Origin of the sequence: Nocardiopsis mwathae, assembly GCF_014201195.1 — a bacterium.
Classification (GTDB): Bacteria; Actinomycetota; Actinomycetes; order Streptosporangiales; family Streptosporangiaceae; genus Nocardiopsis_C; species Nocardiopsis_C mwathae.
Map to the genome: position 1 here is coordinate 3,563,467 of NZ_JACHDS010000001.1, position 56,078 is coordinate 3,619,544.

Below are 56,078 nucleotides of genomic sequence, written 5' to 3' on the forward strand. Positions count from 1 at the left end.
CGCCGCCACGTTCGCGTGCGCCTTCGCGCACGACGCGACGGCACTGCTCGGTCTGCGGGTGCTCCAGGGGATCGCCGGGGCCTCGGGCATCGTGATCGCGCGGGCCATCGTCCGGGACCTGTTCGACGGGGTGGCCGCCGGCCGGTTCTTCTCGACGCTGATGCTGGTCTCCGGGGCGGCGCCGGTGGCGGCCCCGCTCGTCGGCGGGCAGCTGCTGCGCGTCACCGACTGGCGCGGGATCTTCCTCGTGCTCGGCGCCGTCAGCGCGGTGATCCTGGTACTCACCGTCGCGGCCGTCCGCGAGAGCCTCCCGCCCGAGCGGCGGTCCGGAGGCGCCCTCGGCGCGACCCTGCGCACCATGGGCGGGCTCCTGCGAGACCGCGTGTTCACCGGCTACGTGCTCACCGGCGCCCTCGCCTTCGCCGCGCTGTTCGGCTACATCTCCGGCTCGTCCTTCGTCATCCAGGACATCTACGGGGCCTCGGCGCAGACCTTCAGCCTGCTGTTCGGCCTCAACGGCGTGGGCATCGTGATCGCCGGGCAGCTCAACGGGCACGTACTGCTCGGCCGGTTCCGCATGGAGCGGCTGCTGGCCGCCGGACTCGCCGTCATCACCGCGGCCGGGGCCGCCCTGGTCGCCCTGGCCCTGGTACACGCGCCGCTGTGGGCGGTCGTGGCGGCGCTGTTCGTCCTGGCCTCCGGCATGGGGCTGATCCTGCCCAACTCCACCGCGCTGTCCCTCCAGCGCGCCGGGCACGCGGCGGGCGCGGCGTCGGCGCTGCTGGGAACGGCGCAGTTCCTGATCGGCGCGGCGGCCGGTCCGCTCGTCGGCCTGGGCGACGGCGGCAGCGCGCTGCCGATGGCCGCCACCATCCTCACCATGTCCCTGGCGGCCTGCGCCGCGTGCGTGCTCCTGACGCGGCCGCAGGCACTGGCACCGTCGCGAACGGCCGACTGACCCGCGGCCCGAACAGGCCCGGACGGACACTCACGCGACGGCGTTGAGGCGGCGCCCGGCCGCGTAGGCCTCGATGTTGTCGCGCGTGGTGTCGAGGATGCGCCGCACCGCCTCCTCGGTGTAGAAGGCGCTGTGCGGGGTGATGATGACATTGCGCATCCGCAGCAGGATGTGGTCGGTGAGCAGCGTCTCCAGGTCGTGGCCGCGGGTGAAGACCGACCGCAGCAGCTCGGCCTCCTCGCGCAGGGCGGGTTCGGCCTCGATGACGTCCAGCCCGGCCGCCGCCACGGTGCCGTCGGCCAGGGCGCGCAACAGCGCCTGGGAATCGACCACCTCACCGCGCGACGTGTTGATGAGCACCGCCCCGCGGCGCATCCGGGCGAACTGCGGCTGACCGAGCATGTGGCGGGTCGCCTCACCGCCGGGCACGTGCAGACTGACCACGTCCGCCGACGCGAGCAGCGTCGGCAGGTCCACGTAGCCCACCCGCGGATCGGCCGCCAGCACCGCGTCGGGCAGGGGGTCGGTGGCCAGGACGTCCATCCCGAACCCGCGCGCGATCTCCACCGTGTGCCGTCCGATGCCGCCGGTTCCGACCACCCCCATGATCTTTCCGTGCAGGTCGAAGCCGCGCAGCCCGGACAGGGAGAAGTCGCCGCGCCGCGTCCGGTCGACGCCCTCCACGATGCGGTGGCTGATGGCCAGCAGCAGCGCGAACACGTGCTCGGCGATGGTCCGCTCCCCGTACGCCGGAACGTTGTCGACATCCACACCGTGTTCGTGGCACCAGCCCATGTCGATGTGGTCGTAGCCGGTCGAGCGGGTGGCGATGAGGCCGAGGGAGTGGAAGCGGTCCAGGACGCCGGAGGACACATCCGAGTAGATAAAGGTCGAGATGACGTCGGCGTCGGCGTGTTCCACCGCGAGCCGTTCGTTCAGCGGCTCCGCCTCGAACCGCACCTCGTGGTCGCCCGCCAGAACCTTGAGGACCTGACGCTCCCACTCCTCGACTTCGAAGAACGAGATCTTCATCCGTCCTGCCCCTTTCCCGTCGTCCGTGGGCGCGGCCGCCGACCGGCCGGACGCCGCGCCGCGGGCCCACACTTCGACGATGGGACGGGGAGGGCCGCCACGGCAGTCCCCGAAGGTCACGCCGCCCCCGGTCGGAGGTCCCGCGCCGGAGGGGGAGAGGTCGGGGGCGGCCCCGGGTGGCGGGCCTCAGAGTTTGCGGAAGTCGCGGGCCTCCTCCGCGGCTGCGGCGACCGCGGACAGGTCGGCACCGGCGCCGGCGGCCACCTTGGCCGCGACGGCCCCCTCCACGAACGGCGCGTCCACCAGACGCGCCCGCACCTCGGGGCGGTCTTCCAGCACCATCCGGGTGGTGAGCACCGAGCTGCCCAGGTCCATGAGCACGATCACCCCGGCGCCGGACTCCGCCGTGTCCACGGCGGAGCTCACCTTGTCATACGAGGTGCCGAGTCCGCCGTCGTCCGTCCCCCCGGCCGTCGCGACGTCGACGTGCTCCGTGCCGAGCTCGCCGACCATCGCGGCCACTCCCGCGGCGAGCTCCGCGCTGTGCGAGACGAGGACGATACCCACCCTGTCTGTCATGGAAGCCGACCCTACCCCCGCGTTTCACGACGTGAAAAGGGGTGTTCCAGGTGCGGGCCAACGGGTAGGTCGTTTTCGCCACCGTTTCGCCACCGTTTCGCCACCCGACACTCCGCTTCACCCCTGTCCCATCGCCACCACTTCCGTCACACTTCCCCTACCGGGCCATGGTCGGGCCGCCCACCGATCCCGCCGTCCCGCCCGCCGGGGCGGGTGGGACCGCGGCCGCCCCGTTCGAGCAGGAGGCAACCACCGTGAAGAAGTTCGTCAACACCGCCGACACGGTCCTGCGGGACGCCCTCACCGGGCTCGCCGCCGCCCACCCCGAGCTCTCGGTCGACATCGAGCGCCGGTTCGTCGCCCGCGCCGAGCCGCCCCGCTCCGGCAAGGTCGCCCTGGTCTCCGGCGGCGGATCCGGCCACGAGCCGCTGCACGCCGGGTTCGTCGGCCCCGGCATGCTCGACGCGGCCTGCCCGGGCGAGATCTTCACCTCGCCCGTACCCGACCAGATGCTCGCCGCCGCCTCCGCCGTCGACTCCGGTGCGGGCGTGCTGTTCGTCGTGAAGAACTACACCGGCGACGTGATGAACTTCGAGATGGCCGCGGACCTGGCCGGCGACGACGGTATCGAGACCGCCAGCGTCCTGGTCGACGACGACGTGGCCGTGGAGGACTCCACGTTCACCGCGGGGCGCCGCGGCACCGGCGCGACCCTCTTCGTCGAGAAGATCGCCGGCGCACTGGCCGAGGAGGGCGCCGACCTCGCCGCGGTGGCCGACATGGCGCGCCGGGTCGACGAGGCCTCGCGCTCCTTCGCGATCGCCCTGACCGCCTGCACCACCCCCGCATCCGGTAAGCCCGGCTTCGACCTCCCCGAGGACGAGATCGAGGTCGGCGTCGGCATCCACGGCGAGCCCGGCCGCAGGCGGGAGAAAGTGCGCCCGGCGGCGGAGCTGGCCGCCCTGCTCGTGGACACGGTGGTGGACGACCTCGCCTCCGCCCCGGACCAGCCCGCGATCGTTCTGCTCAACGGCATGGGCGGCACCCCCCTGATCGAGCTCTACGTGCTCTTCGGCGAGGTGAGCGCCCGGCTGGAGCAGCGGGGCGTGCGCGTCGCCCGAAGCCTGGTCGGCAACTACGTGACCAGCCTGGACATGGCGGGGGCGTCCCTCACCGCCTGCCGCGCCGATGACCGCATGATCGACCTGTGGGACGCACCGGTCCGCACCCCGGCCCTGCGCTGGGGCGTGTGACCGCTCCCCTCTCCTCCGCTCCCTCCCCCACCCACGACCAACACACTTCAGACGAGGAACACCACCATGGGCACCCTGGACGTCGATGTCGCCACCGCCCGCGCCTGGCTCCAGGCCGCGGCCACCAGCATGGACGACCACGCGGACCACCTGTCCGCCCTAGACGCGGCCATCGGCGACGGCGACCACGGCACCAACATGCGGCGCGGGTTCTCCGCGGTGGCCGACAAGCTCGCGGCGGCCGAGCCCGCGACCGCGGGCGAACTGCTCACCCTGACGGGCCGAACGCTCATCTCCACCGTGGGCGGCGCCTCCGGCCCCCTCTACGGTTCGATCTTCCGCGCCGCGGGCAAACGCCTCGCCGAGCCCACCGCCGATCTCGCCGAGGCGCTGCGCGACGGGCTGGAGGCGGTGCAGAAGCTCGGCGGGGCGCAGCCCGGCGACAAGACCATCGTCGACGCCTACACCCCGGCCGTGGACGCGCTCGCAGCGGCCGTCGCCGACGGCGCCGACCCGGCGGGCGCCGCCCGCGCGGCCGCGACCGCAGCCGACGAGGGGGCGCAGGCCACCATCCCCCTGCTCGCCCGCAAGGGACGCGCCTCCTACCTGGGCGAGCGCAGCATCGGCCACCAGGACCCGGGCGCCACCTCGACCGCGCTGATCTTCGCCGCGCTCGCCGACACCCTGGAGGCGGCGCGGCAGGGGGAGGGCTGAGACGGCCGGACACGGTGCCCCCTCCCCCGCGCCGCATACGCCGGACCCCCCTTCCCATAGGGTGATCCCGCCTCTGCTCGGACGTGAGCGAACGGAAGGACAGCGCGCCATGATCGACCTGCGTTCGGACACGGTCACCAGACCGACCCCGGAGATGCGACGGGCCATGGCCGAGGCCGAGGTCGGCGACGACGTCTTCGGGGAGGACCCCACCCTCCGCACGCTGGAGGAGGAGACCGCGCGGCTGCTGGGCAAGGAGCGGGCGCTGTTCGTCCCCTCCGGCCACATGGCCAACCAACTCGCCGTCTACTGCTCGGCGCGCAGCGGCGAGGAGGTCTGGGCGCACGCCACCAGCCATGTGCTCGGCAATGAGCAGGGCGCCAGCTCCGTTCTGGCCCGCGTCCTGCCGCGGACGTTCGACTCCCCCGACGCGGTGCCCGACGACGCCCTCCTCGAACGCTGGGCCACGGGCACCGATGACGTGCACCGCGCCCGCCCGGCCCTGCTCTGCCTGGAGAACACGTTCACCGGCAGGGCCGTTCCCCTGGCCGGACAGCGGCGCGCGGCCGCCCTCGCCCGCGCCCACGGCCTGCGCACCCACCTGGACGGCGCGCGGCTGTGGAACGCGGCGGCGGCGCTGGGGGCCGCACCCGCCGAGGTGGCCGAGGGCTTCGACACCGTTTCCGTCTGCTTCTCCAAGGGGCTCGGTGCACCGGTCGGCTCGGCGCTGGCGGGCGACGCCGACACGATCGACCGCGCGCGCCGCGCCCGCAAGCTCCTCGGCGGCGGCATGCGCCAGGCCGGGATCATCGCGGCGGGTGCGCTGTACGCCCTGCGCCACCATCTCGACCGGCTGACCGACGACCACGCCCGCGCCGCCCGCCTGGCCAAAGGCATCACCTCGACCACCGGGCTGAGTGCCGAGTCCCGGACCAACATGGTGCTGCTGTCCACCGCCCCCGGCAAAGCGCCCGGTCACGCGAGTGCCTTCGCCGACCAGGGAGTCCGGGCCTTCGCCATCGCCCCGGACCTCATCCGCTTCGTCGTCCACCTGGAGATCGGTGACGCCGACATCGACACCGCCATCGCCGGGATCGGCGCCGCCGTCATGACACGAAGCCAGGGACCGGCGGCGAGGTGAGTCCGCTCCGCAGCGAGATGTTCCTGTTCAGGGCTAATGCCGAGAGCCTGCTGGGTGACCTTGTTGGTGATTGTCCGCGGGGTGTCCTGCGGAGACGAGAAGCAGCGACGAGGACGGCAGGAGCTTGGGGCAGCCGGTCATCGTGCGGGTGGACGGGTGGCCGGGTGGCCGGGCTGGTGGTGGGGGCCGAGGCCTGCGGTCACCCCCGGCCCCGTACCGAGGGGCAGCGACGAGGATGGCGGGGGCGGGGCGCCCCTCCCGTCCCCCGGCCCGGACGGCCCCTTGTTTCCTTTGGTCTCGGAGATATCGGGGGAAAATCGCCTGCGAGCCCCCAATGTCTCCGAGATCAACGGAAGCAGGGCGCGGGAAAGCGCTCTCCCAAGGGGAGGGTCCAGGCGCGCGGGGGTCCGGACGCCCGAATCGAGGGCTGCCGTCCGGCCGGAACGGCGCTGTTCCGCTTCGCGTGAAGCGACTTCCGCCATGCGGGAGGATTCCCCGCCCCGGCGTCCCCTCCTGCGATGAGCATGGGATTTAATCGGACGAAACGGACGCGATCGGATGCGGCCCCATGGTCATCTCGGGGGAGGCTCCGGGCCTCCCGGATCGTGGAAACTGCTGCACGCGAAGCGGAAACCCGGGCTTCCGGGCGGTCCCCAACCGCCCATCCGCTCGCCCGCAGCCGCCCACCGGGCCCGAAAAGGAACCGGACCGCCCGTTCCCGCCCTCTCCTGCGTTGATCAGCGCGGGGCGCCCCGCCCCCGCCATCCTCGTCGCCGCCCCCTCGGTACGGGGCCGGGGGCGACCGCAGGCCTCGGCCCCCACCACCGGCCCGGCCACCCGTCCACCCGTACGACGACCGGCCGCCCCAAGCCCCTGCCGCCCTCGTCGCTGCCGCTTTTTCCCACCGGACACCCCGCAGACAACCGTCGACAAGGCCGCCCATCCGACCCCGCCCACCCCAGCCCGCTCCCACCCGCACGACGATCGCCGAGCCCGCGGCGCCGCCACCGTTAACGAGCGCCTGTGCCTTCATCCGGATCGGGTCGTGTGACAGGCCAGGTGAGCGGTCGGCACATACCCCTATTTGTGCACTTTAGGTGACATCATGTCACCATGAAGAGTGCGAGGCGGTCCGACGCGAAGGCGCAGCCCCTGGTGACGAGCGGCCCTGACCGCCACTCGGCCTCGGACGGAAAACTTCCCGTCACTGTGGGAGTGGAGGAGGAGTATCTGCTCGTGGACCCCTCCTCCCGGCAGCTGAGTACGCAGGCCGACCAGGTGGTGGCGCGGGCGGCCGGGGAACTCGGCGACCAGGTCACCACCGAGCTCACCCGCTACCAGATCGAGATCCGCACCGATCCGCACACGAGTTTGGCCGCCCTGGACGGCCAGCTCCGCACGGCCCGGACCGCCGTCGCGCGCGCCGCGACCGAGCTGGGATTGCGCATCATCTCCAGTGGGACGCCCATCCTGGGCCAGCACACACCCCTGCCGGTGTCCCCCGGTCCCCGTTACTCCCGAAGCATCGCCACGTTCCGCGCCCTGGACCATGAGCAGAGTGCCTGCGCGTGCCACATCCACGTCGGCATCCCCGACCTGGCCACCGCGCTCCAGCTGAGCAACCACCTGCGGCCTTGGCTCCCGTCGCTCATCGCACTGACCGCCAACTCGCCCTACTGGACGGCCCAGGACACCGGCTACGCCAGCTGGCGCACCATGACGTGGGGGCGCTGGCCGGTGGCGGGACCACCCCCCTACTTCGAGTCCCGCACCCACTATGAGGATCTGCTCGACAGCCTCCTGCGCACCGAAACCCTCATGGACCGCGGCGGCCTCTACTGGGACATCCGCCCGTCGCACCACGTGCCCACGCTCGAAGTCCGCGTCGCGGACGCCACCCCCACCGTGGACGACACCGTCCTGCTCGCCGGGGCCGTCAAGGGTCTGGCCACCGGTGCACTGGCCGCGATACGCGAGGGCCGGCCCGCCCCGCGGCCGCAGCCGGAGATGCTGCGGGCCGCATGCTGGCGCGCCGCCCGCGACGGCTTGAACGGCAAGAGCGTCGATGTGCACACCGAACGGCTCGAACCCGTCGCCGCGCACTTCAAACGCTTTTGGGCCGCCTCGCTCCCCGCCCTCGGCGCCGATGACCTCGCACCCCTCCGCGCCGCGCGGGAACGCCTCCGCGCGAAGGGAAACGGTGCCGACCGCCAGCGGCGCGCCTACCGCCGCCGCCACCGCCTCACCGACGTCGTCGACCACCTGGTCCGCAGCACCGCCACCGCCGAACACAACGCACAGAGAAAGAGAAGAGGACTGCCGTGAGCGAGCCGAAGGAAACGGCCACGGGCGAGGTCGAGCAGGACCGGGGAGCGTCCGTGATCGGGTGGTTGGACCGGGTGAACCGGCGGCTGGGCGGAACTCCGTCGGTGTCCGTCGCCTTCGGGGAGCCGATCGAGCGCGACGGGGTGACGGTCGTCCCGGTCGCCCGGAGCCGCTTCATGATCGGCGGGGGCGCCTCGGGCGGCAGCGGCGCGCGTGACGCCGATGGCGGCACGGGCGGTATGGGGATGACCGACCCCGTCGGGTACCTGGAGATCAAGGACGGCGGGGCGGTGTTCAGGCCGACCCGGCACCCGGCGCTGTCGCTCGTCGTACCGCTCGCCGCCATCGCCGGGGCGACCGCGGTGCTGGTGCTGCGGGAGATCCTGCGGCGGTCCTGACCTCTCAGGGGCGGGCGGCGAGGCGGGTGGTGTCGGGCTGGATCGCGCCCGATGCGATCTCCTCGGCGTAGTGGCAGGCCACCCGGTGGCCCTCGGCGACCGTTCGCAGTGCGGGGCGCTCGGTGGCGCATCTCGCCTCCTGGCGCCAGGGGCAGCGGGTGTTGAAGCGGCAGCCCGGCGGCGGTGCGGCCGGGGAGGGGAGGTCGCCCGGGAGGAGGACGCGCTCGCGGGCGTCCTCCAGGTCGGGGTCGGGGACCGGGACCGCCGACATCAGGGCGCGGGTGTAGGGGTGCAGCGGCTCGGCGTACAGCGTGTCGCTTTCGGCCTCCTCCACCAGGCCGCCGAGGTACATGACGCCGACGGTGTCGCTGACGTGCCGGACCACCGCCAGGTCGTGCGCGATCACCAGGTAGGTCAGGCCCCGCGCCCGCTGCAGGTCCTCCAGCAGGTTGAGCACCTGGGCCTGGATGGACACATCCAGTGCGGAGACGGGTTCGTCGCAGATGATCAGGTCGGGCTCCAGCACCAGGGCGCGGGCGATGCCGATGCGCTGCCGCTGCCCGCCGGAGAACTCGTGCGGGTAGCGCGCCAGGGCCGCACCGGACAGGCCGACCGCCTCCAGCGCCTCGATCACCCGGGACCGCCGCTCGTCCCTGCTTCGTCCGATGCGGTGTGCGGCCAGGCCCTCCAGCAGGATCGACTCGACGTTCTGCCGGGGGTTGAGGCTCCCCAGCGGGTCCTGGAAGACCATCTGCGCCCTGCGGCGCGTGCGCCGCATCTCCTCGGCGGGCAGGTGCGCCAGGTCGACGCCGTCCAGCCAGACCCGGCCGTCGGTGATGTCGACGAGCCGCAGCACCGCCCGGCCCAGCGTGGTCTTGCCGCAACCCGACTCCCCCACCAGGCCGTAGGTGCTGCCGCGCCGGATGGCCAGCGACACCCCGTCGACCGCATACACGTGGCCGACCGTCCGGTCGACGAGGATGCCGCGCCGGATCGGGAAGTGCACCTTCAGATCGGCGATCTCCAGCAGGTCCGGCCCGCCGCCGGCCCCGCCCGCCGGCTCCGTGGGCGTCATCGGGGGTCTCCTTCCCGTGCGGGTTCCGCGCCGGGTGTCCACTCTCCGCCGCCCGCTGCGTCAAGCCCGCCGGGGGTGGCGGGGTTGACGCAGCGGTGGCGGTGGTCCGCCGCCGCGTCTCGCAGGCCCGGGGGGCCGCCCAGGCACCGCTCGGTGTAGCGGTCGCAGCGGGGCGCGAACGCGCAGCCGTCGGCCCAGGCGATGTCGTCGTTCACCGACCCCCGGATCGGTGTCAGCGGCTCATGGCGCGGCGCGTTGAGCCGCGGGATCGAGGCCAGCAGCCCGACGGTGTAGGGATGCGTCGGCGCGGCGAAGAGCCGCCGCCGTTCGGCGGCCTCCACCACCTTCCCGGCGTAGAGCACGTTGATCCGGTCGCACAGGCCCGCCACCACGCCCAGGTCATGGGTGATCATCAGCAGTGCGGTCCCCTCCTCGGCGACCAGGTCCTTGAGCAGTTCCAGGATCTGGGCCTGGATGGTGACGTCGAGCGCGGTGGTGGGTTCGTCGGCGATGAGCAGCCGGGGGCGGCAGGCGACCGCCATCGCGATCAGGGCCCGCTGCCGCATGCCGCCGGACAGCTCGTGCGGGTACTCCCGCAGCCGCCGGTCGGGGTCGGGGATGCCCACGCGCCGCAGCAGCTCGGCGGCCTCGGTCCGGGCGGCGTCGCGGCGCAGCCCCCGGTGCCGGGTGAGGATCTCGGTCACCTGCACGCCGATGGGCACGACGGGGTTGAGCGAGGACAGCGGGTCCTGGAAGACCATGGCCAGCCGGGACCCGCGCAGGTCGCGCATGCGCTCGGGCGGCAGGGCGAGCAGGTCGAGCGTGCCCGGGGCGGCGCCGGGGTCGGCCGGGCCGCCCCCGGCGTGCGCCGCCCCGCCCGCCCGGAACAGGGCGCGGCCGCCGACCCTGACACCGTGGCGCGGCAGCAGCCCCATCAGCGCCAGGGAGGTCACGCTCTTGCCGCACCCGGACTCTCCCACCAGGCCGACGACCTCCCCTTCGTCCAGGGTGAACGACACCCGGTCGACCGCCCGGACGTCGCGCCGTCCGCGTGCGGTGAACGTGACCGACAGCTCGTCCACGGTGAGCAGGGGCATCGGCGTCACTTCCTGAGTCGGGGGTCGAGGGATTCCCGCATCGCCTCACCGAGCAGGGTGAAGCCCAGCGCCGTGACGATGATGGCCAGCGCCGGGTACACGGCGAGCTGCGGTGCGCCGCTCAGGAAGCGCTGCGCGTCGGCGAGCATGGTGCCCCACTCGGGGGTCGACGGGTCGGGGTTGCCCAGCCCCAGGTAGGACAGGGCCGCGGCGTCGATGATGGCGGTGGCCAGCGTCAGCGTGCCCTGCACCAGGACCGGTCCCAGCGAGTTGGGCAGGATGTGGCCGAGTGCGATGCGCCGCTTGCGCACGCCCAGCGCGCGGGCGGCCAGCACGTAGTCGCGCCCGGCCTGGGCGATCATGGCGCCGCGCAGCAGCCGGGCGAAGATGGGGATCTGGGCGACGCCGACGGCGATCATGACCGTGGCGAGGCTCTGGCCGAGCAGCGCGGCCACGCTGACGGCCAGCAGCAGTGCGGGGACGGCCAGCATCATGTCGGTGACGCGCATGAGCGCCGCGTCCAGCCGCCGCCCCCACACCCCGCCCAGGGCGTGGGCGGCCCCGGCGGTGCCGCCGAGGAGGGCGCCGACGGTGAAACCGAGCAGGGTGGCGACCACCCCGACCAGCAGGGTCTGGCGGGCGCCGATGATCATGCGCGAGAACTGGTCGCGGCCGAGGTTGTCCAGGCCCAGCCAGTTCTCGGCGCGCGGCCCGACGAACACGTTCTGGTTGGGGAAGACCTCGTTTCCCCAGGTCTGGGCGGTGGGGCTGTAGGGGGCGAGCCAGGGCCCGAAGATCGCGAAGAAGAGGAAGACGCAGACGGTTCCGGCCCCGGCGATGGCCATGGGGTTGCGGCGCGTCCGGTCGAAGGCCTCGCGCCAGACACCGTGTCCGCGTCCGTCCTCGGCGCGTGCGGCGGTGAGTTCGGCGAGCCGGTCGATCCTGTCGGCCTTTCTCGACATCAGCTCACCCGCACTCTCGGGTCGAGGAGGCTGTAGGAGATGTCCACCAGCAGGTTGATGAGCACGTACATGGCGGCGATGATCAGGATGAAGCCGAGCAGGGCGGGGTAGTCGCGCGTCTGGGTGGAGGCGTAGACGAACGATCCGATGCCGCCGAAGGCGAACACGCTCTCGGTGAGCACGGCGCCGGCGAACAGCGCCCCGGTCTGCAGGCCGATCGCGGTCATCACCGGCAGCATGGCGTTGCGCAGCACGTGCCGGGTGCGCACCACGTGGCGGTGGAGTCCCTTGGCTTCGGCGGTGCGCACGTAGTCCTCGCCGAGGACTTCCAGCACGCTGGCCCGGGTCATCCGCACGACGACGGCGAGGGGGATGCTGGACAGCGCGAGTCCAGGCAGGGCCAGGTGCAGGATCGCGTCCCAGGCGGCGTCCCACTCGCGGGTCATCAGGCCGTCGAGGACGAAGAAGCCGGTGACGCGGGTGGCGCTGAGGCCGGGGGTCTGCCGGAAGGCGGAGGGGAACCAGCCGAGGTGTTCGGCGAAGACGACTTTGAGGACGAAGGCGAGGAAGAACACCGGGGTGCAGATCCCGATGAGGGAGCCGCCGACGACGGCCGAGTCGAGCAGGCCGCCGCGGCGCCGCGCGGCCAGGTAGCCGAGTGGGATGCCGATGCCGACGGCGATGACCATGGCGGCGACGGCGAGTTCGGCGGTGGCGGGGAAGCGCAGCGCGAACTCGTCGAGGACCGGGCGGCCGGTCTGCAGCGAGGTGCCGAGGTCGCCCTCGGCGAGTCGGGTGAGGAACCGCCAGTACTGGACGGCCAGGGGGTCGTCGAGGCCCAGGGCCCGACGCAGCGCCGCCCGCTGCTCGGGGGAGGCGTCCTCGCCGAGGAGAGCGTACTCGGGTCCGCCGGGCAGTCGGCGCAGCCAGAAGAACAGCAGCACCGAGAGGCCGAACAGGGTCGGGATCAGCTGCAGTGTCCGCCGGACGATGAAGCGCAGCACCTGCGTGCCGCCTCCCCTCCGTTATCCGTGCTCTGCTCCCCGCCCCGGTGGTGGTCTCGGGGATGCCGAGCGGATATCGGCGCGGATCGGCACCGACATCCCCGAGATCGGCGGGGCGGGGGGTGGGGTCAGGAGAAGGAGGCTTCGGCGAAGTTCTCCTGGGTGAGCGGGCTGACGGCGGGCGGGGTGACGTCGGGGGCGAACGCGATCGACGGCGGCGAGTGGGAGATCGGCAGACCCGGCAGGTAGTCCATGATCTCCTGGTTGACCTCCTGGTAGAGGGCGGTGCGCTCGTCGGCGTCGGGGGTGGTGGACACCTCCCTCATCCGCTCGAAGAGCTCTTCGTCGCGGAAGCCCCAGGCGCTGTCGTAGCCGTCGAACCAGGTGCCGAGGAAGTTGTAGGCCTCGTTGAAGTCGCCGGTCCAGCCGAGGAGGTAGAGGCTGCAGCCGCCGCTGTCGGTGTGCGGGATGTAGTCTCCCCACGGCATCGAGTCGGCGGTGACGGTGATGCCGACGGATTCGAGGTCGGCCTTGATGATGTCGAAGATGTCCTGCGGGGCGGGCATGTAGGGCCGGGTGACCTCGGTGGGGAAGCACATGTCGATCTCCAGGTCGGACTGCCCGGCCTCCTGGAGCAGCGCCTCCGCCTTGTCGGGGTCGTGGTCATAGGTGGTGACGTCCGGCGACCAGCCCTCGACGGTCTCGGGGATGAACTGGGTGGCGACCCGGCCGCCCTCGGGGAGGATGGTGTCGACGATGCGCTGGCGGTCGACGGCGTGCGCGATGGCCCGCCGCACCTTCTCGTCGCCCAGTTCCTCACCGGCCTCCTGGTTGTAGGCGAGGTAGAGGATGTTGAAGACGTCGCGCACCGGCACCTGGAACCCGGCGTCCTTCAGCGGCTCGACGTCGGCCGGCCCGACGAGGTCGTAGCCGTGGATGTCGCCCGCCTCCAGGGCCTGCTTGCGGGCGGCCTCCTCCGAGATCGTCTTGATGATCAGGGTCTTGACCTTGGCGTTCTCTCCCCAGTGGTCGTCGAACCGCTCCAGGACGACCTCCTGGGCGTCGCGGTCCCAGTCGACGAGCCGGTAGGGGCCGGTGCCCGCGACCGTTCCGGCCTCCTGGGTGTAGGAGGGCAGAACCGGGGAGCCGGGGTCGCCGGTGACCTCCTCCTGGGCGACCTGGTCGATGACCTTCGGGCTCATGATCCCGAAGGAGGCGAGGCTGAAGGCGCCCGGATAATTCGCGGAGGGCTCCTTGACTTCGATCACCGCGGTCAGGTCGTCGGGTGTGCTGCAGGACTCGAAGTTGGGATCGGGTGTGTCTTCGTCCTCGTTCTCGGCGAATCCCCCGAAAATGTTCTGCCAGTAGTAGGTCTGGTTGCTGTTCTGGTAGTTGCCGGTGAAGTTGTACCAGCGGTCGAAATTCGCGCACACCGCCGCGGCGTCGAAGTCCTCGCCGTCGTGGAATTTCACGCCGTCGCGCAGGTGGAAGGTCCATTCCGTGCCGTCGTCGGACTGCTCCCAGGACTCGGCCAGCCCGCCGATGATCTCGGTGCCGCCGGGCTCGTGGGCGAGCAGGGTGTCGTAGATCTGCCGGGTGACGCGGAAGGTCTCGCCGTCACTGGTCAGGACCGGGTCCACCGTGCGGGGGTCTCCGGCTCCCGCGAACACCAGCGGCTGCGTCTCATTTCGCTCACCACCGTCGCCGCCGTCTCGTGTACTTTCTGCGCAACCTGTGACGATCAATACCAAGATCAACGCCGACGCGGTGATCGACAGCGATCTCGCCGACTCCGGAATGAACACGGTCCACCTCACTTGGGGGGCTGGTGGCGCTGCGGTCGTTGAGAGGAACCCTAATCGCCCCGACCCGAGATCGGGAAAATGTAACGCATCATCAATGGAACCGTGTCCTTTCCGCGCTTTGCCCCACACGTCCGTTTATCGGTAGGCGGAATTCCGATATCGCCATTGTGGCGCGTGCGACCCCTGGAGAATGGGAGCATGGTGGGGGCGGCAGAGCGCCCGCCCCGGCAGGGGGAACACCCCGTCTTCGAGAACCCAGGGAGCGACAGGCAGTGGACGTCCAGGAGCTGGCGGCGCGCGTCAGGGCGGCGAGTTACGGTCCGGCGAGCGCGGAGGCCGTCGACCGGCAGACCGGTGTGATCGCGAAACGCCTCGATGTCCTGGCCGCGGACTTCGGCTACGACCCCGGCGCCCTCTCCGTCGAGCAGGCCGCGGTGCTGGAGGAGGTCTACCTCACCGAGCGCGACGTCCCCGTCGTGGAGGCCGACGACATCCGTGATCTGTACGACGCCCACGAGCCCGACGCGGTGCCGCACAACGAGGACATGCACGTGATCGCGGTGGACCCGACCCTGTGGCAGGAGTACGCGCTGATGAGCGCAGGGGAGGCCGGAGCACTCGGGTTCCACGTGGTGTTCGACGCCGCCCGACTGGCCACGCGCCTCGGCGGCACGGAGCTGACCGACGAGCTCGCCGACGCCATCGCCTGGGAGCTCACCAGCGAGGTCTCCCCGGGGTGACGGCTCGGTCGCACCGAGGTGCACCGCCGTTGCCGAACGGCAACCGAACCGTCACCGCCCCTTCTCCTTCCGGCCCTTCCGTGTGACGCACATCTCCTCTATTACTCAATGGTTGCGTCTTCACCGAACGACGGAAGGGAATCCCCCACATGCGTCCCTTTGCACGACGCGCGTCCCGATCCGCGATCGCCGCCGTCTCCGCCGCCGTGCTCGCTCTCGGCACGGCCGCGGCGGCGCACGCCGACCTGACACCCGACGAGCTGCGCCGCGTCACCGACGAGTACCTCTTCGGCGTCGGCCTCGGCCGCTTCATCGAGATCCGCGACCAGGCCCCGCACGCCGGCCAGCTCGACTGGAGCTCCGACTCCTGCACGATGGCGCCGAACCGCCCCCTGGGCTACGACTTCGACCCGGGGTGCAAGCGCCACGACTTCGGCTACCGGAACTACAAGCTGCAGGTGCGGTTCACCGAGCCCAACCGGCTGAAGATCGACGACAAGTTCCGCGACGACCTCTACGGCCAGTGCGGCGGCGACTGGCTGTGCCGGGGTATCGCCGACATCTACTACCACGCGGTTCGGCAGTTCGGCGGCTTCGAAACCACCACTGACGAGGCCCTGGAGAACGGCGACGTCGAGGAGAAGGTGGAGGTCCTCGTCGAACTGGTCGACGACCTGGAGGACGCCGACACCCAGGCCGAGGCCGACCGCATCGTCGAGGAGTTCGAGGACGAGCACGACGTCGACATCGCCGAGGACTACCCGGTGAGCTGACCCCCGCGCCTCTTTCCCGCCGAGGCGTCGAGGATGTGCGGCGCCCGGTTCCGCGCCGGGCGCCGTTCCCGTGTCCGGTCGGACACGTTCGAGCATCGTCGCGGGTGGGTAGGTCCCCGGCTGTGCGGCGCTCGGGGCGACCCGGGCGCCGACCTGGATGTGCAGACCGCTACCCGGGGAGATCGCAATGCACGCAACCGTCGGCGACCGAGTGCGGATCAAGGGCCGCGTCGTCGGGATGAAGGAGCACGTCGGGGAGATCGTCGAGGTGCGCGGCTCACAGGGCAGTCCGCCCTACCGCGTGCGCTTCGACGACGGCCACGAGACCCTGATGTTCCCCGGCCCCGACTGCATCATCGAGCAGCGCCGGCCCGCCGACTGAGGCCACCCGCGCGGGTGGCCCGGCGGCACCGGCCCGGCCGTCACCGGGCCTGGCAGGTCGGGCACCAGAAGAGGTTGCGCCCGGCCAGCTCCGCCGCGCTGATCGGCGTCGAGCACACCCGGCACGGCTCGCCCGTGCGGTAGCAGACGTACAGGGTGTCGGGCCGGGGCACGGGGCGCGCCTCGGGGTCGGGGCGGTGCCCGGGCCGGGTGGTGATGATGTAGCCGTCGCGCACCCCGTCGTGGAGCAGGTCGGCCAGGTCCGCCCACAGGGCGTCCCACTCCTCGCGGGCCAGGTCGCGCCCGGCGCGGTAGGGGTCGATCCCGGCGCGGAACAGCGACTCGGCCCGGTAGATGTTGCCCACCCCCGCGATGACGTCCTGGCGCATCAGCAGCGCCGCGATCGTGGTGCGCGACCGGCTGACCACCCGCCACGCCCGCTCGGGGTCGGCATCGTCACGCAGCGGGTCCGGCCCCAGCTTGGCCTGGACGGCCAGCTTCTCCTCTTCGGTGATGACCTCGCAGGCGGTCGGGCCGCGCAGGTCGGCCCAGCTCGAGGCGGTGACGATCCGCACCCGGACGGCGCCCACCGGGGGCGGCGCCACCACGAAGCCGTCGCCGTCGCGGTCCAGCTCGCGCCGCTCGCCGTTCTCGGCGCGCGGTGCGCCCAGGTAGCGTTCGCCGTCGGCGTCACCGAACGTCCAGGCCCCGTAGAGGCCGAGGTGGACGCGGAGCCAGTCACCGGAGTCGAACCCGCAGAACAGCTGCTTGCCGTGGGCTTCGGCGCCCATCAGGGTGCGCCCGTCGATCCGCCGCGCGCCGTCGGCGAACCGCCCCTGCGGGCTGCTGACCCGCACCCGGGAACCGCCGTAGTGCTTGGTGAAGTGGCTCGCCAGCCGGTGCAGGGTGTGTCCCTCGGGCACGTCGCTCCTCCCACGACGGCCTCACCTGCCGTCCGCTCGTCCTCGCCGCGCTCGCGCCCGGCCGTCTGGCACTCTATCCGCCGGACGCGCCGAACCGGGGCAAACGGTCTGGTTCCACTTCACCCATCCGGACACCCCGAACCCCGCCCGATCTCGGGCGTTTCCTCCGCATTTGAACCGCCATCAGGCTGTCAGCGCAGCTCGCCGGAGAGTGTCCCATTGACACCCCGCCTGTCCGGCACCCAACCTGATGACACAGCGTGTTCACACAGGTGTGTAATCGGGACCATGCCGCCGGGAACCCCTCGCCCGAGCCGGCTGTGCCCTCCTCCCCCGTGCGTACCCCCCGATCGAGAAAGGCGCGCGATGTTCGTCTCGGAGACGCCGTTGGTCACCGAGGACCTCGTCGACACCGGGCTCGTGGCCGCCGACTGGGACGAGGCCACACGGCGGCTCGCGGAGCTGCTCTACGTCGCGGGCCGGGTCACCGACCTGGAGGGCTTCCTCGCCGACGTGCGCGACCGCGAGGAGCGGATGCCCACCGGCATGCACGGGCGAGTGGCGCTTCCGCACGCACGCTCCACACACGTCCCCGTGCCGAGCCTGGCCGTGGGGGTGTGCGCCGACGGTGTCGACTTCTCCGGCCCGGACGGGCCCGCCCGGTTCGTCTTCCTGATCGCCGCCCCCGCCAGCGGCGGCGAGGACCACATGCGCATCCTGTCCGGGCTGGCCCGCATGCTCGTCCGCGCCGACTTCCGCACCGCGCTGCGCCGCGCACCCGACGCGCGCGCCGTCGCCGACGAGCTGCTGGCCTTCCAGCGGCGGTCCCTCCGGATCCTGCGGTGATCCCGGAGGTATCGGCGGCTCACGGGCCGCTCCCACCCCCGGTCGCTCCGCGCCCCGCGGAAAGGAAGGGGGACGGGATCGGCGCTACCGTTCCCGGGGGTCGGCGTGCAGGATCTCCTCGGCCACCGATCCCGGGTCGTGCAGGCAGCGCCAGGCCGGAACACACACACTGGGGTGGCCGCTCAACCTGGTCAGCAGGTCGCCATGGGCCATGAGGCGGCGTAGCTCGGGGCCGTTCTCCGCCTGGTCCAGCAGGACCAGAACCTGGCCCGCCTCGGCGGTGACGCACAGGTCGGCCGCGTGCCCGTGGAACGACGGGCCGGGAGTGAAGGGCGCGCCCCGCTCCCCCAGTGCCCCGCGCAGCGCGCGCAGCGCCGCGTTCTCCCCGTCACCGGTGTGGCCGCTGGCGCACAGGTCGCGCAGCGGACCGTCGGTCCCCGCCCAGAACACCCGGTCGCCGACGACGATCAGTCGCGACACCGCGCGGGTGAGCGCGGTGGCCCACACCTGGTCGGCGCCCACGGCCCGGTCGGCGAGCCGGGCGGACGCGCCGACGGCCACCGTCGGCGAGACCACCATGACGTCCACCGCGCCGTCCTCGGCACCGCGGAAGTCCTCGGGACCGCCGACCCTGACCTCCCGGCGGAAGCGCTGCCGCCGCACCAGCCGCCGCAGCAGCGCCCACTGGGGTTGGAAGGGGGCGATGACGCCGACGACGGCGCCCTCCGGCAGCGACCCGTCGAGTTCCTGCAGGACGACGGCGACCCGGTAGGCCTCCTCCCGGTTGACCGCGGACGCGCCGGGCACCGGTTCGCACTCACCGGAGAAGTGCCGCCACTCCACGGCGCGCCCGCCCATGGCGCTTTCGAGCGGCGGGGCACCGCTCTCCCGCGCCGTGTCCCGGTCCCGGGTGGGGTCGGTGGCCACCGCGATCCGGCCGCCGTAGCAGCGCCGGGAGGCCACCGCGGCGATGGCCGGGTGGGAGCGGTCGTGCTCGTCGAGCCACAGCTCGGGGCGCCCGGCGGCCGCGGTGGCCGCGGCACACGCCCGGTAGGCCGAGGAGCCGCCGTGGGCGAGCTCCGGGCGCCGCTCCAGCCAGGTGGGGCCGGCTGCACCGCGCAGCCGGCGCTCCTCCGCCGGCTCCAACAGGGTAGGGGGAGCCGACTGGGCGGGGTCGCCGATGACCAGCGCCCGCTTCGCACGGTAGAGCAGCGGCAGCACCTCGGCCATCCGGCACTGGTCCGCGCCGGCCACGACGACCAGGTCGAACAGGCCGGCCTGCGGCGGCAGCGCGCGGGCCGAGCCGACCCCGACCGCCCAGGCCGGGACGACGGCCAGCAGGTGGGCGAAGCCCGGCCAGCCGGTCGTGTGGTGCCAGTTGAGCGTCTCCAGACGGTTGAGCAGCGCCTGGCGCCCCTGACCGGCCCGCCGGGTGACGGCGCTGTGCAGGCGCGAGGCGCCGGACAGGCGGTGGCAGGCCTGAGCCGCCTCAAGGTCGGCCACCAGGTCGGTGAGCCGGGGGACGCGGCCGCGGCGGTCCAGTGCGGTACGCCAGTCGAGTTCCACCTTGGCCGCGCGGCACAGCTGGCGGAGGTTGTCCGGGGTGGGTTCCACGCCGAGTTCGCGGCGGATGGCGGAGCGGTGGGCGAGCGCGACGAAGCCGCCACCGCGCGCCCGCTCGGCGCGCCGCAGCCAGTAGCCCGGATCGCCGCGCTCGGAGGTGAACAGCACGTCGGGGTCCCAGCCCAGGCAGATCATCCGGTCGCGCTCCTCGGCGAGCAGCGCGAGGACGTGGCCGTTGCGGGCGATCGCGTCGATGGATCTCCACGCGCTGTCCACCCGCGCCCAGTCGTCGCGCAGGCCGCCGTCGTGGGGAGCGGGCTCCGGCGCGGCCGGGGGCTGCTCGGCGAGCCGCTCCAGGCTGCGGATCTCCCGGGTGCGGTGCTCGGGCGAACCGGTGCGCAGGATCAGGTGGCCGGGGGCCTCTCCGGCCCGGGACACGACCCGGTCCAGCAGGCTCTCCTCGGCCGCCGCGACCAGCACGGTGTGCCCGGCCACCACGGCGGTCCGCACGACGGCGTCGACGAGGTCGTCGACACCCGTCCCCGGTGGAGCCGCCGCCGCGGTCAGGCGCTCCCGCATGGCCGACCGCAGGATCGCGTACTGCGCCTCGGTGAGGCGGGCCGCGGCCACGGGCGGCACCGCGTCGCCTCCCGCGCCCCCGCCGTCGGCGGCCGACCGCTCCGCCGCGAGCTCGCCCTCCAGCAGCGCCTCCAGCGCGGTGCCGACGGCCTGGCCGGGGCGCGGGCCGTCGCGGTGGCCGGAGTCGAGGTCGGCGAGGAGGCCGGCCACCGTCCCCGGGTGCTCCTCCTCGACGGCGGTGTTCGCGGCGGGGCCGGCCCGGAACAGCATCGCGACGTTGTGCGCGCCCGCGCGCGGGTAGACCTGCGGGAGGGTGCCGCGCATCGCGCGCGGGAGGATGTCGTCGACCCGGTCGGTGTCGAGCCGGGTGAGCAGGGTGCGGACCTTGGCCTCCAGGTCGCCGACGACGGCGTCGTGGGGGCGCGCCCCCTCGGGGTTGCCCTGGCGCAGAACGCCGCGCAGTGCGGCGAGCTCGTCGGGGTGCGTGATGCCGGCCCGCCGCAGCAGCGCGGGGTTGATGTCGGGCTCGGAGACGGCGCGCACCCGCGACTCGCCGGTGCCGGGGACGACCTCGACATCGGCGACCAGCAGCGGGGCGGCCCGCCAGCGGGAGTCGATGACGTCGCCGGGGCCGGTGCCGTCGTCGGCCTCGGGGGCGAGCAGGACGACCGGGTAGCCGTAGCGCAGCGGGCGGCCGTCGCGTTCGGCCCGCCGCAGCAGCGCCCCGGCCTCCGGCGGGACCTGCAGGGCCTCCCCCGCGCCGCTGAACAGGGCCTCGGCGCCGGCGGGCAGGCAGATGTGGGTGGGCGAGGCGGTGGCGGAGTCGGTGACGCCGAGCTCGATGAGGTGGTCGAGGACGGCCTCGCGGTGCACGCAGGCCCTGTAGTAGTCGAGCAGGGCGCGGATACGGCCGTCGCCGGTGCGGTGGTGCCCGGGATGGGGTTCCGGCTGCGGTGGGGCGGCGGCCGGGCGGGACGGTGCCGCGGGCGGCACGATGAGCACGGTGACGTCGCCGTCGTGCCCGGTGGGTCTGCCGGATCCGTTGGAACCGCGGGAGCCGTTCGACGGCACCGAGCGCGGGTCGCGTTCCGCACGCGCCGGGCCGCCTCGGCGGCGGTCCCGGACGAAGGAGTCGGGAGAAGGGACCGACACGTCGCACCCCATGTCGAATCGCGGATGAGAACCGGCTCGACCGGGACGTGATCAGCCGACCACCCCCGGTCAGTGGCCCCTATTGTGCTCCCGCGGCGGTCGACGTGCAGGAAGAACGGAGAAAAAACTCCTGGTAGCACGGGGAAAGGGGCGGTCCGGGGCCCCGGTCGGGAGCGTCGGCTCCCGCGGGTTCGGGCCCGCGGGCCGGGCGGCGCGGCGGGTCAGAGCGCCTTGAGCGCCGCCAGGACGCGGTGCAGGGTCGCGGTGTCGGGGCGGTCGGCGAGCAGTGTGCCGCCGCGGTCCGCGGGGGCGGTGGAGCAGGGGGCGGGACGGGGTCGGGGGGGAAGCGGTCGTGGGGCCTGTTCGGGGACCGGGGCCGGACGACCGCGGCGGGAACCGCGCAGCACGCCGCGCACCCTCCTGCGGACGACGGCGAGGGCGCCGTCGTTCCGGCCCATCCGGATCTGCACGCCCAGCCGGGTGCCCGGCCCCGCGCGCACGGCCGCGACCAACAGGTGGGTGTCGCTCCGGGTGACGAGGAGGTCCTCCGGCACACCGCGGCCGCTCCCGCACGGCGCCCGGAACAGGCGCTCGCCCACGACCCGGCCGATGGAGCGGGCCGACCGGCGGGCCTGCTCCCGCTCGGCGACGGGGTCCGGCCCGAGTGCGGCGAGGACGTGGCCGCTTCGGTAATCCACCAGGGCCACCCCGCAGACGCCGGGTATTGCCAGGATTTCGCGCAACTGGTCACCGATCGCGAGCAAGGCACGCCTCCAGATGTCCGATCCGCGTCCGGGTTCCTCGGGGCGCCCCGGCGCGAATCGTTCGCGTCATGGGATTGTGAGCGTATTGCTACCCGACCGCCTTTCGCACCGTTTCTCGAAGATTTCTTTCCGGTGGAGCGGACGATTCCGAGGTTCCATGCCCTCTATCCGGTAATCGCCCTCGACGCACGAGTGTCGGAATCCCGCGGGGCCGACGACGCACGCGCGATCCCCTGCACTACAGGCTCTTCCGCCCGTCCCCGCGCGTTCCTCCGCCGTACGCCCTCCGTTCATCGGTCCGACTCCGGCCGCGACCGCGAGCCGCACCGCCCGTATCCCGACCCGTTTCCGATCCGCTTCCGATCCGATTCCGCAGTTCACGGAGTCCCCATTGAACCGGGCGAACGGGGAGCGGTGGAAACGATCAGCGAGTCGGGGCGATAAACCGCCCGGACATTGCCCACCGATGCTTTCCCATGCTTTCCGATTCGTCGGGGATACCAATCACGCCACTGTGGCCAGCGGATTCTTCCCCCGGCGCACGACCGATTCCCGCCTCCCCGGCCGAGGGCGCCGCCTCAGCCCGATTCCAGGGTGCGCAGCGCCAGCCACAGCTCGGCGCGGTAGTCGGGGTCGTCGAGGTCGCCGGGGAGCAGCTCGCGGATCCTGGTGATCCGGTACCGCAGCGTGTGCCGGTGGACCCCCAGCGCTTCGGCGGCCGCGTCCCACCGCCCCGCGGCGGCGAGGTAGGCGCGCAGCGACCGCAGCAGGTCGTCGGCCGACCGGTGGGCCAGCAGCGGGGCCAGCAGGTCGCCGGCGAGCCGCGCGCCGGCCGGGGTGTCCACCAGGCCGAGGAAGCCGCCGGGCAGGTCGGCCGAGCGGACCAGCGTGCGGGCGTCGCGGCGCGCCGCCTCCAGAGCGCGTTCCGCCTGGCTTGCGGCCATGGGCAGGTCCCGATAGCCCCCCGGCCCGCCCACGCCCACGGGGCCGCCGGTCAGCCGGGCCAGCGTTCCCCCGGGGTCGTCTGCGGCGGCGCCCAGTACCGCCACCCGGTCGTCCAGCTCCGCTGCCAGGCAGCGGTCCAGCGCCGGGTCGCGCAGCGCGGCGCGGCCCGTCTCCGCCGGGGCCAGCGCCACGGCCACCGGCGGCACGGGCAGCGCGGCCAGCAGCCCCTCCGCCGCCGCGCGCTCCACCTCCACCGCGCCGTCGAGCAGCGCCTCCAGCAGACCCTCGCGCAGGCCTGCTCCGCGGTCGGGCGCGGTGCGCTCCAGTTCCAGCGAGAGCAGCGACACGGCCGCGTTGACCAGGGTCCGCTCCTCGGAACCGAGCCGGTCCGCGCCCCCGACCACGAGGAACCCCTGGACCCGGCCGCCCACACCCAGCGGCTGCACCGCGGCCGTCTCCCCGCCGGCCGACACCGACGCGCCGGCCCGCTGCCGCGCCTCGCGCAGGCGGCGCACCTCGGCGGCCAGGTCGGCCGCGCGCGCCGCGGCACGGGCCGGAACCGCGTGCCGGGGCGCGCCGTCGGGGCCGAGCAGCAGCAGCCAGTCGCCGACCTCGCCGGAGAGCCGGTCGACGATGGCCTCGGCGCCGCGCAGCGCCGCCTGGGTGAGGCGGCGCTGCGCGGCGAAGGCCCGGCTCAGCCCCTCGTAGGACTCCTTGGCCAGGAGGCGGGAGACCTCCTTGCCGACCGCGATGAACGGCGTCGGCCGCGGCACCTCGACGAGTGGGAGCCCGAGCTCCCGGGCGGCGTCGACCAGATCGGTGGGAACGTCGTCGTGGGCCACCCCGCTGCCGAAGCCCAGGCCGCTGACCTCGCGGCGGACCAGCCGACGCACGTAGTCGCGCGCGGCCTGCGCCCCCTCGGTCCAGCGCACGCCGGTGGTGAGGACGAGTTCGCCGCCCTCCAGGTAGGGGGTGGGGTCGGTGAGCTCGCTGACGGCGACCCAGCGCACCTCCCGGTCGAGCCGGTCATCCCCGGCGAGCAGGCGCAGCCGGAGCCGCGGGGTGCGCAGCAGGGCGCCGAGTGTGGGCGGCACGGTCTCTCCCGATCACCACATTGGCCAAGAACTCCCCCGATCTTATCCAGAGCGGAGATAACCGGGCGGGTCCGCCGAACCGTAGTGTCGAGCCGACTCGCGTACTTGAGGGAGGACAGCCCATGGCCACGACCGAGATCCCGCAGGCCCGGCGGATCGTCACCGAGATCCCCGGACCGCAATCGCGCGCGCTGCAGGAGCGCCGCCGCCGGGCGGTGGCGCAGGGCGTGGGCAGTGTCCTGCCCGTCTACGTGCAGCGGGCCGGCGGCGGGATCGTCGAGGACATCGACGGCAATGCCCTGATCGACTTCGGGTCGGGAATCGCCGTGACCAACGTGGGCAACGCCGACCCGCGCGTGGTCGAGCGGGCCGGCGAACAGCTGTCGCGCTTCACCCACACCTGCTTCATGGTCAACCCCTACGAGAACTACGTCGAGGTGTGCGAGGCGCTCAACCGGGTCACCCCGGGCGACCACGAGAAGCGCTCCATCCTGCTGAACTCGGGTGCCGAGGCGGTGGAGAACGCGGTGAAGATCGCGCGCAGCGCCACCGGGCGCCAGGCCGTGGTCGTGTTCGACCACGCCTACCACGGCCGCACCAACCTCGCCATGGCGCTGACCGCCAAGAACATGCCCTACAAGCAGGGGTTCGGCCCGTTCGCCGGCGAGGTGTACCGGATGCCGATGGCCTACCCGTTCCGGTGGCCGACCGGCCCGGAGAACTGCGGACCGGAGGCGGCACGGCAGGCCATCGACCAGATCGGCAAGCAGATCGGCGCGGACAACGTCGCGGCGGTGCTGGTCGAGCCGATCCAGGGCGAGGGCGGCTTCATCGAGCCGGGCGCGGGATTCCTCCCGGCACTGTCCGAGTTCTGCCGGGACAACGGCATCGTCTTCATCGCCGATGAGGTGCAGACCGGCTTCGCCCGCACCGGGCGGATGTTCGCCTGCGACCACGAGGGCGTCGTCCCGGACCTGATCACGACGGCCAAGGGCATCGCGGGCGGACTGCCGCTGGCGGCGGTGACCGGGCGCGCCGACCTGATGGACGCCGTGCACGCGGGCGGCCTGGGCGGCACCTACGGCGGCAACCCCGCGGCCTGCGCCGCCGCGCTGGCGTCGCTGGAGGTCATCGAGTCGGAGGACCTCACCGCGCGCGCACGCGCCATCGGCGAGACCATGCTGGGCCGCCTGCGCGCGCTGGCCGCCGAGCACGACATCATCGGCGACGTGCGCGGCCGCGGCGCGATGATCGCGATCGAGCTGGTCAAGGGCGGCGGTGACATGACCCCGGCGACCGACGCCGTCGCCGAGGTCGTGCGCCACTGCCACGGCCAGGGCCTGGTGCTGCTGACCGCGGGCACCTACGGCAACGTCATCCGGATGCTGCCGCCGCTGGTGATCGGCGACGACCTGCTCGACGAAGGGCTGTCCATCCTGGAGGAGGCGTTCGCCCGGCTCGGATGACGAGCCCGCCCCCTCCCTCCGAACGGTGGGGTGCCCGCGACCACTGCGGGCACCCCACCGTTTTTGCCACGATGGGACCCGCCCGGCGACGCCCCGCCGGTGCCCGGCGGACCGGGTCGGCCGACGTGTACGAGGGAGCGAGGACAGCATGGTGCAGGTGGCGGTGGGGCAGTTCGCCCCGGGACAGGACAAGAGGGAGAACCTGGCCACGGTGGGCGGGATGGTCGCCGAGGCCGCGGAGCGGGGGGCACAGGTGGTACTGCTCCCCGAGTACGCGATGTTCACCGCGCCCGCCATCGACCGGCGGTTCCTCGCGGCGGCCGAGGCGCTGGACGGGCCGTTCGTCTCCGGCCTGGCCGAGGTCGCCCGGCGCCACGGGGTGCACGTGGTCGCCGGAGTGCTGGAGGGGCGGCCGGACGCGGAGCGGTTCCGCAACACCCTGGTGGCCGTGGCGCCCGACGGCACGATCGCGGCCGTCTACCGCAAGCTGCACCTGTACGACGCGTTCGGGATGACGGAGTCGGCGGTCGTCGAGCCGGGCCGGATCGAGGAGCCGCGGACGTTCACCGTCGACGACCTCACCTTCGGCCTGCAGACCTGCTACGACCTGCGCTTCTGCGAGGTCACCCGGCGGATCGCCGACGCCGGCGCCGACGTGCTGCTACTCGCCGCGGACTGGGTGCCGGGACCTTTGAAGGAGGACCACTGGATCACCCTGGCGCGGGCGCGGGCCATCGAGAACACCATGTACGTGGCGGCCGCCGGACAGAACGCCCCCACCGGCGCCGGGCACAGCATGATCATCGACCCCATGGGGACACCGGTCGTCGCATTGGGTGAGCAGACCGGAGTAGCGGTCGGCCGGATCACCGCGGACCGCGTGGCAGAGGTCCGGGCCAAAAACCCCGCATTGCGGCTGCGGCGGTTCACGATTGCCGTTAAGCACTAGGTCATAACGGACAAGTTTCGCGTTCTATGACGCACTTGTCCGTTTCCTTGCCACTATTGCTACCGAGAGTCATTCTCGGTAAGCTCACAGTCACGAAAATCGGACCGAGCTATTCCGATAGCAGACTGTTTCTGGTTCAATAAGAGCCCGAATCGATAGGCCCGCCAGACTGTCCTAAACCACGGGGGGAGCAGGGACGTTGAGCGGTCTTGGCACCATGCGCCCATCGGACGCAGAGAATGCACCAGCCACCACAGCCACTACCGAGAGGTACATCTTCGACCCGGGGTCACTGAGCACCGCACAGATCATGGGGGATGCCTGTGCGATCTGCCACGTGAAGTGGCCGCGGCCCCGAACTCCACTGGGCGGGCTGCCCGAGGGTCACGAGGTCTACGGATGCGACGAGTGCGCCGGAATCGTCGAGGCGCACGCGGCCCGATCCCGGGAGCAGGAACTGGTCCTGCACTGACGGGCGGCCGCACGTCCACCCGAACGAAGGGTCACACGAGGGCCGGCGGGACGAAAGGCCCGGCGCGGGCCGAAAGGGAGGACCACAGGGCCATCCCATGAGCGCGAAAGGGCGAGGACGCTCCGGGTCCAGGGGGAGACAGGACCCGGAGCGCCTCGGCCGACGCACCCGCTTCCATGGGGGGAGGAGGGGAAATGAGTACGTCTTCCCTGATCGGCTTCACGGACGTCATACACGGCCTCGGCCATCGGAACCGTGGAGTGACGAACCGGTGCCCACCTTACTCCTTGACGCGCCCTGCGGTCAGTGAACGCGGCATTTCGATGGCGAATAACCCGCGATACGGGTCAGGCATTGCTCAACCGTTGGTCGGGAACCCCAGGTTCACCCCGCCGTGGCTGGGGTCCAGCCACCGTGCGGTGACCGCCTTCGTCCGCGTGTAGAAGTGCACGCCCTCGGCGCCGTGCGCATGCGAGTCACCGAACAGCGACGCCTTCCACCCGCCGAACGAGTAGAACGCCATCGGCACCGGGATCGGCACGTTGATCCCGACCATCCCCACCTCCACCTCGTTCTGGAAGCGCCGCGCAGCGCCGCCGTCGTTGGTGAAGATGGCCGTCCCGTTGCCGTACGGGTTCGCGTTGACCAGGTCGAGTGCCGCGTCGTAGGTGGGTACCCGCAGCACGCTCAGCACCGGACCGAAGATCTCATCGCGGTAGCAGCTCATCTCCGGCGCCACGTGGTCCAGCAGCGACGGACCGAGCCAGAACCCGCCGTTCTCGCCGCACAGCACCGGGTGGACGCGGCCGTCGATGGCCAGCGTCGCTCCTTCGCGCACCCCCGACTCCAGGTAGGAGGCGACCTTGTCCCGGTGCGGACCGGTCACCAGCGGGCCCATCTCACTGCGCTCGTCGTCGCCCGGTCCCACCCGCAACCTGGCCACCCGGTCCTGGACGCGCTCCACCAGGTCGTCGGCGATGCTCTCCACGGCGACCACCGCCGAGATCGCCATGCACCGCTCCCCCGCCGAGCCGAACCCGGCCGAGACCGCGGCGTCCGCGGCCAGGTCCAGGTCGGCGTCCGGCAGCACCACCATGTGGTTCTTGGCGCCGCCCAGCGCCTGCACCCGCTTGCCGTGGCGGGCGGCCGTCTCGTAGATGTAGCGGGCGATCGGGGTCGAGCCGACGAAGCTGACCGCCGTGACGTCCGCGTGCTCCAGTAGCCCGTCGACCGCGGCCTTGTCGCCGTGCACCACGTTGAACACGCCCTCGGGCAGGCCGGCCTCGGCCCACAGCTCCGCCAGCAGCAGCGCGGCCGACGGGTCCTTCTCACTCGGCTTGAGCACGAAGGTGTTGCCGCAGGCGATGGCGATCGGGAACATCCACATCGGCACCATCGCCGGAAAGTTGAACGGGGTGATCCCGGCGACCACGCCCAGCGGCTGCAGGATCGAGTACGCGTCGACCTTCGTCGAGACGTTCTCCGAGTAGCCGCCCTTGAGCAGGTGCGGGATGCCGCAGGCGAACTCCACGACCTCCAGCCCGCGGGAGACCTCGCCCAGGGCGTCGGAGTACACCTTGCCGTGCTCGGCGCTCACGGTCCGGGCCAGCTCCTCGCGGTTGGCGTGCAGCAGCTCGCGGAACCGGAAGAGCACGGACGCGCGCTTGGTCACCGAGGTGTCGCGCCAGGCCGGGAACGCGGCACTCGCCGCGGCCACCGCCGCGTCGACCTCCGCGGCCCCGGCGAAGTCGACCGTTCCGGTGACCTCGCCGGTGGCCGGGTTGTAGATGTCTCCGCGCCGCCGGGCGGTTCCGGTGAACGGCTTGCCGCCGATCCAGTGGGTGACGTGCTTGCTCATGGAAAGTCGACCTTTTTCCTGGTGTCCTGGTGTCCTGGTGTTGCTGTGCCGGGGCAGGGGGTCAGGCGCTACGCACCTTGGAATCCACCGCGGTGACCGTATCGACGAGGATGTCGCGGCCCTCCCGCGCGTCCTCCTCGCTCAGGTTGAGCGGTGGCGCCATGCGCAGCACGTTGTTGTGCACCCCGCCCTTGCCGACCAGCAGCCCGCGCTCGCGGGCGCCCTCCATCACCGCGGCGGCCAGCCCGGGGGCGGGCGCGCCGGTGGCGGGGTCGGCCATCTCGATGGCGAACATCAGGCCCTTTCCCCGCACGTCGGCGACGCTGGACAGCTCGGTGAGCGGGCGCAGCCCGGCCATGATGAGCTCTCCCCTGCGGGCGGCGTTGGCCTGCAGGTCGTGGTCGAGCACGTAGTCGAGGGTGGCGTTGGCCGCGGCCATGGAGACGGGGTTGCCGCCGAAGGTGGCGACCCCGTTGGCGGTGAGCCCGTCCATGAGGTCGCCGCGCGCCACCACGCCGCCCACCGCGAACCCGTTGCCCAGCCCCTTGGCGAAGGTCATGGCGTCGGGGACCACCCCGTGATCGCCGATGCCGAAGAAACTGGAGCCGGTGCGGCCCCATCCGGTCTGCACCTCGTCCGCGATGAACAGGATGCCGTGCTCGTCCAGGACCTCCTTGTAGGCGGCGAGCAGGCCGTCGGGGGCCATGGCGAAGCCGCCGACGCCCTGGATCGGCTCGGCGATCAGGCAGGCGACGTCGGGGGCGGTGGCGGTGACGAGCACGTCGCGCAGGTCGGCGACGCAGGCCTCGATGTACTCCCGGTCCGACATGGCGCGGAAGGCCGGGGCGGTGCGGTCGGTGCCGTGCAGATAGTGCACGTTGAGCGGGGACAGGGAGGAGTTCTTCCAGCCCCGGTTGCCGGTGACGGCGACGGTGCCGTACGACCGGCCGTGGTAGCTGTTGCGCAGCGCCAGCACCTGGTCGGTGCCGCGGGCGCAGGTGGCCAGCAGCAGCGCCGTCTCGTTCGCCTCTGTTCCGGAGTTGGTGAAGAAGACCTTGGCGTCGGGGATTCCGGACAGGCGGGCGATCTTCTCGGCCAGCTCGACCTGGCCGCGCAGGAGGTAGAGGGTCGAGGTGTGCACGACGCCCTTGGCGAGCTGGCGCTCCACGGCCTCGCGGACCTCGGCGACGTCGTAGCCGAGCATGTTGGTCACGATGCCGCAGAAGAAGTCCAGGTAGGTGCGGCCTTCGGCGTCCGTGACGCGGCTTCCGCCGCCGCTGGTGATCTCGATGGGCGACTCGTAGTTGAGGGCGAGCCAGGCGGGCATGACAGCGCGGTGGCGAGCGAGAAGTTCCGACATGACCTCAGTCTCACGCCCCCGGCCCCCGATTGACCAGCGTCACACTGTTGATTTCGAGGGAGCGGATCTGACAGGCTGTCAATGCGCCACGGACGCAGCGTGATGAATCCGTCGGGTTCCGTGACGGGAGACCGCGGTTCGGACCGTCTCCCCCGCACATTCAGCGGCCCGTCGTCGGCCGACGCCATCACCCTGTAAACCGTCCCGTAGCGGCCCTGACGTGCCGACCTAGACTGATGCCGTGCTGCCCACCCTTGCCGATGTCCTCCGCCTGCCCGCTCTCCAGCGCGCCCGTCCCAAGGTCGTGGCCGGTGCCAAGCACCTGGACACGGCGGTGCGGTGGGTGCACATCGCCGAGGTCACCGACCTCGCCCACCTGCTGCGCGGTGGTGAGCTCGTGCTCACCACCGGCATCGCCATGCCCGACTCCCCCGAGGAGTTGCGCCGCTACGTGGAGGACCTGGCCGCCGTCGGGGTGAGCGGCATCGCCGTCGAACTGGGCCGCAAATACCCCTCCGAGACCGACCTGCCCAAGGCACTGCTCGACGCCGCCACCGAGGCGGGCATCCCGATCATCTCGCTGGAGCGCGAGACCCGCTTCGTCGAGATCACCGAGGCCGTGCACATCCGGGTGGTCAACGAGCAGCTGGAGGAGCTGCGCGAGTCCGAACGGCTGCACGAGGTCTTCACCCAGCTTTCGGTCGAGGGAGCACGCCCCGCGCACGTGCTGCGGGAGGTCGCCCACCTGTCCGGCTGCCCGGTCGTCCTGGAGAACCTCGCCCACCAGGTGCTCGCCTGCGACCTCAACGGAGAGGACCCCGCCACGGTCCTCGCCTCCTGGGAGGGCCGGTCGCGGGCGGTGCGCGGCGGCCCGAGGACCGTCCACGACCCGGCCACCGGGTGGCTGGTCACCATGGTGGGTGCGCGCGGCCAGGACTGGGGGCGGCTGATCCTGGTCTGCGGCGCGTCCCCGGCGCCCCGGCAGACCATGCTGGTGGAGCGGGCGGCGACCACGCTCGCGCTGGGCCGCCTGCTGGAACGCCACCAGGAGAGCCTGGAGCGCCAGACCCACCGCACCATCATCGCCGGGATCGTGGACCGCGCCTACTCCGACCCGGAGGAGGCACTGGTCCGGGCGCGGGCGGTCGGAGTGCCGCTGTCGGGCCGCCACCTCGTCGGCCTGGTACTGCGGCTGCGCGAGGGTGGCACCGGGCTCGCGGCCCAGGCCCGGCTCGCCGACACCGCCGAGGGGGCCGCGCGCGCCTGCCGCGAGCTGCGGCTGCCCGCGCTCGTGGGCTCGCTCGACGACCTGCGCGTGGGGATCCTGCTGGCGCTGGGCCCCCAGGACGAACCGGACTCCTGCCTGCACCGGCTGGCCGACCGGATCCGCGAGCGCGTCGGCGGCACCAGCGTCCTGGCGGTCGGCTCGGGCACCGACGACATCCGCGATGTGCGCCGCTCCTTCCTGGAGGCGCGCCAGGTCGGGGACGTCGCCGTGCACCAGACCGACCAGCGCCCCTTCTACCGCCTGCCCGACCTGCACCTGCGCGGGCTGCTCCACCTCTTCCGCGACGACGAGCGGCTGCAGACCTACGTCGAGCGCGAACTGGGGCCGCTCCTGGCCTACGACGACCGCCACTCCAGCGACCTGACCGACATGCTCCGCCACTACCTGTCGGCGGGGCGGAACAAGGCGCTGGCGGCCTCGCGGGCGCACCTCTCGCGCCCGGCGTTCTACGAGCGGCTCCGCCGGATCTCCCACGTCCTGGACGCCGACCTGGAGTCGGTGGAGACGTGCCTGTCCCTGCATGTGGCTCTGCTGTCACTGGACTCGGTGCGCGACCGGCTCTCCCAGTGACTCGTGAAATACTGCTGGGAACCGTTGATTCCGTGGTTGAACTCAGACAGAACAACCAATTCCTGGATTAACGCCGCCGGAATCGATACTTTGCGAAGTTCCGACGGAAGTCCGAGCAGCACCCCGAGCAGCACCCCGAGCAGTGCGGAGGAGCACGTGACCGATATGGGCGCCCCCCAGCCACCGGCCCGGAAGAACGCGTCGGGCGCCGCGCTCGACGAGACCGCCAAGCGCATCATCGAGCAGCTGCAGCAGGACGGACGCCGCTCGTATGCGGCCATCGGCAAGGCCGTCGGCCTCTCCGAGGCGGCGGTGCGCCAGCGCGTCCAGCGGCTTCTGGAGTCCGGCGCGGTGCAGGTCGTCGGTGTCACCGACCCGATGATGCTGGGGTTCAGCCGCCAGGCCATGATCGGCGTCCGGTGCAACGGGGACCTCAACCGGGTGGCCGACGAACTCTCCGCGGTCGCGGGTGTGGAGTACGTGGTGATCACCGCGGGATCCTTCGACCTCCTGGTCGAGGTGGTGGTCGCCGACGACGAGCAGCTGCTGGAGGTGCTGGCCGACATCCGCGCGGTCCCCAGCGTCACCGGTACCGAAAGCTTCGTCTACCTCAAGCTGCGCAAGCAGACCTACGCCTGGGGAACGCGCTGAGGGCGGGCCGCAGCGGTCAGGCCAGCACCCCCATGACCGTCCCCGGGGCATAGACCACCAGCAGGAACCGCGCCGTCCGGCTCGCCATGGCGACCGACACGAACGCCCACAGCGGGAAGCGGAGCGCCCCCACCAGGACGACCACGAACATGAACGGCGGAATGCTGGAGAACGAGCTCACCGCCAGCAGGCCCGCCGTCCACCACGGACGTCCCTCGGCCTTGGCCCGTAACCGGGCGATGCGGGCGCTCCACCGCCCCGGGTTCTGCGCCCGCCGCTTGAGCCACGGGATGTCGAGCGCTCCCCGCCCCAGGTAGTAGTAGGCGATCTTGCCGAGCGTCTGGCCCAGCCCCGCCGCCACCGCCATCGCGAAAAGCGCGCCGTCGCCCATGAGCGCGGCCGCCCCCAGCAGGTAGATCTCCACGTTGAGGAACGGGAACAGCGCCGCCAGCACACCGAAACCGAAGGCCAGCGCAGTCTCGGTCACAGGATGGGCTCCCCCGGGATGAGTGCGGTGGGAAGACCGTCAGGTCAGGAGTTCTCGGTCGCGGCGAGCTGCCCGCAGGCGCCGTCGATCTCCTGGCCGCGGGTGTCGCGGATGGTGACCGAGACGCCGTGGGCCTCCAGACGACGGACGAACTCGCGCTCGTCCTCGGGGCGGGACGCGGTCCACTTCGACCCGGGGGTCGGGTTCAGCGGAATGAGGTTCACATGCACGAGCTTGCCCTTGAGCAGGCGGCCCAGCATGTCGGCGCGCCAGGCCTGGTCGTTGATGTCGCGGATCAGGGCGTACTCGATGGAGACCCGGCGGCCGGTGGTCGCGGCGTACTTCCACGCCGAGTCCAGCACCTCGGAGACCTTCCACCGGTTGTTGACCGGCACGAGTTCGTCGCGCAGCTCGTCGTCGGGGGCGTGCAGCGAGATCGCCAGGCGCACCTGCATGCGCTCGGCCGTCAGCTTCTCGATGGCCGGGACCAGGCCGACCGTCGAGACGGTGACGCCGCGCTGCGAGATGCCCAGCCCGCCGGGGACCGGGTCGGTGATCCGGCGCACCGAGTCGAGCACGCGCCGGTAGTTCGCCAGCGGCTCGCCCATCCCCATGAAGACGATGTTGCCGATGCGCCCCGGGCCGCCGGCCACCTCGCCGCGGGCCAGGTCGCGCGCGACCGCCACGATCTGGTCGACGATCTCCCCGGTGGACAGGTTGCGCGTCAGCCCGTTCTGCCCGGTCGCGCAGAACGGGCAGTTCATCCCGCAGCCCGCCTGGGAGGACACGCACAGCGTGACGCGGTCGGGGTAGCGCATCAGCACCGACTCGAACAGGACGCCGTCGAACGCCCGCCACAGTGTCTTGCGCGTCATGCCGTTGTCGCAGGTGATGTGCTTGACCGGCGTCAGCAGCCGGGGCAGCAGCGCCTCACCGAGGCGTTCCCGGGATTCGGCGGGGAGGTCGGTCATCGCGGAGGTGTCCGATTCCAGGTGGCCGAAGTAGTGCCGGGCCAGCTGCTCGGCCCGGAACGGCTTCTCGCCGAGCTCGGTGACGACGGTACGACGCTCCTCCGGGCTGAGGTCGGCGAGGTGCCGCGGCGGCTTGGCACGGCGCGGGGCGACGAAGGTGAGCTCGGCAGGCATACAGGTCCTAGAAGGATCAGTCGGGTGGCGAAAAGGATTCGGGCGGCGACGTCCGCACGGTCCGCGATTCCGCGGCCATTTGGGCACTCTGAGATGCGGCACCGCCCGCGCGGGCATTACCGTTCATGCTATGCGACGCGCGGACGCCGCCGTCCGGTGATGGCGGTGGGACGGGTGAGGTCGGGAGGTCAGTTGAGCGGAGCGCAGATCCTGCTGGACCAGTTCAGCCCCTACCGCAGCCGCCGCGTCATCGTCGAGTGCGACTCCCGCACGACGGCCGCCTACCTGCTGGACGCCCGCGACCGGATCCGCGTGCCGGTGTGGCTCGCCAACCACCGGATCGCCCCGGAGACCGGCGATCCCAGCGGGCTGTACGAGGGACAGGCCCCCCTGATGCCCGCCGCGCACACCAAGCACCCCCAGGGCCGCGCCCGATTCGACCCCGAGCGGCTGCGCGTCGTGTGGTTCGAGGAGGGCGACGGACTGGCCCTGCTCGACGACGACGGCCTCCTCGCGGTCATCCCCGGGTGGGCCGAGGCCGACAGCGGGCTGCCGGGCTACGCCCGCGAGGCGATCGGCCGCAGCGCGTACGCCTGGGCGCTGGACCCCGAAGCCGACCGGCTGTGGCCGCGCGTGGTGCACGCCGAGGCCTACTGGGACTGGCGCGCGGTGCCGGGAGCCTGGCGCAGCGTCCAGCGCGCCGTCTTCAACCACCTGAACAGACGCGTGGGCGCGGCCGGCCACTACTGGGACGTCTCCGACGGGCACCCGCCCCTGATCCGCGTCTCGGAACGGCCCCCGGAACGGCACCGCCCCTTCACCGTCCTCAGCACGGTCGGCATGTGCGGCCAGCGGATGCCGACGCTCGACCGCTACATGGCCGACACATCGCCCTACGCCCGGATCGAGCTCGCCCTGGCCACCACCCGGCCGGCCCACCACGCCGCCCGCATCTTCCGCTGGATCGGCGCGTTCCCCTGGCGCGCGGTCACCTGGTTCGGCACCGGCCACAGCGTGAAGTGGCTCGACAACCCCGAAGACCGCGCCATCCGCGGCGGCAACTCCGCCGTCCTCCTCACCAGCGACCCCACCCCGCTGTCCGGCCCCCAGGGCCACCTCCCCCCGGACACCTCCGGCCTCACCTTCCACGGCGACCCGGTCCACTGGCTCTGGATCGTCCCCATCACCCGCCCCGAACACCTCTTCGCCAAGGAACACGACGCCGCCACCCTCATCGCCAAACTCGCCGCAGAAGGCCGCAGCTGGGTGCTGGGGTAGGCCGTCGCCCCAGACAGCGAAGACCAGCCCCGGCTCGTGGACGGAATCCTGGGGAACGCTGAGAACGCTACTCCGCGCCGAGTACCTCGGACCCCGGCGATCCTCACTGCGGTGGGGTTCGCTGGGCGGCCTTGTCCTCGTTGATCTCGGAGATATTGGGGTATCAGCGGCGATTTTTACCCCAATATCTCCGAGATCAACGGAGGAAGGGGCAGGAAAGCGCTTTCCGGTTGCCTTTCGGGCTCCGCAGGCGGTTGGGGTGCCCGAAACGGCGTTCGTCTCGCAGAACGGCGCCCTCTGGGACACCGCAGCTTCGTCTCCGAAACAGAAGCCCTCCGCGCAACCGCCCACATGCCGCCGACCGACGGCCGGGAGTTACGCGTGGAACTTGACGGAGAGCCCTCATCAGCAGCGCAAGTCGGGCTACGCCGCGTGCAGGATTTCGGCGAGCGTGTCCTGTGACGGATCGCCGACCAACAGCACGCGTGCCTGGATCACGTGGTCCGCTGCAGCGATCCAGCGTTCGAACGTGGCGGCGCCCTCCCCCTCCTCAGGGTGCTGTTCGAACCACGGGGCCACCTGGTCCCACCGGTACAGCGCCCACGGCGCATCGGTCACCGGGGCGGGAAAGTCCCCGGGCCCGTCCTCACCGGCGCTGAGGCGGCGAACATCCTCCTCGCTGCGCCCCACCCTCGCGGCGATGCCCTCCAACGTGACAAGATCCTCCGCTCGCAGGCCGGTGACGGTGAATCCCGCGGTTTCGGCATCACGCAGGGCCGTCACCACGGCCATCGCGAGAGTCGGTGCTTCACGCATGAAGTGGAGTAGGCAGGCATCTCCACTGGTCTCCGGCTGAGCATCATCGCATCCCGCCTCGAACAGCCGATCGTAGTCCTCATCACTCGGCAGGCGATCGAGCAGCAACGTGAAATCGTGCGTCGGCACCGTGTTCCCCGTCCTCTCAGTGCTCATGGGATGCTGCGAAGCGAATGATCATCTTGGCGTCATTCGCCGGGACCCGGGGTGTGCAGTAGACAGCGATCGTCTCCTTGCAGGCCAGACACCGAACCAGACCCCACCGATGACCGCGGTGTACCTCGTTCACCTCGAATCTACTCCTGTCCAATGAAGCGAGAGCCGCCGCAATCTCCTTCTTCGGATGCCTGCCCTTACTCACCATAGGGTGAAGGTATTGCCTACGAACCGTAACGCGAGGGACTTTCCACGGAATCTTGCGCTTGAGGACGGACGAAAATCCGTTGACGGCCGACCGCCCTCTCGCGCATGCTCTCGTGTCGTGTGTTCGACTCCCCCAGACGCGCATGACGGCATCGTAGGGGTGGCTTGACTCTCCTGCCCGATGAGCGGGTTCCCATCACGGCGCCGCTGCGGTATCGGAATTTTCGGGCGTTGGCCGCCGGGCGGACGCTCATGTACTTCGGCAACGGGGTCGCCACCGTCGCGCTCGCGTTCGCCGTGCTCGATGCGACCGGGTCGCTGATCCATCTCGGGCTGGTCGTGGGTGCCCGGTCGGTGGCCAACGTGGTGCTGCTCCTCGTCGGCGGGGTGCTCGCCGACCGGTTTCCGCGGGACCTGATCCTGCGCGGCGGGTGTGCCGTGGCCGCCGTGTCCCAGGGGCTGCTCGCGGCGAGCGTGCTGCTCGGCTTCGCCTCGCTGCCGGTGATGATCGCCCTGAGCGTGGTCAACGGGGCCGCGGCCGCCGCCAACCTGCCCGCCGCGGCGGCGCTGACGCCGCAGACCGTGCCCGCGTCCCTGCTGCGCCCCGCCAACGCACTGGTCCGCATCGGGCTGCACATGGGCATGTTCGTCGGAATGTCGACGGCCGCCGGCCTGGCCGGCCTGGTCGAGTCGGGGTGGGCGCTCGCGGTGAACGCGCTCGTGTTCGTGCTGGCCGCGCTCGGCTTCCTGCTGCTGCGGCTGCCGTCCAAGGACGGCCGCGCGGACGAGCGCTCCGATGTGCTCCGGGACCTGCGCGACGGATGGCACGAGGTCGCCTCGCGGCCCTGGGTGTGGGTCGTGGTGCTGCAGTTCATGGTGGTCAACGCGACCTGGTCGGGCACCGTCGCGGTCCTGGGCCCGGCGATCGCCGACGCGTCCTTCGGCCGCACGACCTGGGGGCTGGTGCTCGCCGCCAACAGCATCGGGATGCTCGTCGGCGGTGTGCTGGCCGCCCGCCGGCAGCCGCGGCGTGCGCTGGGCTTCGGGGTGGCGCTCGCGGCCGTCGAGGCGCTGCCGATGGCGGTGCTGGGGACGGGGGCGGGCATCCCGTTCCTGTTCACCGCCATGTTCCTGGCCGGGATGGCCGTGGAACAGTTCTGTGTGGCCTGGGAAGTCTCGATCCAGCAGAACATCCCGGCGGATCGGCTGTCCCGCGTCTACTCCTACGACGCACTGGGGTCGTTCGCCGCCATGCCGCTCGGCGAGATCGCCGTCGGCCCGATCGCGAAGGCGGTGGGGATGGAGGCGACGCTGCTCGGGATGGGGTCGCTCCTTCTTCTCGCCACCGCCGGGGCGCTGGGCAGCCGGAGTGTGCGGACGTTGCGGGTGAGGTGAGAGTGGCCCGGATATGGGACGGGGGCGGAGCGCCGTTCTGCGTTCCGCCCCCGAGGATCACGGGTTCGTCCGGTTACACCAGGAGGCTCAGGACCACCCAGGACACCGCTCCTCCGATGAGGAGGGAGTCGATGCGGTCCATCAGGCCGCCGTGGCCGGGCATGAACCGGCCCATGTCCTTGATGCCCAGGTCGCGCTTGATGAGCGACTCGATCAGGTCGCCGACGGTCGCGGCCACGACCACCGCGAGGCCGAGGACCACACCCGCCCAGACCGCGCCGTCGAGCATGAGGGAGACGGTGAGCGCACCGGCCAGCGTGCACGCCAGGACCGAGCCGGCGAAGCCCTCCCAGGTCTTGTTGGGGCTGATGTTCGGCGCCATCTTGTGCCGGCCGGTGGTGATGCCGGCGAAGTAGCCGCCGATGTCGCTGCTGATCGTCACGATGATGAAGGCGATCAGCCGTTCCTGGCCGTCGCCCGGAGTGGAGATCAGCAGCTGCCACGTGGCCAGCAGGAACGGCAGGTACAGCAGTACGAAGAGGCTTCCCGAGGCGTCCCGCACATAGCCGTCCGCGCCGTCGCGCAGCCGCCAGGACAGGGCGGCGATCGCGGTGATCGCGGTCGTGCCCACCAGCCATCCCGCGCCGCCGAAGTAGGCGGCGGGCTGCATCGCGATTCCACCCGCGAGGAGCGGGAGGAGCGCCAGGGAGACACCCTTCTCGGCGACGGCTCGGTTCAGCTCGCGCATGCCGATGAGTACGGCCGCCGAGGTGATCAGGACGAACGCCGCGGGGAACGGGTAGATGGACAGCAGGGCCAGGGCGCCGAGGCCGACTCCGCTCGCGATGGCGAGCGGGAGGTTGCGGCCGGTCCGGATCGGGCCGCCGCCGGGCTTGCGCAGCCCCTTGCGCGGCTTGCCGTCGCCCCCGCCGCCCTCGGAGTCGGCGGGCGGGCCCGATGCGGCCCGCCCGTCGTCGTCGGTGGAATCCGAACCGGGCTCAGAGTAGGACACTGACCCTAGACCTCAAGCAGTTCGGTTTCCTTGTGCTTCAGCAGCTCGTCGATCTCACCCGTGTACTTCTGGGTGGTCTCGTCCAGCTCGTCCTGCGCACGGTGTCCCTCGTCCTCACCGATCTCGCCGGCCTTGACGGCCTTGTCCAGCGCGTCCTTGGCGTGCCGGCGCACGTTGCGGATGGAGACCTTGCCATCCTCGGCCTTGCCGCGGACCACCTTGATGTACTCCTTGCGGCGCTCCTCGGACAGCTCCGGGAAGACCACGCGGATGATGTTGCCGTCGTTGGCCGGGTTCACGCCGAGGTCGCTCTCCCGGATGGCCTTCTCGATCGCGGCCAGGGCGGACTTGTCGAACGGCGAGACGACGACCATGCGCGCCTCGGGCACAGCGAACGACGCGAGCTGGTTGACGGGGGTCTGGGCGCCGTAGTAGTCCACCGTGATCTTGTTGAACGTCGCGGGGCCGGGACGGCCCGTACGGATCGCGGCGAAGTCCTCCTTGGCGACCACGACCGCCTTCTCCATCTTCTCCTCTGCTTCGAGGAGTGTCTCTTCGATCATTGCGGCTCCCGTGTGTCGCTGTGGTCCGTCGATTCGAGGTCTGCGCTGGTGGATCTGCGCTGGATCAGCTGTCGGCCGGACACACGATGGTGCCGATCTTCTCCCCGCGGACGGCGCGGACGATGTTGCCCTGCCCCATGAGGTCGAAGACGACGATCGGCAGACCGTTGTCCATGCACTGGCTCACCGCGGTCGCGTCCATGACCTTCAGTCCGCGGGTGAGCACTTCGTTGTAGTCGAGGCGGTCGAACTTCACCGCGTTGGGGTTGCGGTGCGGGTCGGAGTCGTAGACACCGTCGACCTGCGTCCCCTTGAGCACGGCGTGGGCGCCGATCTCCAGGGCACGCTGGGCGGCGGTGGTGTCGGTGGAGAAGAACGGAGCACCGAGCCCGGCGCCGAAGATGACGACGCGGCCCTTCTCCAGGTGGCGCACGGCGCGGCGCGGGATGTAGGGCTCGGCGACCTGGCTCATGTGGATGGCGGTCTGCACGCGCGTCTCCACGCCGAGACGCTCCAGGAAGTCCTGCAGCGCCAGGCAGTTGATGACGGTGCCGAGCATGCCCATGTAGTCGGCGCGCCCGCGCTCCATGCCGCCCTCGGACAGCTCCGCGCCGCGGATGTAGTTGCCGCCGCCGACGACGATGGCGACCTGCAGGCCCTCGGACGCGGCCTCCGCCACGGCCTCCGCCACGAACTGCACGACGCTGGGGTCGATGCCCAGCTCACTGCCACCGGCGAAGGCCTCCCCCGACAGCTTCAGCACCACGCGCTTCCAGCCCGTGTCGTGCATGTCCGGATCCTTCGTGCTGCTATGACCAACATTGTCCGGCACGGCGATCGGCCTCCTTCTGGTTCCCCCGAGCGGTTTACGGCGCGGGGTCCCCTCCCAGGTCCGGTCAACCCCGCCTTTATCCACCGAAGGTGCCGGGGAATCAATCCCCCGGCACCTCCATCATGTCAAAGGTCTAGGCCTGGCCGACCTTGAACCGGACGAAGCGGCGCACACTGACGCCGGCCCCGTCGACCACCTTCTGGATGGTCTGCTTGCTGTCCTTGACGAACGGCTGGCCGAGGAGGGTCGCCTCCTTGAAGAAGCCGTTGACCCGGCCCTCGATGATCTTGGGCAGGGCCTGCTCGGGCTTGCCCTCCTCGCGGGCGGTGGCCTCGGCGATGCGGCGCTCGTTCTCGACGATGTCGGCGGGGACGTCGTCCTTGCTCACGTACTTCGGAGCCAGAGCGGCGATCTGCTGGGCGAGGTCCTTGCCGATCTCGGCGTCGGCCTTGTCCAGCTCGACGAGCACGCCCATGGTCGGCGGCAGGTCCGGGTCGGACTTGTGCATGTAGCTGGCGACGTAGGCGCCCTCGTACTTGGCGAAGCGGCGCAGCTCCAGCTTCTCACCGATGACCGCGCTGGTCTCCTCGATGACCTTCTGCACGGACTTGCCGTCGGCGAGCTCGGCGGCGAGGAGCGTCTCCAAGTCGGCGAAGTCGTTGCGGGCGACGAAGTCGGCGATGTCCCCGGCGAGGCTCTTGAACTGCTCGTTCTTGGCGACGAAGTCCGTCTCGCAGTTCAGCTCGACCAGGACGGCGGCGGAGTCCCCGTCCTGCTTGAGGACGACGAGGCCGTTGGCGGCGGTGCGGTCGGCGCGCTTGCCGACGTCCTTGGCGCCCTTGACACGCAGGAACTCGACGGCCTTGTCGAAGTCGCCGTCGTGCTCCTCCAGCGCCTTCTTGCAGGCCATCATGCCGGCGCCGGTGAGGTCGCGCAGCTTCTTGACGTCGGCGGCGGTGTAGTTCGCCATAGCTGTTTCTCTGATTCCCTAGGAGATGGGTCTACGGGGTCTCGAAGGTGCCCTCCACACGCGCTCGCGCCGTGGCGCGGGGCACGTGGCGCATGGGCGGCGTGCACGGTTGCGTGTGGAGGGCGGACGCGTCTCTACCTGAGGAAGCCGGCGGCTCAGGCTTCCTTCGGGGCCTCGGCGTCGGCGGCGGGGGCCTCGTCGGCCTCAGCGGCCGGAGCCTCGTCCTTGGCCTCGGACTCGGTCGGCGCCTCGTCCTTGGCCTCAGCCGGAGCCTCGGCCGCAGCCTCGGCCGGAGCCTCAGCCGCAGCCTCGGCCTTGGCCTCTTCGCCCTTGCCCTCAAGGAGCTCCCGCTCCCACTCGGCCAGCGGCTCCTCGGCGGCGGCCTTCGACTCCTCGGCGGAGGCGCCGGAGCGAGCGAGCAGACCGTCGGCGACCGCGTCGGCGACGACGCGGGTGAGCAGGCTGACACTGCGGATAGCGTCGTCGTTACCCGGGATCGGGTAGTCGACCTCGTCCGGGTCGCAGTTGGTGTCCAGGATCGCGACGACCGGGATGTTCAGCTTGCGAGCCTCGCTGATCGCGATGTGCTCCTTCTTGGTGTCCACGATCCACACGGCGCTGGGCACGCGGGACATGTCGCGGATACCGCCGAGCGTACGCTCCAGCTTCTCCTTCTCACGGCGCAGACCGAGCAGCTCCTTCTTGGTCAGCCCGGAGCCGGCGACGTCGTCGAAGTCGATCTCCTCCAGCTCCTTGAGGCGCTGGAGCCGCTTGTGGACGGTGGAGAAGTTGGTGAGCATGCCGCCCAGCCAGCGCTGGTTGACGTAGGGCATGCCGACACGGCGGGCCTGCTCGTCGATGGCCTCCTGGGCCTGCTTCTTCGTACCGACGAAGAGGATGGTGCCGCCGTGGGCGACCGTCTCCTTGACGAACTCATAGGCGCGGTCGATGTAGGCGAGCGACTTCTGCAGGTCGATGATGTAGATGCCGTTGCGCTCGGTGAAGATGAAGCGCTTCATCTTCGGGTTCCAGCGACGGGTCTGGTGCCCGAAGTGGACGCCGCTTTCGAGCAGCTGCCGGATCGTCACGACTGTGGTGGCCATGACCTGGTCCTTCCTGGTGCGGCGGGAGGTGTCCCGCCTCGGTTGTTCCTGACGTCCCGGCCGACCCGCCGCGGCGCCCGAGGCGACGCGGACCGTGAGACCGACCCCTTCCGGGGAAAGCACGGGGACGTGCGTAGTTGGCGGCCCATGGTGAGCCACAGAAGATTCTAACCGGAGCAGCGGCCTCGCGCGCCGCTTAGCCGCCGCGGCGGAGAGATGTCAAGCACGTCGGGGAAATTCGGCCGAAGCGGATCGGGATGGTGTCGGTGACCCGGCCGCCCGCAGCCGTCCACAGGGCGCGGAATCCGGCTGGGGAGACGGCTGGCTCGGGCTCCACCCTGGAGGCCATGGAGATTCCGTGCCGCAGGCCCCGGCCGTCCACCGTCCGCCCCCGCCCGCTCCTCTCGTCGCCCCGCTCCCCTTCGCCCTGCTCGCCCCCGCGGCGTTTCCCGGCCCCGGCCGCACCACCCATCGCCTCCGCCGCGGTCGCCGTGGCCGCGGCTCTGCTGTGCGTGCTCGGCACCGCGCCGGCGCGGGCGGCGCCCACGCCGGCGGACACCGGGGGGTGGCGTTGGCCTCTCACCGGCGAGCCGGAGGTGCTCCGGTACTTCGCCCCTCCGGCGCAGCGGTGGCTGGGCGGGCACCGGGGCGTCGACCTCGCGGCGGACGAAGGGGACGAGGTCGTGGCCGCGGGCACGGGGCGGGTGGCCTTCGCCGGACGGGTGGCGGGGACGGGCGCGGTGAGCGTCGTCCACGGCGACCTGCGCACCACCTATCTGCCGGTCGAGGCCGCGGTCGAGCGCGGCACCGCGGTCCGGGCGGGTGACATGCTCGGCACCGTGGCCGACGCGCCGCGGCACTGCGCCGCCCGCTCCTGCCTGCACTGGGGGCTGCTGCGCGACCGCACCTACCTGGATCCGCTGGCGCTGCTCGGCATGGGCGAGGTCCGGCTGCTCCCGGTGACGGGCAGCGGGGTGGTGGGGCGGCAGGGGCGCGTCACGCGCGGGGGTGGGCCTGGTTGTAGGCGCGGGTGAGCCGTTCGATGGACACGTGGGTGTAGATCTGGGTGCTGCGCAGGGAGGAGTGGCCGAGGATCTCTTGGACGCTGCGCAGGTCGGCCCCGCCGTTGAGCAGGTGGGTGGCGGCGCTGTGCCGCAGGTCGTGCGGGGCGACGCCGTCACCGGCCTCGGCGCTCCGCATGCGTTCGTGTACGTCTCGGCGGGCCGTTCGGGTGCCGAGCCGACCGCCGCGCGCCCCGATGAACAGGGCGCGTCCGCTCGCGGCGTCCGCCCAGTTCGGGCGGCCTGCCTGCAGCCACCGGTCGACCGCGTCCAGTGCCGGAGTGCCGATGGGCACGACCCGGTCCTTCCCGCCTTTGCCGTGCACGAGCAGGGTGCGCCGTTCGCGGTCGACGTCGTCGAGGTCGAGGGCGCACAACTCGGCCACGCGGATGCCGGTGGCGTAGAGGACCTCGACGACGGCGGTGCGCCGCAGGCCGGTCGGGGTGTCGTCGTCCTCGGTCGGGCGCAGCGCCGCATGGGCCTGCTCCTCGTCGAGGACGGCGGGCAGCGGACGCCGGGGCGCGGGCGCGGCGAGCAGCGGACCGGGGTCGGCCTCGATCCGACCGGTGCGGTGCAGGAACGCGGTGAACCCGCGGACGGCGGCGGTGCGCCGCGCCATCGTGGACCGTGCGGCGCCCGCGCCGTGCGCGCGGGAGAGCCAGGCCCGCAGCAGGGCGATGTCGATGCCGTGGATCCCGCCGCCGACCTCGTCGAGGTGGTCCAGCAGACTACGCACATCACCCAGGTAGGCACGGACGGTGTGCGGGGAGCGCCCCGTGCTCCGCAGGTGGCGGCGGAACTCGTCGAGCAGCGCGGTGTGCCCCGGGGTCCGCCCCCCGGGGCCGCCACCCGCCGGGGCCGGGTCCTCCTCGGCGGCGGAGCGCGCCTCGCTCATCTCGACCCGCCGGAGCCGTCCGGACGCGGCAGTGACGCCACCGCGTCGATCTCCACCAGGAAGCGGGAGTCGACCAACCCCGTCACTTCCAGCAGGGTGCTCGCCGGGCGGGGCTCTTGCACGAGGAACTCGTTCAGCACCTGCCGCACGGCCTGCAGGTCGGCGATACGCCGCAGGTAGTAGTTGACCTTCACCAGATGCCGCAGGTCCGCCTGGTAGGGGGCGAGAGCCGACTCGACGTTGCGGAACACCTGCCGGGTCTGTTCCACCGCGTCCCCGGCGACACTGCCGTCCGGAGCCTGGGGCGTCTGTCCGGAGACGAAAACGAGCGGTCCATCCGCCAGAAATGCGGCGCTGTAGTTCCTCGTCATGGCGCAACAGTATCGTTCGGGGCACGCGCAGGACCGGTTTACGGACCCGACGGGACCGGAGATCCGATGCCCGTCCGCCTCTCGTCCGCGTTCCCCGTCTCACCGCCCCTGCCCTCCGCTGTCCGGGCGGGTGCGCCAGCCAGTGGGGCAGCGTTCGATGAAGCCGCCCGCCGCGAGCAGGCCGAGGCGGCCCAGGGCCGCGTCGAGACCCAGGCCGGCGGCGACGGCGACCGTGGCGGTTCCGGCGCCGACTCGGTCGGGGACCGCGTCGAGGACGCGCTGCGACTCTGCGTCCAGGCCGTCGCGGGCCAGCGCCGTGCCACGGCCGGGGCGCAGCTCCTCGCCGATGGGGCCGAGCTGTTCGGCGACGTCGGCGGCGTCGGTCACGCAGGTGGCCTGCCACTCGCGGAGCAGCCGGTGGCACCCGCCGGACAGGGCGGAGGTCACCGGGCCGGGAACGGCCATGAGCTGGCTGCACAGGTCCTGGGCGTGGCGGGCCGTGTTGAGCGCGCCGCTGCGCAGGCCCGCCTCGACCACGACGGTGCCGGGCGTCAGAGCGGCGATGATCCGGTTGCGGACCAGGAATCCGTGGCGCGTGGGCGGCGTGCCGAGCGGGTGCTCGGTGACCAGGGTGCCGCGGGCGGCGACGTCGGCGAACAGGGCCGCGTGGCCGCGCGGGTAGTCGATGTCGAGCCCGCAGGCCAGCACGGCGACGGTGGGGGCGCCGCCCGCGAGCGCTCCGCGGTGCGCCGCACCGTCGATCCCGTAGGCACCGCCGGAGACCACCGTCCACGAGCGTTCGGCGAGCCCGCAGGCCAGACCGGCCGCCACGTGCAGCCCGTAGGCGGTGGCCGCGCGGGAGCCCACGATCGCCACCGACCTCAGGCAGGCGTGGCGCAGGTCGTGGACACCGCGCAGCCACAGCGCGTAGGGGCGCCGCTCGCCCAGGCGGTCCAGCCGACCGGGCCACTCCGGGTCACCCGGGACGACCAGCCGACCGCCCAGCTCGGCGGCGGCGCAGAGCAGGGCATCGGCGTCGATGCCCGTGGCCCGCGCCCGCCAGCGCTGCGCCCGGGCGGCCTGCCGCGACCCCCGGTCCCCGTCCGGAAGCGGGAGTCGGGCCCCGTCGCGCAGGGCGGCCCAGATGTCGGCGGCGCCGTGCTCCTCGATCAGCTCGCCCATGAGCGGGTCTCCGGCGTCGGCGGCGGCGGTGAGGCAGGCGCGCGCCGCGGCGTCGTCCGTCGGCTCCCCCCTCACTGCGCCCGCCCGGACCACAGTGCGAAGGCGTAGGCGGTGTCGTCGATGCCGGGTCCGTCGCGCCCGGCGAGGTCGGCCAGGGTCCAGGCGACCCGCAGCGCCCGGTCGACGCCGCGTGCGCTGACCTCGCCGCGATCGAGGGCCGCACCGAGGAGGCGCAGCGCACCGGCCGGGACGGGGAAGCGGCGGCGCAGTTCGGCGCCGGGGATCTGGGCGTTGGTGGCCCAGGGGGTCCCGGCGAGCCGCTTGGCCGCGCGTTCGCGGGCCTGCGCCACACGGTGGGCGACGGTCGCCGACGACTCCGCGAACGCGCGGTCGGCGAGGAGTTCGGCGCGGGGCACGGGTTGCAGTTCGACCTTGAGGTCGACGCGGTCGAGCAGGGGGCCGGACAGCCGCGCCAGGTAGCGGCGGCGCTGGGACGACGGGCACACGCAGGCGGATCCTCCCCTGCCGCAGGGGCACGGGTTGGCGGCGAGGACGAGCAGGAAGCGGGCGGGGAAGAGCGCGGTCGCCGCCACCCGGGAGACGGTCACCTCCCCGCTCTCCAGGGGTTGGCGCAGCGAGTCCAGGACGTTGCGGTCGAACTCCGGGGCCTCGTCGAGGAAGAGGCACCCCCGGTGTGCCAGGGAGACGCAGCCGGGGCGGAGGCGCGTGCTTCCGCCGCCGACCATGGCGGCCCGGGTCGCGGTGTGGTGGGGGGCGCAGAACGGCGGCCGCTCGACCAGCGACCCTCCGTCGATGAGTTGTCCCGCGACCGAGTGGACGGCGGTGACCTCGATCGCCTCCTCCTGGGTGAGGGGCGGCAGGATCGTCGGCAGACGCTCGGCCAGCAGGCTCTTGCCGGTACCGGGTGGGCCGACGAGCAGCAGGTGATGGCCGCCGGCGGCGGCGATCTCGACCGCGCGCCGGGCCACGGGCTGGCCGAGGACGTCCGCGAGGTCCACCCGGCGGGCGGGGCGGGGTTCCGGGCGTATCGGCTCGGCCTCGTCGTCGAACAGTGGAGGTTCGAGGGGATGCCCGCGCAGCCGTGCGAAGAGTTCGATCAGTGAGCCGGTGGCATCGACCTCGGCGTCCGGCACCAGCCGGGCCTCTGCGGCGTTGCCCCGGGCGACCACGAAGGTCGGGTGTCCGGCGCGGACACCGGACAGCACCGCGGGCAGCACGCCGGTGACCGGGCGCGTCCTGCCGTCGAGGCCGAGTTCGGCGAGGAAGACGGTGTTGTGCACGCTTTCGACCGGGATGGCGCCGTCTGCCGCGATGACGGCGGCGGCGATGGCGAGGTCGAATCCGCTGCCGCGCTTGGGCAGGCTGGCGGGCGACAGGCTGACCGTGATGTGGCCCTCCGGCCAGCGCTCCCCCGAGTTGACGATGGCCGCCCGGATGCGGTCGCGGGCTTCGCGCAGGGCGGTGTCGGGCAACCCGACCAGTGTGAGGCCCGCGGGGCCGTCCCCGATGTGCGCCTCGACCTCGACGGTGTGGCCCTCGACCCCGATCAGCGCCAGGGACCGGGCGCGTGCCAGGCCCATCTCAGGCCACCGCCCGGTGGTGGCCGATGTAGGTGCGGCCGTCGGTGTGGACCAGGACCGCGATGACGTCCACCCGCACGCGCGAGGCGGGGACCGTGTTGTCCGCCGCCCACCGCCGGGCCAGGGTGCGCAACCGCTCGCGCTTGGTGTGGCCGACCGCCTCCAGCGGCGACCCGAACCGCACACTGGCCCGGGTCTTGACCTCCACGACGACGAGGGTGCGACCACAGCGGGCGACGATGTCGATCTCACCCTCACGACACCGCCAGTTGCGCGCCAGCACGCGTATCCCCCGGCGTTCCAGATAGGCGGCGGCGAGCTCCTCCCCGCGCCGCCCGAGCGTCCTCCGGTGCCGGGCCCATCCCCCGACGTCGACCGCCATGGCGATCACCTCCACGCCCCAGGGTGCGGCGCTGCGCACCACCGATGCGAGGACGATCCGCCGGCTGTGGACAACCCTTCGAGAAAGACGAATCGCATGGCCGGCGTTGCCGGTCATGCGATCGCCGGTGGCCTGGGGCCGTCCGCCGCGGAGGCGTCGGGCGGCCGGCGCCGGTAGCGGGAGCTCCCTTCGGGATTCCCCCGAGGGCGTGGTCGGCGGATGCTTTCCGGTGAGCGAGCGCCGTTCCGGTGGCCGCGAGCCGAGAACGATCCGCCGACCACGCCCTAGACCGAGTGGCCCGCCCCGGGGACTTCGAGGTCGGACTTGGTGATCTCCTCGACGTTGACGTCCTTGAACGTCACCACGCGCACGTTGCGGACGAACCTGGCCGGGCGGTACATGTCCCAGACCCAGGCGTCCTCCATGGTGACCTCGAAGTACATCTCGCCGTTCTCCGTGCTGCGCGGCCGCAGGTCGACGTGGTTGGTCAGGTAGAACCGGCGCTCGGTCTCCACCACGTACCCGAAGAGACCGACGACGTCCCGGTACTCGCGATAGAGCTGCAGCTCCATCTCCGCCTCGTACTTCTCCAGGTCCTCAGAACTCATTTCGCGCTCGCTTTCGTCGTGCACTCCCGGTTCGGTTCTCCGGCCCCCTTCGACCCGATCGCTGTACACGTGTCCGTGGCACCGTTCCGCCGCTGAGTACCGGCGGGCCTATGCGACTTCGCCACTGAATCCATGATGCGGCACATGTCAACCGCGCGCGATCAATCCCCGGAATCCTGGGCGTGTGACCCTCGGAACCGTCGACGGATCGCCCGCTGCACGCGGCGCCCGGCCAGGTGGACGGGGACGGCCGCGGCCGCTCCCAGCGCGAGCGGAGCGAACGGGAGCGCGGCGGCGGCCACGGGGGCACCCGCGGCCGCGGGGTCGCTCGCCACCTCGCGCGCGCCCGCTGCGTCCCCGCCGTCCGCACCGGCCTCGTCCGCCTCGTCGAGCTCCTCGAAGGTGTCGGGGACCGGCAGGGTACCCATCCGGTCCAGCGGCCAGATGACCACGAAGGCGCGCCCGACCACGCTGTCGACGGCGACGCTCCCCTCCCCGGGGTCGTTCTGGTGCAGCCGGGAGTCGTACGAGATGGAGCGGTGGTCGCCCATCAGCCACACCCGCCCCTCGGGCACGGTCACCGGGCCGAACTCCGACTCGGTGGCGGTGCTGCCCGGGAAGAGGTAGTCCTCCTCATCCAGCGGGACCCCGTTGACGGTGACCCGGTTGTCCGCGTCGCAGCACGCGACGGTGTCACCGGGCAGCGCGATCACGCGCTTGATGTAGTCCTTGCCGGTGGGCTGCACCCCCAGCTGCTGACCCACCCAGGTGAACAGCTTCGAGACCGGGTTGGTCGGTTCCTCGACCACCACGGTGTCGCCTTCGTCCCAGGAGCCGGAGCCGTTGAAGACCACGACGTCGCCGCGCTCGATGTCACGCACCTGGTAGACGAGCTTGTTGACCAGTACCCGGTCGCCGACGAGCAGCGTCGGCTCCATCGACTTCGACGGGATGTAGAACGCCTGGACGACCCACGTCTTGATGACGAACGCCAGGACCAGCGCGATCACGATGAGGATCGGCAGTTCCTTCCAGAAGGAACCCTGCTTCTCCCCCGAGCCCTCGTTCTTGGCGTTCATGGTCGTGCCAGCGCTCTCCATTCGTGCCGACCGCTCCTGCGGCCGGGGCCTGGGGTCTCCTCCACGGCGGTGTCTCCGCATACGACTCTGGCTCCCCCACGCACGGGCATGGGGGAGCCAGATTCATCGGACGGGCCGCCCGGCTCGCACCGAGTGGTGTCGGCGCCGGGCCTCCCGGCCGGTCGCGTCTGCGATTCCTCGTTGCTCATCGGCAACGAAGCCTAGCCGAGCCCGCTGCCGGACGTCGGTAAAGACGGGCCGCGTTCGGCCGCAGCGGTCCTAGGGTGTGTTCGGCCGATGCTTTCCGGTGAGCGAGCGGCCCTCAGGGGCGGCACTCGCACGCCGCTTCACCAAGTCGATCCAGGTCGATCCAGGTCGGCTTCACGAGTGGAGCGGCGCAGCGAGCGTCGTTCCGGTGGCCGCGAGCCGGGAATGATCGGCCGACCACGCCCTAGCGGCCGGACGGCTCGCGGCGCTCGCGGATGCGGGCGGCCTTGCCGCGCAGGTCGCGCAGGTAGTACAGCTTGGCGCGGCGGACGCGGCCACGGGAGACGACCTCGATCTTCTCGATCGCCGGGGTGTGGATCGGGAAGGTCCGCTCCACGCCGACGCTGTAACTGATCTTGCGGACCGTGAAGGTCTCGCGGTTCCCGGAGCCCTGCCGCCGGATGACGACACCCTTGAAGACCTGGATCCGGGAGCGGTTGCCCTCCGTGACCCGAACGTGAACGTTGAGCGTGTCACCCGGGCGGAAGTCGGGGACGTCGGAGCGCAGCTGCGCCTTCTCAAGCTCCTGAATAGCGGTGTGCATCTCAGCGGTTCCTCATCGATTGCGCGCCGCGGCGACGGACATGGCGGTTCGCGCGGGCGGATCTGCTGCTCGGGTCGAAAACGTGTGCCTCTGGCGGCTCATCCGCAGCCGTTCGCGCCGGTACCAACGGCGATGACGGCACGCGGACGATGTTCATCGGCAGGGGCAACTCGTCTAGTCTGCCATAGATTCGGCCCCGGTCTGTACCCGAGCCTCCTCCAGGACCTCCCGGTCGTGCCGGTCAAGCCGTTCGGCGGGCATGCGCTCCAGCAGGTCCGGGCGGTTGCGCGCGGTTTTGCGCAGCGACTCGTCGCGCCGCCAGCGGTCGACGGCGCCGTGGTTTCCGGACAGGAGGACCGGCGGGACCTCGTGCCCGCGCCAGACCGCCGGCTTGGTGTACACCGGCCCCTCGACCAGGTGCTGCATCTCGCCGGTCGCGAACGAGTCCTGGTCGACCGAGTCGCGGTTGCCCAGCACGCCGGGCAGCAGCCGGGAGACGGTCTCCACCATCACCAGGGTCGCCGACTCCCCGCCCGCCAGAACGTAGTCGCCGATACTCAGCTCCTCCACCGGCATCCGCTGGGCCGCGTCCCGGGCGACGCGCGAGTCGATGCCCTCGTAGCGGCCGCACGCGAAGACCAGCCACGGCTCTGCGGCCAACCGGTCGGCGTGCGCCTGGGTGAACGGGACACCGCTGGGGGTGGGCAGGATCAGCCGCGGCACCGCCGGGGCGGCACCGGCCTGCCCCGCGCCGCCCGGCGGGTCCGCGGTCACGGCGTCCAGGGCCTCGCCCCACGGCTCGGGCTTCATGACCATGCCCGGTCCACCCCCGTAGGGGGTGTCGTCGACGGTGTTGTGCCGGTCGTGGGTCCACGAGCGCAGGTCGTGCAGGCGCACGTCGAGGATGCCCGACGCCCGCGCCTTGCCGATCAGCGACAGCTCCAGCGGACCGAAGTAGTCGGGGAAGATGGTGATGATGTCGATGCGCATATCCGAGTACGGCCTTTCCGTGGCCGCGGCCCCGGTGGGTGCCCGCGTCGAATGAGCGCGGGCCCGGCGGGGCCGGTGTTCAGTGGCCGAGGTCCAGCAGGCCGGGTGGCGGGTCGATCACCAGGCGGCCGGCTCCGGTGTCGACCTCGGGAACGAGCTCGCGGACGAACGGCACGAGCACCTCCTCACCGGCTGCGTCCTTGATCACCAGGACGTCCTGGGCGTTGTGCAGGATGTCGTCGACGACACCCACATCGCCGCCCTCGGCGGTGACGACGCGCAGCCCGATGAGCTCGTGGTCGTGGAACTCGTCCGGGTCGTCCAGGGGCGGGATGTCCTCGGAGTCGACCAGCAGGGCCACGCCGCGCAGCTCCTCGGCCGCGTTGCGGTCGGCGATCCCCTCGAAGCGCACGAGGAGTCGGCCCGAGTGTGTGCGGACCGACCTGATGGTGAGCGGCCCGGCCGCATCCGGGTCGGTCAGCAGCTTCACACCGGCGGCGAAGCGCTCCGCCGGATCATCGGTGCGCACGTCCACCGCGACATCGCCGCGGATACCGTGCGCCCGGCCGATCCGGCCGACGACGAGACGCATCCTTCTCCTTGGAACGGGTGCCCGCACCTCGCAGAGGAAACGGGACACGGGCATGACGTTAGGGCGCCGACCCATCCGTGATCGGTCGGCGCCCTAGCGCGCGATTCAGCGCACTTCGTGCAGGTCCAGCAGGTCGACGCGGACGTACCGCCCGCCGGCGAGCGAGCCGACGACGGTACGCAGCGCCTTGGCGGTGCGGCCGTTGCGGCCGATCACCTTCCCGAGGTCATCGGGGTGGACCCGGACTTCGAGCACCTTGCCCTTGCGGAGCCTGCGAGCTCTCACCTGGACATCGTCAGAGTTCTCAACGATCCCCCTGACCAGGTGCTCAAGCGCCTCTTCCAGCACGTCAGGCCTCGCCCTCGGACTTCTCCGCGGCCTCGGCGGTCTTCTCCTCGGCCTTCTCCGACTTCTCAGCCTTCTCGGCCTTCTCGGCCTTCTCGGCCTTCTCGGCCTTCTCAGCCTTGTCGGCCTTCTTGTCCGCCTTCTTACCCTTGCCCTTGGCCTCGTCACCGGGCAGGACGAGCTCCTTGAGGACGGCCTGGAAGGCGGCCTCCTCGGCCTCCTTGTCGCGCGGCTCGGCCACCTTGAGCGGGTTCTGCGGCGCGGGCAGGCCCTTGAACTCCTGCCAGATGCCGGTGCGCAGCAGCAGCGTCTTCACCGGGCCGGTGGGCTGGGCTCCCACGGACAGCCAGTGCTTCGCCCGCTCGGAGTTCACCTCGATGCGGCTCGGCTCTTCCTTCGGGTGGTAGAGGCCGATCTCCTCGATGGCCTTGCCGTCGCGCTTGGTGCGCGCGTCGGCGACAACGATGCGGTACTTGGGGTTGCGGATGTTCCCAAGTCGCTTGAGCTTGATCTTGACAGCCACGGAGCGGTCTTCTCCTGATTACGGTTGGTATGCCCAGTTCGGCGCCACGTGGGGTTGCGACACGCCACCGGAGCGAGGACGTGGGCGTACGGACAAGTAGAGGGCCGGTCCGATACGCCGTTAGTCAACACTCAATTGTGCCAGATGCCAGCGGCCGCGCGTGCGCGTCCGCACGTTCCTCGGCGCGTCCGTACCGGATACGGCGCCCCGGGACGGCCCCGGTAGCGGTACCCGCGGCCCGCCTTTCCGCGCCGATGAGCGGGAGATCACGTCGGCCGCCCCGGCCTCGGGCAGGCCCGACGGCGCCGCCGCGAAAAAACGCGGGGGGTGCCACCCGGTCGTCCCGGATGGCACCCCCCGCGGGCGCTCGCGCGAGCGCCGCTACTTCTCGGGCAGCTTGAAGCCCGACAGGTCGGGCATCTTCCCCCCGCCGAGGCCGGGCGGGAGCGGCGCGCCGCCGCCGAGGCCCGGGGGCAGCTGCGGCGGCTGGTCCGGGACGCCGCCCTCCTCACGGCGCTTCCGGCGCTCGGCCGCCTTCTGCGCCTCCTGCTCCTTGGCCTTGAGCGGGTTGCCGCTGCGCTGCTTGCCCTTCTTCGCCTTCTTGGCCTGGGCCTTGGCCTTCTTCTTGCCGCCGCCCGGCATGCCCGGCATTCCGGGCATGCCCGGCATTCCGCCGTTCTTCACCTGGCGCATCATCTTCTGCGCGTCGAAGAACCGCGTCACCAGGCCGTTGACGTCGCTGACCTGCGTGCCCGAACCGTTGGCGATGCGCAGCCGCCGCGACCCGTTGATGATCTTCGGGTTGGCACGCTCGGCCGGCGTCATCGACCGGATGATGGCGGCGATCCGGTCCAGGTCCTTCTCGTCGACGTTGCTGATCTGGTCACGCATCTGCCCCATGCCGGGCATCATGCCGAGCAGGTTGCTGATCGGCCCCAGCTTGCGGACCATCGCCATCTGCTGCAGGAAGTCATCGAGGGTGAAGTCCTCGTCGGAGGCCAGCGTGCTGGCCATCTTCTCGACCTCGGACTCCTCGAACGTCCGCTGCGCCTGCTCGATGAGGGTGAGCACGTCACCCATGTCGAGGATGCGTCCGGCCATCCGGTCCGGGTGGAAGAGGTCGAAGTCCTCCAGCTTCTCACCGGTGGAGGCGAACATGATCGGCCGACCGGTGATGTGCCGGATGGACAGCGCGGCACCGCCGCGCGCGTCGCCGTCGAGCTTGGTGAGGGCCACCGCGTCGTAGCCGACGCCGTCGAGGAACGCCTGCGCGGTGTTGACCGCGTCCTGGCCGATCATCGCGTCGACGACGAACAGGATCTCGTCCGGCTTCACCGCGTCGCGGATGTCGGCGGCCTGCTGCATCATCTCGCTGTCGATGCCCAGGCGGCCCGCGGTGTCGATGATGACGACGTTGTGGTTGTTGCGCTCGGCGTGCTCGACCGACGCCCGCGCGACCGCGACCGGGTCGCCGACGCCGTTGCCGGGCTCGGGGGCGAAGACCGGGACGGCCGCGCGCTCACCGACCACCTGCAGCTGGGTGACGGCGTTGGGGCGCTGCAGGTCCGCCGCGACCAGCAGCGGGGTGTTGCGCTGTGCCGCCAGCCACTTGGCGAGCTTGCCGGCGAGCGTGGTCTTACCCGCACCTTGCAGACCCGCCAGCATGATGACGGTCGGCGGGTTCTTGGCGAACCGGATCTCGCGGGTCTCGCCACCGAGGATCTGGATGAGCTCCTCGTTGACGATCTTGATGACCTGCTGCGCCGGGTTCAGCGCCTTGGAGACCTCTTCGCCGCGGGCGCGTTCCTTGACTTGTCCGATGAACTCGCGGACGACGGGCAGCGCCACGTCGGCTTCCAGGAGCGCGAGACGGATCTCGCGCGCGGTGGCGTTGATGTCCTCCTCGGACAGCCGGCCCTTGCCGCGCAGCGAGGAGAAGACCGATGTCAACCGGTCGGAAAGCGTCTCGAACACGAGTCTGGCCAGTCCTTCGTCTCGGGATTGGCTTCCTAGGTTACCTGCCGGTGCGCCCCTGTGCGCCCGGAGGCGGGGCGGAGACGCCCCGGACACGGCGCGGGGGCGGACCCGCGGGCCGGCGCCGCCGCCCGGATCCGCCCCCGCGCCGCGGAGCCGTGCCGCGGCCGTCAGTCGTCGGCCGCGTCCTCGGAGTCGTCCGACTGCTCGCCGCCGCCCTCCTGGGCCGTCTTCTTCTGCTCCTTGAGCGACGTGACCAGCTCGTCCTTCTGCTTGCCGCTCAGGCCGCGGGTGGACAGCAGGCCCTGGCCGGTGACCTCGTAGGACTTCGGGGTGGAGCTGGCGCCCAGCGCGTAGTCGACGCTGCAGGAGACCTTGGCGGTGGACCCGGCCTTCAGCGAGGCGGTGTCGTCGCACTTCTTCTCGCCCAGCTCGTCGTTCTCAAGCGTGGCGTCCAGCCGGACCAGGACGGTGCCCTCGGCCTCGTCCCCGCCGGAGGAGTCGTCCTTGACGGTGCCGCTGACCGTGCACTTGCCGCCGGTCGCGCAGTCGAGCTTGAGCTGGCTCTCCCAGGCCACCGGGACGCGGGCATCGCGCGATCCGGTCAGGTCGTCCTCGGCCGCGGCGATGAGGTCGTCGTAGACCTTGTCCACGTCGGCGCTCTCCGGCTCGGCGAAGTTCAGCCGGGTGCGCGGGCCGCCGTCGCCGTCCTCCGGGTTGAGCTCCTCGATCTCCATACGGAGCAGCCGGTAGGGCTCCTCCTCGCTGATCCAGACGCGGTTCTTCTCCCCGCCGTCGAGGTCCACCCGGTAGGCGGAGGTCCCGTCGAGGTTCTCCAGGGTCGCGGTGTCCTCGGCCGGGGCGAGCCCGCCGAGGATCCCGGCCAGCTTCCCGGGGGCGAGCACCTCGGAGGGGTCCATGCCGAGCTGGCCACCCGAAACCCGCACCCAGCTGCCGGCGTACTTGTCGGAGTCGGGGTTGGC

Annotated in this window: 53 protein-coding genes (2 of these 53 only partly in view); 18 read left to right on the forward strand and 35 right to left on the reverse strand. The window is 71.9% G+C overall.

The genetic code is table 11. The features are described 5' to 3' along the window. Positions 1-958: the 3' portion of a multidrug effflux MFS transporter gene (locus HNR23_RS15290; protein WP_184076223.1), read on the forward strand. Its footprint begins 302 nt before the window's first position; only the last 958 of its 1,260 coding nucleotides appear in the window; its start codon lies off the left edge, out of view; its stop codon occupies positions 956-958. Positions 959-988: 30 nt separating this feature from the next. Here the strand turns inward: HNR23_RS15290 and HNR23_RS15295 are convergent, their stop codons facing one another. Next, complete coding sequence (locus HNR23_RS15295; protein ID WP_184076224.1) at positions 989-1,990, reverse strand: NAD(P)-dependent oxidoreductase; 1,002 nt, start codon at positions 1,988-1,990, stop codon at positions 989-991. 186 nt (positions 1,991-2,176) lie between these two features. Then, positions 2,177-2,569, reverse strand: a complete 393-nt coding sequence (gene dhaM, locus HNR23_RS15300) for a dihydroxyacetone kinase phosphoryl donor subunit DhaM (protein ID WP_184076225.1) — start codon at positions 2,567-2,569, stop codon at positions 2,177-2,179. Positions 2,570-2,823: 254 nt separating this feature from the next. On the opposite strand from dhaM, the gene dhaK reads away from it, so the two are divergent. From dhaK to HNR23_RS15325, 5 genes are all read left to right on the forward strand, one after another. Beyond that, the gene (gene dhaK, locus HNR23_RS15305; RefSeq protein WP_184080379.1) at positions 2,824-3,822 is read left to right on the forward strand and encodes a dihydroxyacetone kinase subunit DhaK; all 999 of its coding nucleotides are present in this window, start codon (positions 2,824-2,826) and stop codon (positions 3,820-3,822) included. A 66-nt stretch (positions 3,823-3,888) separates the two neighbouring features. After that, positions 3,889-4,536 carry a dihydroxyacetone kinase subunit DhaL gene (gene dhaL, locus HNR23_RS15310; RefSeq protein WP_184076226.1) on the forward strand — a complete coding sequence of 216 codons (648 nt, stop codon included), beginning with the start codon at positions 3,889-3,891 and terminating at the stop codon, positions 4,534-4,536. Positions 4,537-4,645: 109 nt separating this feature from the next. Then, the gene (locus tag HNR23_RS15315; protein WP_184076227.1) at positions 4,646-5,677 is read left to right on the forward strand and encodes a threonine aldolase family protein; all 1,032 of its coding nucleotides are present in this window, start codon (positions 4,646-4,648) and stop codon (positions 5,675-5,677) included. A 1,113-nt stretch (positions 5,678-6,790) separates the two neighbouring features. Beyond that, positions 6,791-8,002, forward strand: coding sequence for a carboxylate-amine ligase (locus tag HNR23_RS15320; RefSeq protein ID WP_184076228.1), 1,212 nt, complete (start codon positions 6,791-6,793; stop codon positions 8,000-8,002). After that, positions 7,999-8,400, forward strand: coding sequence for a sporulation protein (locus tag HNR23_RS15325; RefSeq protein ID WP_184076229.1), 402 nt, complete (start codon positions 7,999-8,001; stop codon positions 8,398-8,400). The genes HNR23_RS15320 and HNR23_RS15325 overlap by 4 nt, the downstream gene beginning before the upstream one ends. Before the next feature lie 4 nt (positions 8,401-8,404). On the opposite strand, the gene HNR23_RS15330 is transcribed toward HNR23_RS15325, so the two are convergent. The 5 genes from HNR23_RS15330 to HNR23_RS15350 all read right to left on the reverse strand — a co-directional run bounded on the left by HNR23_RS15330 (position 8,405) and on the right by HNR23_RS15350 (position 14,343). Beyond that, on the reverse strand, positions 8,405-9,475 hold the full coding sequence (locus HNR23_RS15330; RefSeq protein WP_184076230.1) for an ABC transporter ATP-binding protein: 1,071 nt from the start codon (positions 9,473-9,475) through the stop codon (positions 8,405-8,407). Next, on the reverse strand, positions 9,472-10,572 hold the full coding sequence (locus HNR23_RS15335) for an ABC transporter ATP-binding protein (RefSeq protein WP_184076231.1): 1,101 nt from the start codon (positions 10,570-10,572) through the stop codon (positions 9,472-9,474). The genes HNR23_RS15330 and HNR23_RS15335 overlap by 4 nt, the downstream gene beginning before the upstream one ends. 5 nt (positions 10,573-10,577) lie before the next feature. Next, entirely contained in the window at positions 10,578-11,534 is a 957-nt protein-coding gene (locus tag HNR23_RS15340) for an ABC transporter permease (protein WP_184076232.1), read from the reverse strand. Then, positions 11,534-12,538 carry an ABC transporter permease subunit gene (locus HNR23_RS15345; RefSeq protein WP_184076233.1) on the reverse strand — a complete coding sequence of 335 codons (1,005 nt, stop codon included), beginning with the start codon at positions 12,536-12,538 and terminating at the stop codon, positions 11,534-11,536. The genes HNR23_RS15340 and HNR23_RS15345 overlap by 1 nt, the downstream gene beginning before the upstream one ends. Before the next feature lie 128 nt (positions 12,539-12,666). After that, on the reverse strand, positions 12,667-14,343 hold the full coding sequence (locus tag HNR23_RS15350) for an ABC transporter substrate-binding protein (RefSeq protein WP_184076234.1): 1,677 nt from the start codon (positions 14,341-14,343) through the stop codon (positions 12,667-12,669). Positions 14,344-14,615: 272 nt separating this feature from the next. Between HNR23_RS15350 and HNR23_RS15355 the strand changes: the two genes are divergently transcribed. From HNR23_RS15355 to HNR23_RS15365, 3 genes are all read left to right on the forward strand, one after another. Continuing rightward, positions 14,616-15,083, forward strand: coding sequence for a hypothetical protein (locus HNR23_RS15355; RefSeq protein WP_184076235.1), 468 nt, complete (start codon positions 14,616-14,618; stop codon positions 15,081-15,083). A gap of 149 nt (positions 15,084-15,232) precedes the next feature. After that, on the forward strand, positions 15,233-15,856 hold the full coding sequence (locus HNR23_RS15360; protein ID WP_184076236.1) for a phospholipase: 624 nt from the start codon (positions 15,233-15,235) through the stop codon (positions 15,854-15,856). A 187-nt stretch (positions 15,857-16,043) separates the two neighbouring features. Further along, complete coding sequence (locus tag HNR23_RS15365) at positions 16,044-16,238, forward strand: DUF1918 domain-containing protein (RefSeq protein ID WP_184076237.1); 195 nt, start codon at positions 16,044-16,046, stop codon at positions 16,236-16,238. A gap of 40 nt (positions 16,239-16,278) precedes the next feature. On the opposite strand, the gene HNR23_RS15370 is transcribed toward HNR23_RS15365, so the two are convergent. Next, positions 16,279-17,160 carry an Fpg/Nei family DNA glycosylase gene (locus tag HNR23_RS15370; RefSeq protein WP_184076238.1) on the reverse strand — a complete coding sequence of 294 codons (882 nt, stop codon included), beginning with the start codon at positions 17,158-17,160 and terminating at the stop codon, positions 16,279-16,281. Positions 17,161-17,526: 366 nt separating this feature from the next. Between HNR23_RS15370 and HNR23_RS15375 the strand changes: the two genes are divergently transcribed. Beyond that, positions 17,527-18,006 (forward strand): PTS sugar transporter subunit IIA, encoded by a 480-nt coding sequence (locus tag HNR23_RS15375; RefSeq protein ID WP_184076239.1) that lies wholly within the window; start codon positions 17,527-17,529, stop codon positions 18,004-18,006. Between the two features lie 84 nt (positions 18,007-18,090). Here HNR23_RS15375 and HNR23_RS27520 read toward each other — a convergent pair whose 3' ends face one another. The 3 genes from HNR23_RS27520 to HNR23_RS15390 form a co-directional block, all read right to left on the reverse strand. After that, the gene (locus HNR23_RS27520) at positions 18,091-21,300 is read right to left on the reverse strand and encodes an AAA domain-containing protein (protein WP_184076240.1); all 3,210 of its coding nucleotides are present in this window, start codon (positions 21,298-21,300) and stop codon (positions 18,091-18,093) included. Positions 21,301-21,521: 221 nt separating this feature from the next. After that, entirely contained in the window at positions 21,522-21,998 is a 477-nt protein-coding gene (locus HNR23_RS15385; protein WP_184076241.1) for a hypothetical protein, read from the reverse strand. A gap of 644 nt (positions 21,999-22,642) precedes the next feature. Beyond that, positions 22,643-24,103 carry a PucR family transcriptional regulator ligand-binding domain-containing protein gene (locus HNR23_RS15390; protein ID WP_184076242.1) on the reverse strand — a complete coding sequence of 487 codons (1,461 nt, stop codon included), beginning with the start codon at positions 24,101-24,103 and terminating at the stop codon, positions 22,643-22,645. A 122-nt stretch (positions 24,104-24,225) separates the two neighbouring features. Here HNR23_RS15390 and gabT point away from each other — a divergent pair, with 122 nt between their 5' ends. From gabT to HNR23_RS27650, 3 genes are all read left to right on the forward strand, one after another. Next, the gene (gene gabT / locus HNR23_RS15395; RefSeq protein ID WP_184076243.1) at positions 24,226-25,569 is read left to right on the forward strand and encodes a 4-aminobutyrate--2-oxoglutarate transaminase; all 1,344 of its coding nucleotides are present in this window, start codon (positions 24,226-24,228) and stop codon (positions 25,567-25,569) included. Between the two features lie 148 nt (positions 25,570-25,717). Further along, positions 25,718-26,518 carry a carbon-nitrogen hydrolase family protein gene (locus HNR23_RS15400; RefSeq protein ID WP_184076244.1) on the forward strand — a complete coding sequence of 267 codons (801 nt, stop codon included), beginning with the start codon at positions 25,718-25,720 and terminating at the stop codon, positions 26,516-26,518. A 310-nt stretch (positions 26,519-26,828) separates the two neighbouring features. Continuing rightward, positions 26,829-26,990 carry a hypothetical protein gene (locus tag HNR23_RS27650; protein WP_394353780.1) on the forward strand — a complete coding sequence of 54 codons (162 nt, stop codon included), beginning with the start codon at positions 26,829-26,831 and terminating at the stop codon, positions 26,988-26,990. Positions 26,991-27,348: 358 nt separating this feature from the next. Here the strand turns inward: HNR23_RS27650 and HNR23_RS15410 are convergent, their stop codons facing one another. Both HNR23_RS15410 and HNR23_RS15415 read right to left on the reverse strand, forming a co-directional pair. After that, on the reverse strand, positions 27,349-28,848 hold the full coding sequence (locus tag HNR23_RS15410; protein WP_184076245.1) for a CoA-acylating methylmalonate-semialdehyde dehydrogenase: 1,500 nt from the start codon (positions 28,846-28,848) through the stop codon (positions 27,349-27,351). A gap of 61 nt (positions 28,849-28,909) precedes the next feature. Then, positions 28,910-30,208 (reverse strand): aspartate aminotransferase family protein, encoded by a 1,299-nt coding sequence (locus HNR23_RS15415; protein ID WP_184076246.1) that lies wholly within the window; start codon positions 30,206-30,208, stop codon positions 28,910-28,912. A gap of 241 nt (positions 30,209-30,449) precedes the next feature. Between HNR23_RS15415 and HNR23_RS15420 the strand changes: the two genes are divergently transcribed. Then, positions 30,450-32,066 carry a PucR family transcriptional regulator ligand-binding domain-containing protein gene (locus HNR23_RS15420; RefSeq protein WP_184076247.1) on the forward strand — a complete coding sequence of 539 codons (1,617 nt, stop codon included), beginning with the start codon at positions 30,450-30,452 and terminating at the stop codon, positions 32,064-32,066. Positions 32,067-32,231: 165 nt separating this feature from the next. Then, positions 32,232-32,717: an Lrp/AsnC family transcriptional regulator gene (locus HNR23_RS15425; RefSeq protein ID WP_184080383.1), complete on the forward strand. Its 486-nt coding sequence runs from the start codon at positions 32,232-32,234 to the stop codon at positions 32,715-32,717. Positions 32,718-32,733: 16 nt separating this feature from the next. Here the strand turns inward: HNR23_RS15425 and HNR23_RS15430 are convergent, their stop codons facing one another. Continuing rightward, complete coding sequence (locus tag HNR23_RS15430; RefSeq protein ID WP_184076248.1) at positions 32,734-33,204, reverse strand: VTT domain-containing protein; 471 nt, start codon at positions 33,202-33,204, stop codon at positions 32,734-32,736. A gap of 44 nt (positions 33,205-33,248) precedes the next feature. After that, positions 33,249-34,349, reverse strand: coding sequence for a 23S rRNA (adenine(2503)-C(2))-methyltransferase RlmN (rlmN, locus tag HNR23_RS15435; protein WP_184076249.1), 1,101 nt, complete (start codon positions 34,347-34,349; stop codon positions 33,249-33,251). Between the two features lie 159 nt (positions 34,350-34,508). Here rlmN and HNR23_RS15440 point away from each other — a divergent pair, with 159 nt between their 5' ends. After that, a complete protein-coding gene (locus HNR23_RS15440; RefSeq protein WP_394353781.1) occupies positions 34,509-35,627 on the forward strand; it encodes a suppressor of fused domain protein in 1,119 nt (372 codons plus the stop codon). A 423-nt stretch (positions 35,628-36,050) separates the two neighbouring features. Here HNR23_RS15440 and HNR23_RS15445 read toward each other — a convergent pair whose 3' ends face one another. Further along, positions 36,051-36,572 (reverse strand): hypothetical protein, encoded by a 522-nt coding sequence (locus tag HNR23_RS15445; RefSeq protein ID WP_184076251.1) that lies wholly within the window; start codon positions 36,570-36,572, stop codon positions 36,051-36,053. Positions 36,573-36,971: 399 nt separating this feature from the next. Here HNR23_RS15445 and HNR23_RS15450 point away from each other — a divergent pair, with 399 nt between their 5' ends. Continuing rightward, entirely contained in the window at positions 36,972-38,201 is a 1,230-nt protein-coding gene (locus HNR23_RS15450; RefSeq protein ID WP_184076252.1) for an MFS transporter, read from the forward strand. A 73-nt stretch (positions 38,202-38,274) separates the two neighbouring features. On the opposite strand, the gene HNR23_RS15455 is transcribed toward HNR23_RS15450, so the two are convergent. The 5 genes from HNR23_RS15455 to rpsB form a co-directional block, all read right to left on the reverse strand. After that, positions 38,275-39,213 (reverse strand): phosphatidate cytidylyltransferase, encoded by a 939-nt coding sequence (locus tag HNR23_RS15455; protein WP_394353782.1) that lies wholly within the window; start codon positions 39,211-39,213, stop codon positions 38,275-38,277. A 5-nt stretch (positions 39,214-39,218) separates the two neighbouring features. Next, positions 39,219-39,776: a ribosome recycling factor gene (gene frr / locus HNR23_RS15460; protein WP_184076253.1), complete on the reverse strand. Its 558-nt coding sequence runs from the start codon at positions 39,774-39,776 to the stop codon at positions 39,219-39,221. Between the two features lie 64 nt (positions 39,777-39,840). Continuing rightward, entirely contained in the window at positions 39,841-40,566 is a 726-nt protein-coding gene (gene pyrH / locus HNR23_RS15465) for a UMP kinase (RefSeq protein ID WP_184076254.1), read from the reverse strand. A gap of 175 nt (positions 40,567-40,741) precedes the next feature. Continuing rightward, a complete protein-coding gene (gene tsf / locus HNR23_RS15470) occupies positions 40,742-41,578 on the reverse strand; it encodes a translation elongation factor Ts (protein WP_184076255.1) in 837 nt (278 codons plus the stop codon). Between the two features lie 155 nt (positions 41,579-41,733). Next, entirely contained in the window at positions 41,734-42,681 is a 948-nt protein-coding gene (gene rpsB / locus HNR23_RS15475) for a 30S ribosomal protein S2 (RefSeq protein ID WP_184076256.1), read from the reverse strand. A 347-nt stretch (positions 42,682-43,028) separates the two neighbouring features. Between rpsB and HNR23_RS15480 the strand changes: the two genes are divergently transcribed. Beyond that, the gene (locus HNR23_RS15480) at positions 43,029-43,715 is read left to right on the forward strand and encodes a murein hydrolase activator EnvC family protein (protein ID WP_184076257.1); all 687 of its coding nucleotides are present in this window, start codon (positions 43,029-43,031) and stop codon (positions 43,713-43,715) included. Here the strand turns inward: HNR23_RS15480 and HNR23_RS15485 are convergent. From HNR23_RS15485 to HNR23_RS15550, 14 genes are all read right to left on the reverse strand, one after another. Beyond that, on the reverse strand, positions 43,678-44,637 hold the full coding sequence (locus HNR23_RS15485; RefSeq protein ID WP_184076258.1) for a tyrosine recombinase XerC: 960 nt from the start codon (positions 44,635-44,637) through the stop codon (positions 43,678-43,680). The genes HNR23_RS15480 and HNR23_RS15485 overlap by 38 nt on opposite strands. After that, a complete protein-coding gene (locus HNR23_RS15490; RefSeq protein ID WP_184076259.1) occupies positions 44,634-45,008 on the reverse strand; it encodes a RidA family protein in 375 nt (124 codons plus the stop codon). The genes HNR23_RS15485 and HNR23_RS15490 overlap by 4 nt, the downstream gene beginning before the upstream one ends. A 99-nt stretch (positions 45,009-45,107) precedes the next feature. After that, a complete protein-coding gene (gene dprA, locus HNR23_RS15495; protein ID WP_394353783.1) occupies positions 45,108-46,265 on the reverse strand; it encodes a DNA-processing protein DprA in 1,158 nt (385 codons plus the stop codon). Next, the gene (locus HNR23_RS15500; protein WP_184076260.1) at positions 46,262-47,791 is read right to left on the reverse strand and encodes a YifB family Mg chelatase-like AAA ATPase; all 1,530 of its coding nucleotides are present in this window, start codon (positions 47,789-47,791) and stop codon (positions 46,262-46,264) included. Before HNR23_RS15500 ends, dprA begins: the two co-directional genes overlap by 4 nt. A 1-nt stretch (position 47,792) precedes the next feature. Continuing rightward, positions 47,793-48,173, reverse strand: coding sequence for a YraN family protein (locus HNR23_RS15505; RefSeq protein ID WP_184080389.1), 381 nt, complete (start codon positions 48,171-48,173; stop codon positions 47,793-47,795). Positions 48,174-48,457: 284 nt separating this feature from the next. Then, positions 48,458-48,781, reverse strand: coding sequence for a DUF2469 domain-containing protein (locus HNR23_RS15510; RefSeq protein WP_184076261.1), 324 nt, complete (start codon positions 48,779-48,781; stop codon positions 48,458-48,460). A 161-nt stretch (positions 48,782-48,942) separates the two neighbouring features. Beyond that, positions 48,943-49,881: a signal peptidase I gene (gene lepB / locus HNR23_RS15515; protein WP_246421775.1), complete on the reverse strand. Its 939-nt coding sequence runs from the start codon at positions 49,879-49,881 to the stop codon at positions 48,943-48,945. Positions 49,882-50,311: 430 nt separating this feature from the next. Further along, a complete protein-coding gene (gene rplS, locus HNR23_RS15520; protein ID WP_184076262.1) occupies positions 50,312-50,671 on the reverse strand; it encodes a 50S ribosomal protein L19 in 360 nt (119 codons plus the stop codon). A 174-nt stretch (positions 50,672-50,845) separates the two neighbouring features. Further along, on the reverse strand, positions 50,846-51,661 hold the full coding sequence (trmD, locus tag HNR23_RS15525) for a tRNA (guanosine(37)-N1)-methyltransferase TrmD (RefSeq protein WP_184076263.1): 816 nt from the start codon (positions 51,659-51,661) through the stop codon (positions 50,846-50,848). Positions 51,662-51,740: 79 nt separating this feature from the next. After that, positions 51,741-52,253: a ribosome maturation factor RimM gene (rimM, locus tag HNR23_RS15530; protein ID WP_184076264.1), complete on the reverse strand. Its 513-nt coding sequence runs from the start codon at positions 52,251-52,253 to the stop codon at positions 51,741-51,743. A gap of 105 nt (positions 52,254-52,358) precedes the next feature. Then, a complete protein-coding gene (locus HNR23_RS15535; protein ID WP_184076265.1) occupies positions 52,359-52,601 on the reverse strand; it encodes an RNA-binding protein in 243 nt (80 codons plus the stop codon). A 1-nt stretch (position 52,602) separates the two neighbouring features. Further along, positions 52,603-53,121 carry a 30S ribosomal protein S16 gene (gene rpsP / locus HNR23_RS15540; RefSeq protein ID WP_184076266.1) on the reverse strand — a complete coding sequence of 173 codons (519 nt, stop codon included), beginning with the start codon at positions 53,119-53,121 and terminating at the stop codon, positions 52,603-52,605. Between the two features lie 381 nt (positions 53,122-53,502). Further along, a complete protein-coding gene (gene ffh / locus HNR23_RS15545; RefSeq protein WP_184076267.1) occupies positions 53,503-55,095 on the reverse strand; it encodes a signal recognition particle protein in 1,593 nt (530 codons plus the stop codon). Positions 55,096-55,265: 170 nt separating this feature from the next. Further along, positions 55,266-56,078 carry the 3' portion of a LolA-like protein gene (locus tag HNR23_RS15550; RefSeq protein WP_343070575.1) on the reverse strand. The gene runs 348 nt beyond the window's last position, so the window shows 813 of its 1,161 coding nt (coding positions 349-1,161); its start codon lies off the right edge, out of view; its stop codon occupies positions 55,266-55,268.

What these genes read in the sequence shown, in the direction of transcription:
- HNR23_RS15295 (WP_184076224.1), bottom strand. Translation starts at nt 1,990, where the DNA reads ATGAAGATCTCGTTCTTCGAAGTCGAGGAGTGGGAGCGTCAGGTCCTC.
- dhaM (WP_184076225.1), bottom strand. Translation starts at nt 2,569, where the DNA reads ATGACAGACAGGGTGGGTATCGTCCTCGTCTCGCACAGCGCGGAGCTC.
- dhaL (WP_184076226.1), top strand. Translation starts at nt 3,889, where the DNA reads ATGGGCACCCTGGACGTCGATGTCGCCACCGCCCGCGCCTGGCTCCAG.
- HNR23_RS15315 (WP_184076227.1), top strand. Translation starts at nt 4,646, where the DNA reads ATGATCGACCTGCGTTCGGACACGGTCACCAGACCGACCCCGGAGATG.
- HNR23_RS15320 (WP_184076228.1), top strand. Translation starts at nt 6,791, where the DNA reads ATGAAGAGTGCGAGGCGGTCCGACGCGAAGGCGCAGCCCCTGGTGACG.
- HNR23_RS15330 (WP_184076230.1), bottom strand. Translation starts at nt 9,475, where the DNA reads ATGACGCCCACGGAGCCGGCGGGCGGGGCCGGCGGCGGGCCGGACCTG.
- HNR23_RS15335 (WP_184076231.1), bottom strand. Translation starts at nt 10,572, where the DNA reads ATGCCCCTGCTCACCGTGGACGAGCTGTCGGTCACGTTCACCGCACGC.
- HNR23_RS15340 (WP_184076232.1), bottom strand. Translation starts at nt 11,534, where the DNA reads ATGTCGAGAAAGGCCGACAGGATCGACCGGCTCGCCGAACTCACCGCC.
- HNR23_RS15360 (WP_184076236.1), top strand. Translation starts at nt 15,233, where the DNA reads ATGCGTCCCTTTGCACGACGCGCGTCCCGATCCGCGATCGCCGCCGTC.
- HNR23_RS15365 (WP_184076237.1), top strand. Translation starts at nt 16,044, where the DNA reads ATGCACGCAACCGTCGGCGACCGAGTGCGGATCAAGGGCCGCGTCGTC.
- HNR23_RS15375 (WP_184076239.1), top strand. Translation starts at nt 17,527, where the DNA reads ATGTTCGTCTCGGAGACGCCGTTGGTCACCGAGGACCTCGTCGACACC.
- gabT (WP_184076243.1), top strand. Translation starts at nt 24,226, where the DNA reads ATGGCCACGACCGAGATCCCGCAGGCCCGGCGGATCGTCACCGAGATC.
- HNR23_RS15400 (WP_184076244.1), top strand. Translation starts at nt 25,718, where the DNA reads ATGGTGCAGGTGGCGGTGGGGCAGTTCGCCCCGGGACAGGACAAGAGG.
- HNR23_RS27650 (WP_394353780.1), top strand. Translation starts at nt 26,829, where the DNA reads ATGGGGGATGCCTGTGCGATCTGCCACGTGAAGTGGCCGCGGCCCCGA.
- HNR23_RS15410 (WP_184076245.1), bottom strand. Translation starts at nt 28,848, where the DNA reads ATGAGCAAGCACGTCACCCACTGGATCGGCGGCAAGCCGTTCACCGGA.
- HNR23_RS15415 (WP_184076246.1), bottom strand. Translation starts at nt 30,208, where the DNA reads ATGTCGGAACTTCTCGCTCGCCACCGCGCTGTCATGCCCGCCTGGCTC.
- HNR23_RS15425 (WP_184080383.1), top strand. Translation starts at nt 32,232, where the DNA reads ATGGGCGCCCCCCAGCCACCGGCCCGGAAGAACGCGTCGGGCGCCGCG.
- rlmN (WP_184076249.1), bottom strand. Translation starts at nt 34,349, where the DNA reads ATGCCTGCCGAGCTCACCTTCGTCGCCCCGCGCCGTGCCAAGCCGCCG.
- HNR23_RS15440 (WP_394353781.1), top strand. Translation starts at nt 34,509, where the DNA reads ATGGCGGTGGGACGGGTGAGGTCGGGAGGTCAGTTGAGCGGAGCGCAG.
- frr (WP_184076253.1), bottom strand. Translation starts at nt 39,776, where the DNA reads ATGATCGAAGAGACACTCCTCGAAGCAGAGGAGAAGATGGAGAAGGCG.
- pyrH (WP_184076254.1), bottom strand. Translation starts at nt 40,566, where the DNA reads ATGCACGACACGGGCTGGAAGCGCGTGGTGCTGAAGCTGTCGGGGGAG.
- tsf (WP_184076255.1), bottom strand. Translation starts at nt 41,578, where the DNA reads ATGGCGAACTACACCGCCGCCGACGTCAAGAAGCTGCGCGACCTCACC.
- rpsB (WP_184076256.1), bottom strand. Translation starts at nt 42,681, where the DNA reads ATGGCCACCACAGTCGTGACGATCCGGCAGCTGCTCGAAAGCGGCGTC.
- HNR23_RS15480 (WP_184076257.1), top strand. Translation starts at nt 43,029, where the DNA reads ATGGAGATTCCGTGCCGCAGGCCCCGGCCGTCCACCGTCCGCCCCCGC.
- HNR23_RS15485 (WP_184076258.1), bottom strand. Translation starts at nt 44,637, where the DNA reads ATGAGCGAGGCGCGCTCCGCCGCCGAGGAGGACCCGGCCCCGGCGGGT.
- HNR23_RS15490 (WP_184076259.1), bottom strand. Translation starts at nt 45,008, where the DNA reads ATGACGAGGAACTACAGCGCCGCATTTCTGGCGGATGGACCGCTCGTT.
- HNR23_RS15500 (WP_184076260.1), bottom strand. Translation starts at nt 47,791, where the DNA reads ATGGGCCTGGCACGCGCCCGGTCCCTGGCGCTGATCGGGGTCGAGGGC.
- HNR23_RS15505 (WP_184080389.1), bottom strand. Translation starts at nt 48,173, where the DNA reads ATGGCGGTCGACGTCGGGGGATGGGCCCGGCACCGGAGGACGCTCGGG.
- HNR23_RS15510 (WP_184076261.1), bottom strand. Translation starts at nt 48,781, where the DNA reads ATGAGTTCTGAGGACCTGGAGAAGTACGAGGCGGAGATGGAGCTGCAG.
- lepB (WP_246421775.1), bottom strand. Translation starts at nt 49,881, where the DNA reads ATGGAGAGCGCTGGCACGACCATGAACGCCAAGAACGAGGGCTCGGGG.
- rplS (WP_184076262.1), bottom strand. Translation starts at nt 50,671, where the DNA reads ATGCACACCGCTATTCAGGAGCTTGAGAAGGCGCAGCTGCGCTCCGAC.
- trmD (WP_184076263.1), bottom strand. Translation starts at nt 51,661, where the DNA reads ATGCGCATCGACATCATCACCATCTTCCCCGACTACTTCGGTCCGCTG.
- rimM (WP_184076264.1), bottom strand. Translation starts at nt 52,253, where the DNA reads ATGCGTCTCGTCGTCGGCCGGATCGGCCGGGCGCACGGTATCCGCGGC.